This is a genomic window from Amycolatopsis pittospori, assembly GCF_013870525.1.
In the GTDB taxonomy this organism is placed as follows: Bacteria; Actinomycetota; Actinomycetes; order Mycobacteriales; family Pseudonocardiaceae; genus Amycolatopsis; species Amycolatopsis pittospori.
On sequence record NZ_JACBXD010000050.1, the window covers coordinates 1 to 56470 of the forward strand.

The 56470-nt window shown below is 67.9% G+C and carries 54 protein-coding genes, 1 tRNA gene and 1 pseudogene (1 of these 56 cut by a window edge); 19 read left to right on the forward strand and 37 right to left on the reverse strand.

Translation table 11 applies throughout. From position 1 onward, the window contains the following. Both H5J31_RS25290 and H5J31_RS25295 read left to right on the forward strand, forming a co-directional pair. Window positions 1-212: pseudogene (locus H5J31_RS25290) on the forward strand (ATPase); the annotation flags it as partial. Beyond that, window positions 212-1342 carry an ArsA family ATPase gene (locus H5J31_RS25295; protein WP_181775131.1) on the forward strand — a complete coding sequence of 377 codons (1131 nt, stop codon included), beginning with the start codon at window positions 212-214 and terminating at the stop codon, window positions 1340-1342. The pseudogene H5J31_RS25290 and the gene H5J31_RS25295, both read left to right, overlap by 1 nt. 62 nt (window positions 1343-1404) lie before the next feature. Here the strand turns inward: H5J31_RS25295 and H5J31_RS25300 are convergent, their stop codons facing one another. Then, window positions 1405-1722, reverse strand: coding sequence for a WhiB family transcriptional regulator (locus H5J31_RS25300; protein ID WP_181775132.1), 318 nt, complete (start codon window positions 1720-1722; stop codon window positions 1405-1407). A gap of 350 nt (window positions 1723-2072) precedes the next feature. On the opposite strand from H5J31_RS25300, the gene H5J31_RS25305 reads away from it, so the two are divergent. The 3 genes from H5J31_RS25305 to H5J31_RS25315 all read left to right on the forward strand — a co-directional run bounded on the left by H5J31_RS25305 (window position 2073) and on the right by H5J31_RS25315 (window position 5555). Beyond that, window positions 2073-4241, forward strand: coding sequence for a transglycosylase domain-containing protein (locus H5J31_RS25305; protein WP_181775133.1), 2169 nt, complete (start codon window positions 2073-2075; stop codon window positions 4239-4241). A 285-nt stretch (window positions 4242-4526) separates the two neighbouring features. After that, window positions 4527-5453, forward strand: a complete 927-nt coding sequence (locus H5J31_RS25310; RefSeq protein WP_181775177.1) for a metallophosphoesterase — start codon at window positions 4527-4529, stop codon at window positions 5451-5453. A 28-nt stretch (window positions 5454-5481) separates the two neighbouring features. Next, window positions 5482-5555, forward strand: a tRNA-Pro gene (locus tag H5J31_RS25315). 168 nt (window positions 5556-5723) lie between these two features. Here the strand turns inward: H5J31_RS25315 and H5J31_RS25320 are convergent. Next, window positions 5724-6413, reverse strand: a complete 690-nt coding sequence (locus tag H5J31_RS25320) for a methyltransferase domain-containing protein (RefSeq protein ID WP_181775134.1) — start codon at window positions 6411-6413, stop codon at window positions 5724-5726. 39 nt (window positions 6414-6452) lie between these two features. Here H5J31_RS25320 and H5J31_RS25325 point away from each other — a divergent pair, with 39 nt between their 5' ends. Continuing rightward, entirely contained in the window at window positions 6453-8303 is a 1851-nt protein-coding gene (locus tag H5J31_RS25325; RefSeq protein WP_181775135.1) for a prolyl oligopeptidase family serine peptidase, read from the forward strand. Between the two features lie 72 nt (window positions 8304-8375). On the opposite strand, the gene H5J31_RS25330 is transcribed toward H5J31_RS25325, so the two are convergent. From H5J31_RS25330 to H5J31_RS25355, 6 genes are all read right to left on the reverse strand, one after another. After that, window positions 8376-8561 carry a 2-hydroxymuconate tautomerase gene (locus tag H5J31_RS25330; protein WP_181775136.1) on the reverse strand — a complete coding sequence of 62 codons (186 nt, stop codon included), beginning with the start codon at window positions 8559-8561 and terminating at the stop codon, window positions 8376-8378. Window positions 8562-8571: 10 nt separating this feature from the next. After that, complete coding sequence (locus tag H5J31_RS25335; protein ID WP_181775137.1) at window positions 8572-9198, reverse strand: TIGR03085 family metal-binding protein; 627 nt, start codon at window positions 9196-9198, stop codon at window positions 8572-8574. Window positions 9199-9260: 62 nt separating this feature from the next. After that, on the reverse strand, window positions 9261-10634 hold the full coding sequence (locus tag H5J31_RS25340; protein ID WP_181775138.1) for a glutamate decarboxylase: 1374 nt from the start codon (window positions 10632-10634) through the stop codon (window positions 9261-9263). A gap of 135 nt (window positions 10635-10769) precedes the next feature. Further along, on the reverse strand, window positions 10770-11246 hold the full coding sequence (locus tag H5J31_RS25345) for a Dps family protein (protein ID WP_181775139.1): 477 nt from the start codon (window positions 11244-11246) through the stop codon (window positions 10770-10772). 55 nt (window positions 11247-11301) lie between these two features. Continuing rightward, window positions 11302-11724 (reverse strand): organic hydroperoxide resistance protein, encoded by a 423-nt coding sequence (locus tag H5J31_RS25350; protein WP_181775140.1) that lies wholly within the window; start codon window positions 11722-11724, stop codon window positions 11302-11304. 137 nt (window positions 11725-11861) lie between these two features. Then, the gene (locus H5J31_RS25355) at window positions 11862-12437 is read right to left on the reverse strand and encodes an NADPH-dependent FMN reductase (RefSeq protein ID WP_181775141.1); all 576 of its coding nucleotides are present in this window, start codon (window positions 12435-12437) and stop codon (window positions 11862-11864) included. A gap of 150 nt (window positions 12438-12587) precedes the next feature. On the opposite strand from H5J31_RS25355, the gene H5J31_RS25360 reads away from it, so the two are divergent. Beyond that, window positions 12588-13634: an alpha/beta hydrolase gene (locus tag H5J31_RS25360; protein ID WP_181775142.1), complete on the forward strand. Its 1047-nt coding sequence runs from the start codon at window positions 12588-12590 to the stop codon at window positions 13632-13634. A gap of 98 nt (window positions 13635-13732) precedes the next feature. Here the strand turns inward: H5J31_RS25360 and H5J31_RS25365 are convergent, their stop codons facing one another. From H5J31_RS25365 to H5J31_RS25375, 3 genes are all read right to left on the reverse strand, one after another. After that, complete coding sequence (locus H5J31_RS25365) at window positions 13733-14263, reverse strand: hypothetical protein (RefSeq protein WP_181775143.1); 531 nt, start codon at window positions 14261-14263, stop codon at window positions 13733-13735. 444 nt (window positions 14264-14707) lie between these two features. Then, window positions 14708-16150 (reverse strand): catalase, encoded by a 1443-nt coding sequence (locus tag H5J31_RS25370; protein WP_181775144.1) that lies wholly within the window; start codon window positions 16148-16150, stop codon window positions 14708-14710. Next, window positions 16147-16602, reverse strand: coding sequence for a Fur family transcriptional regulator (locus H5J31_RS25375; protein ID WP_181775145.1), 456 nt, complete (start codon window positions 16600-16602; stop codon window positions 16147-16149). Before H5J31_RS25375 ends, H5J31_RS25370 begins: the two co-directional genes overlap by 4 nt. A 213-nt stretch (window positions 16603-16815) precedes the next feature. Here H5J31_RS25375 and H5J31_RS25380 point away from each other — a divergent pair, with 213 nt between their 5' ends. Next, entirely contained in the window at window positions 16816-17961 is a 1146-nt protein-coding gene (locus H5J31_RS25380) for an MFS transporter (protein WP_181775178.1), read from the forward strand. A gap of 286 nt (window positions 17962-18247) precedes the next feature. Here H5J31_RS25380 and H5J31_RS25385 read toward each other — a convergent pair whose 3' ends face one another. Beyond that, window positions 18248-18619 (reverse strand): hypothetical protein, encoded by a 372-nt coding sequence (locus H5J31_RS25385; protein ID WP_181775146.1) that lies wholly within the window; start codon window positions 18617-18619, stop codon window positions 18248-18250. Between the two features lie 72 nt (window positions 18620-18691). After that, a complete protein-coding gene (locus H5J31_RS25390) occupies window positions 18692-19882 on the reverse strand; it encodes an RtcB family protein (protein WP_181775147.1) in 1191 nt (396 codons plus the stop codon). A 239-nt stretch (window positions 19883-20121) separates the two neighbouring features. On the opposite strand from H5J31_RS25390, the gene H5J31_RS25395 reads away from it, so the two are divergent. After that, window positions 20122-21621, forward strand: a complete 1500-nt coding sequence (locus H5J31_RS25395) for a M48 family metalloprotease (RefSeq protein ID WP_181775148.1) — start codon at window positions 20122-20124, stop codon at window positions 21619-21621. Between the two features lie 9 nt (window positions 21622-21630). Beyond that, window positions 21631-22737: a DUF4034 domain-containing protein gene (locus tag H5J31_RS25400; RefSeq protein WP_181775149.1), complete on the forward strand. Its 1107-nt coding sequence runs from the start codon at window positions 21631-21633 to the stop codon at window positions 22735-22737. A gap of 154 nt (window positions 22738-22891) precedes the next feature. Here the strand turns inward: H5J31_RS25400 and H5J31_RS25405 are convergent, their stop codons facing one another. After that, complete coding sequence (locus tag H5J31_RS25405) at window positions 22892-23932, reverse strand: aspartate-semialdehyde dehydrogenase (RefSeq protein WP_181775150.1); 1041 nt, start codon at window positions 23930-23932, stop codon at window positions 22892-22894. Next, window positions 23932-25197, reverse strand: coding sequence for an aspartate kinase (locus H5J31_RS25410; RefSeq protein WP_181775151.1), 1266 nt, complete (start codon window positions 25195-25197; stop codon window positions 23932-23934). Before H5J31_RS25410 ends, H5J31_RS25405 begins: the two co-directional genes overlap by 1 nt. A 227-nt stretch (window positions 25198-25424) precedes the next feature. Between H5J31_RS25410 and H5J31_RS25415 the strand changes: the two genes are divergently transcribed. After that, window positions 25425-26021 carry a nitroreductase family protein gene (locus H5J31_RS25415; protein WP_181775152.1) on the forward strand — a complete coding sequence of 199 codons (597 nt, stop codon included), beginning with the start codon at window positions 25425-25427 and terminating at the stop codon, window positions 26019-26021. On the opposite strand, the gene H5J31_RS25420 is transcribed toward H5J31_RS25415, so the two are convergent. Further along, window positions 25982-27451, reverse strand: a complete 1470-nt coding sequence (locus H5J31_RS25420) for an MFS transporter (RefSeq protein WP_181775153.1) — start codon at window positions 27449-27451, stop codon at window positions 25982-25984. The genes H5J31_RS25415 and H5J31_RS25420 overlap by 40 nt on opposite strands. 104 nt (window positions 27452-27555) lie before the next feature. Between H5J31_RS25420 and H5J31_RS25425 the strand changes: the two genes are divergently transcribed. Both H5J31_RS25425 and H5J31_RS25430 read left to right on the forward strand, forming a co-directional pair. Beyond that, window positions 27556-28395, forward strand: a complete 840-nt coding sequence (locus H5J31_RS25425) for a helix-turn-helix transcriptional regulator (RefSeq protein ID WP_181775154.1) — start codon at window positions 27556-27558, stop codon at window positions 28393-28395. Window positions 28396-28404: 9 nt separating this feature from the next. Further along, a complete protein-coding gene (locus H5J31_RS25430) occupies window positions 28405-28998 on the forward strand; it encodes a hypothetical protein (protein WP_236005381.1) in 594 nt (197 codons plus the stop codon). Here H5J31_RS25430 and H5J31_RS25435 read toward each other — a convergent pair. Next, window positions 28991-29884, reverse strand: coding sequence for an ANTAR domain-containing protein (locus tag H5J31_RS25435; protein WP_181775155.1), 894 nt, complete (start codon window positions 29882-29884; stop codon window positions 28991-28993). The two genes, H5J31_RS25430 and H5J31_RS25435, sit on opposite strands and share 8 nt — an antisense overlap. A gap of 159 nt (window positions 29885-30043) precedes the next feature. Between H5J31_RS25435 and H5J31_RS25440 the strand changes: the two genes are divergently transcribed. Then, the gene (locus tag H5J31_RS25440; RefSeq protein ID WP_181775156.1) at window positions 30044-30805 is read left to right on the forward strand and encodes a GAF and ANTAR domain-containing protein; all 762 of its coding nucleotides are present in this window, start codon (window positions 30044-30046) and stop codon (window positions 30803-30805) included. Here H5J31_RS25440 and H5J31_RS25445 read toward each other — a convergent pair whose 3' ends face one another. Genes H5J31_RS25445 through H5J31_RS25455 form a run of 3 tightly spaced genes read right to left on the reverse strand, consistent with a single transcriptional unit; the run spans window position 30806 to window position 33644 of the window. Continuing rightward, on the reverse strand, window positions 30806-32656 hold the full coding sequence (locus H5J31_RS25445) for a CheR family methyltransferase (RefSeq protein ID WP_181775157.1): 1851 nt from the start codon (window positions 32654-32656) through the stop codon (window positions 30806-30808). Further along, window positions 32653-33255, reverse strand: coding sequence for a chemotaxis protein CheB (locus tag H5J31_RS25450; RefSeq protein WP_181775158.1), 603 nt, complete (start codon window positions 33253-33255; stop codon window positions 32653-32655). Before H5J31_RS25450 ends, H5J31_RS25445 begins: the two co-directional genes overlap by 4 nt. Before the next feature lie 23 nt (window positions 33256-33278). After that, entirely contained in the window at window positions 33279-33644 is a 366-nt protein-coding gene (locus tag H5J31_RS25455; protein ID WP_181775159.1) for a hypothetical protein, read from the reverse strand. 244 nt (window positions 33645-33888) lie between these two features. On the opposite strand from H5J31_RS25455, the gene leuA reads away from it, so the two are divergent. Next, complete coding sequence (gene leuA / locus H5J31_RS25460) at window positions 33889-35646, forward strand: 2-isopropylmalate synthase (protein WP_181775160.1); 1758 nt, start codon at window positions 33889-33891, stop codon at window positions 35644-35646. Between the two features lie 394 nt (window positions 35647-36040). Here the strand turns inward: leuA and H5J31_RS25465 are convergent, their stop codons facing one another. Then, on the reverse strand, window positions 36041-36667 hold the full coding sequence (locus tag H5J31_RS25465; protein WP_181775161.1) for a peroxiredoxin-like family protein: 627 nt from the start codon (window positions 36665-36667) through the stop codon (window positions 36041-36043). Window positions 36668-36725: 58 nt separating this feature from the next. On the opposite strand from H5J31_RS25465, the gene H5J31_RS25470 reads away from it, so the two are divergent. Then, complete coding sequence (locus tag H5J31_RS25470; protein WP_181775162.1) at window positions 36726-37334, forward strand: TetR/AcrR family transcriptional regulator; 609 nt, start codon at window positions 36726-36728, stop codon at window positions 37332-37334. Here H5J31_RS25470 and H5J31_RS25475 read toward each other — a convergent pair. Continuing rightward, window positions 37312-38229: a LysR family transcriptional regulator gene (locus H5J31_RS25475; protein ID WP_181775163.1), complete on the reverse strand. Its 918-nt coding sequence runs from the start codon at window positions 38227-38229 to the stop codon at window positions 37312-37314. The genes H5J31_RS25470 and H5J31_RS25475 overlap by 23 nt on opposite strands. A gap of 87 nt (window positions 38230-38316) precedes the next feature. Here H5J31_RS25475 and H5J31_RS25480 point away from each other — a divergent pair, with 87 nt between their 5' ends. After that, entirely contained in the window at window positions 38317-39240 is a 924-nt protein-coding gene (locus H5J31_RS25480) for an EamA family transporter (protein WP_181775164.1), read from the forward strand. Here H5J31_RS25480 and erm read toward each other — a convergent pair. Then, entirely contained in the window at window positions 39143-39946 is an 804-nt protein-coding gene (gene erm / locus H5J31_RS25485) for a 23S ribosomal RNA methyltransferase Erm (RefSeq protein WP_181775165.1), read from the reverse strand. The genes H5J31_RS25480 and erm overlap by 98 nt on opposite strands. A 184-nt stretch (window positions 39947-40130) precedes the next feature. Next, window positions 40131-40829 (reverse strand): SDR family oxidoreductase, encoded by a 699-nt coding sequence (locus H5J31_RS25490; RefSeq protein ID WP_181775166.1) that lies wholly within the window; start codon window positions 40827-40829, stop codon window positions 40131-40133. An 87-nt stretch (window positions 40830-40916) separates the two neighbouring features. Here H5J31_RS25490 and H5J31_RS25495 point away from each other — a divergent pair, with 87 nt between their 5' ends. Further along, on the forward strand, window positions 40917-41480 hold the full coding sequence (locus H5J31_RS25495; RefSeq protein ID WP_181775167.1) for a CGNR zinc finger domain-containing protein: 564 nt from the start codon (window positions 40917-40919) through the stop codon (window positions 41478-41480). Here H5J31_RS25495 and H5J31_RS25500 read toward each other — a convergent pair. The 12 genes from H5J31_RS25500 to H5J31_RS25555 form a co-directional block, all read right to left on the reverse strand. Continuing rightward, window positions 41473-42114, reverse strand: a complete 642-nt coding sequence (locus H5J31_RS25500; protein WP_181775168.1) for an SDR family oxidoreductase — start codon at window positions 42112-42114, stop codon at window positions 41473-41475. The genes H5J31_RS25495 and H5J31_RS25500 overlap by 8 nt on opposite strands. A gap of 130 nt (window positions 42115-42244) precedes the next feature. After that, window positions 42245-43363 (reverse strand): ABC transporter ATP-binding protein, encoded by a 1119-nt coding sequence (locus tag H5J31_RS25505; RefSeq protein ID WP_181775169.1) that lies wholly within the window; start codon window positions 43361-43363, stop codon window positions 42245-42247. Then, complete coding sequence (locus H5J31_RS25510; protein WP_181775170.1) at window positions 43360-44355, reverse strand: ABC transporter ATP-binding protein; 996 nt, start codon at window positions 44353-44355, stop codon at window positions 43360-43362. The genes H5J31_RS25505 and H5J31_RS25510 overlap by 4 nt, the downstream gene beginning before the upstream one ends. Window positions 44356-44361: 6 nt before the next feature. After that, complete coding sequence (locus H5J31_RS25515) at window positions 44362-45297, reverse strand: ABC transporter permease (RefSeq protein ID WP_181775171.1); 936 nt, start codon at window positions 45295-45297, stop codon at window positions 44362-44364. Then, complete coding sequence (locus H5J31_RS25520) at window positions 45294-46295, reverse strand: ABC transporter permease (RefSeq protein WP_101611188.1); 1002 nt, start codon at window positions 46293-46295, stop codon at window positions 45294-45296. The genes H5J31_RS25515 and H5J31_RS25520 overlap by 4 nt, the downstream gene beginning before the upstream one ends. An 85-nt stretch (window positions 46296-46380) precedes the next feature. Continuing rightward, a complete protein-coding gene (locus tag H5J31_RS25525) occupies window positions 46381-48054 on the reverse strand; it encodes an ABC transporter substrate-binding protein (RefSeq protein WP_456237051.1) in 1674 nt (557 codons plus the stop codon). A 372-nt stretch (window positions 48055-48426) separates the two neighbouring features. Next, window positions 48427-48966 carry a uridine kinase family protein gene (locus H5J31_RS25530; protein ID WP_181775181.1) on the reverse strand — a complete coding sequence of 180 codons (540 nt, stop codon included), beginning with the start codon at window positions 48964-48966 and terminating at the stop codon, window positions 48427-48429. Beyond that, the gene (locus H5J31_RS25535) at window positions 48963-49400 is read right to left on the reverse strand and encodes a DUF2304 domain-containing protein (RefSeq protein WP_181775172.1); all 438 of its coding nucleotides are present in this window, start codon (window positions 49398-49400) and stop codon (window positions 48963-48965) included. The genes H5J31_RS25530 and H5J31_RS25535 overlap by 4 nt, the downstream gene beginning before the upstream one ends. Before the next feature lie 12 nt (window positions 49401-49412). Then, entirely contained in the window at window positions 49413-50114 is a 702-nt protein-coding gene (locus tag H5J31_RS25540; protein ID WP_181775182.1) for a glycosyltransferase family 2 protein, read from the reverse strand. 59 nt (window positions 50115-50173) lie between these two features. Beyond that, complete coding sequence (locus tag H5J31_RS25545; protein WP_181775173.1) at window positions 50174-52153, reverse strand: DUF6541 family protein; 1980 nt, start codon at window positions 52151-52153, stop codon at window positions 50174-50176. A gap of 74 nt (window positions 52154-52227) precedes the next feature. Further along, window positions 52228-53541, reverse strand: coding sequence for a polysaccharide biosynthesis protein (locus H5J31_RS25550; RefSeq protein WP_181775174.1), 1314 nt, complete (start codon window positions 53539-53541; stop codon window positions 52228-52230). Further along, window positions 53538-54554, reverse strand: coding sequence for a glycosyltransferase family 2 protein (locus H5J31_RS25555; RefSeq protein WP_181775175.1), 1017 nt, complete (start codon window positions 54552-54554; stop codon window positions 53538-53540). Before H5J31_RS25555 ends, H5J31_RS25550 begins: the two co-directional genes overlap by 4 nt. Before the next feature lie 61 nt (window positions 54555-54615). Between H5J31_RS25555 and H5J31_RS25560 the strand changes: the two genes are divergently transcribed. Beyond that, the gene (locus tag H5J31_RS25560) at window positions 54616-55728 is read left to right on the forward strand and encodes a UDP-N-acetylglucosamine 2-epimerase (RefSeq protein WP_181775176.1); all 1113 of its coding nucleotides are present in this window, start codon (window positions 54616-54618) and stop codon (window positions 55726-55728) included. A gap of 216 nt (window positions 55729-55944) precedes the next feature. On the opposite strand, the gene recR is transcribed toward H5J31_RS25560, so the two are convergent. After that, window positions 55945-56470, reverse strand: partial view of a recombination mediator RecR gene (gene recR / locus H5J31_RS25565; protein WP_125791074.1) — the 3' portion only. It continues 71 nt past the right edge of the window; the window shows 526 of its 597 coding nt (coding positions 72-597); its start codon lies off the right edge, out of view; its stop codon occupies window positions 55945-55947.

Consider the following 56470-nt stretch of genomic DNA (forward strand, 5'->3'; position numbering starts at 1 on the left):
CGGCCGGGCTGAACCTGCCCGATAGCACCCTCGACGCGCTGGTCGAAGAGACCGTCGAGCACGCCGTCCGGGTCGCGGCCGAGCAACGCGCCCGCGAGCAGCTGTCCGAAGCGGACCTGCCCGGTCTGGAACTGCCCGACCTCACCGACGGGGTCGACGTCGCCGCGCTCTACGACCTCGCCGAAGCGCTGACCGAGCAGGGGGTGCGCTGATGTCGGACCTCCTGGAGATCGACAAGCTGATCGACGATCCGGAGAGCAGGGTCATCGTCTGCTGCGGGTCCGGCGGTGTCGGCAAGACGACCACCGCGGCGGCGCTCGCGTTGCGCGCGGCCGAACGCGGACGGCAGACGGTGGTGCTCACCATCGACCCGGCGCGGCGGCTGGCGCAGGCTCTCGGCCTGCGCGAACTGGGCAACCACCCGAAGCAGGTGCAGGTCGAGGGCTTCGAGCCCAAGGGCGAACTCTGGGCGATGATGCTCGACATGCGCCGCACCTTCGACGACATGGTGCGCGTGCACGCCGGCCCGGAACGCGCCGAGCAGCTGCTGCAGAACCCCTTCTACCAGACCATTTCCACGTCGTTCTCCGGAACGCAGGAGTACATGGCGATGGAGAAGCTGGGTCAGCTCGCCGCGACCGACGACTGGGACCTGATCATCGTCGACACCCCGCCGAGCCGGTCCGCGCTGGACTTCCTCGACGCGCCGACGCGGCTTTCGAGCGCACTCGACGGGCGGATGATCCGGCTCCTCACCGGCCCCGCGAAGGCGGGCGGCTGGGGCTTGCGCAAGGTCGTCAACGCCGGGTTCTCGATGTTCGCGAAGGCCGTTTCGACGATCATCGGCGGGCAGTTGCTGACCGACGCTTCGGCGTTCATGCAGGCCTTCGACAGCATGTTCGGCGGCTTCCGCGAACGCGCGCGCAAGACGGCCGAGCTGCTGCGGTCCGGCGGGACGTCGTTCCTCGTGGTGGCCGCACCGGAGCCGGACGCGCTGCGCGAGGCGTCCTATTTCGTGGAGCGGCTTTCGGAGGAGAGCATGCCGCTGGCCGGGCTGGTCGCGAACCGGACGCATCCGGTGCTCGCCGCGCTGTCCGGCCCGGAGGCCGTCGCGGCCGCCGAGCAACTGGCGAAGAGCGAGACCAGCGCGCCGCTGGCCGAAGCCGTCCTCCGCCTGCACGCGGACCGGGTCGCGCTGGCCGAACGAGAAACGCGGCTGCTCGCCAGGTTCACGCGGGCTCATCCCGAGGTCCCGCTGGTGCGGGTGCCCGCGCTCCCCAGTGACGTGCACGATCTCGAAGGCCTGCGCGACATCGGGACCAAGCTGGGTGCCCGGTCCTGAAATCCGTGAAGGACCCCTTCCCTACCTTGGACTCAGGGAAGGGCGCCTTCACGAATTCCTGATCACGAGACTCGGACGCGTACGTCTTCCTCTTCGTCTATCCCAGTGAAACTGCGCTTCGCCGCTTCAAGCAGGTCCGCCCAGCTGGTCACGTCCGGCCGCCGCCTCAGCAGCGCCCGCCGTTCCCGTTCTGTCATACCTCCCCAGATACCGAAGTTGATCCGGCCATCGAGCGCTTCGGCGAGGCATTCCGTCCTGACCGGGCAACCGAGGCAGACCGCCTTGGCCCGGTTCTGTTCCGCCCCCCGGACGAACAAACCATCCGGATCGGTGTCGCGGCACGACGCATTGATTCGCCAGCTCGACTGGTTGGTTTCCATACCCCCAGCTCCCTACCCTGGTGTTCGACACACCACGGGGGGACGAAAAGCGTGCGCTCCTGCCCCCATGAGCGTGTCTCACTTGTGCTCACGTCGGTTGAACCCGGCACCTCCCCGGCGCCGGTGCCTCCGTTCGGACGAATGCGACTGCCGCTCGCACTCACCCGTCTGTCGGCTTTTTCATACGTGAGACGTTGACGGACTGTAAGGGCCCTCGGTTCCCTCCGCCAAGCCCTAGAATGCCTCCCATTACCAGAAGTCACCGCATGGGGTCGGTTTTGTCACCGAATTAGCACCGACAGCGAGGTGACGTCACGGTGGGCTAACGGCATCCGCGTACCCTGGTCCGCGTGCGCAAAACGGACGGTCTGCTGAAGCTCATTGGCCTGTGTGTGCTCGCTGGGGTGCTGGTCGCGGGGATGTTGTTCCCGGTGGCGGGCGCGGCGGGAGTGATCTCGAACCAGGCGAGCGAGACCGTGGACAAGACGTCTTCGGACCTTGCGGACATACCGCCGCCCCTGGTGACGACCATCACGGACAACACCGGCAAGCAGATCGCGACGCTGTACAAGCAGTACCGCATCCCCACCACCGAGGCGCAGATCAACGACGCCATGAAGTGGGCGCTGATCTCGGTCGAGGACAAGCGCTTCTACGAGCACAACGGGGTGGACTGGAAGGGCACGCTGCGCGCCGCGGTCAGCAACAGCACCGGCGGTGACACGCAGGGCGCCTCGACGCTGACCCAGCAGTACGTCAAGAACTACCTGATCAACGTCGTCTACCGGGACGACAAGCCGGGCCAGAAGCGCGCACAGGAGCAGTCGGTCGCCCGGAAGCTGAAGGAAGCCCGCATCGCGATCCAGCTGGAAACCAAGCTGAACAAGATGCAGATCCTGACCGGCTACCTGAACGTCGTGGAGTTCTCGCGCGAGATCTTCGGCGTCGGCGCCGCCGCGCAGGCGTACTTCAACACCCCCGTGGACAAGCTGACCGTGCCGCAGGCGGCGCTGCTGGCCGGCCTGGTGAACAACCCGATCCAGAACGACCCGTGGAAGAACCCGGCGAAGGCGACCGAGCGGCGCAACCTGGTGCTGGACCGCATGGTCGACAACCAGAAGCTCGGGAAGGCGGACGCGGAGCGCTTCAAGGCCGAGCCGCTGGGCGTGACCGAAGGCGGCCCGCAGAAGCCCGCGTCGAACTGCACCGGCGCCGGTACGGAGAACGGTTTCTTCTGCCAGTACGTCGAGGACTACCTCCTCAAGTCCGGTATGACGAAGGACGACCTCTACACCGGCGGCTACGTCGTCAAGACCACTTTGGACGAACGGGCCAACCACGAAGCCAAGATGTCGGCCGAGGCCCAGGTCAAGAAGACCCAGGACAACGTCGCGAACACGCTTTCGCTGGTGAAGCCGGGCAAGAACCGGCATGAGGTGGTGGCGCTCGCGGCGAACCGCGACTACGGCCTCGACGAATCACAGGGGCAAACGACTTACGCGTTGCCGTCGGGCGTCTACAACACCGCCGGCGCGGGATCGTCGTACAAGGTCTTCACCGCCGCCGCCGCGCTGGAAGCCGGCGCGGCCGGGATCAACAGTCCCTTGCCGGTGCCCAACTTCTACACCTCCAACGTCTTCGCCGGTGGTGGCAACAAGTGCGCCCCGACCGGGCCGCCGCTGCGCTCACGCTGGTACTGCCTCGGCAACGCGGGCGACTACGAAGCGGCCGGCGGGAACATGTCGCTGCAGCAGGCGCTGCAGACCTCGCCGAACACCGCGTTCGTGATCCTCGAAGAGAGGATCGGGAACACCGGCCCGGTCGTGGAGATGGCGCGCAAACTCGGGATGCGCGAGACCATGGCCAGCAACCTCGGCGGCGGCGCCGTCGACCCGAACTCCGACAACGCGAGCGTCAACACCAGCCAGCTCCAGGCGTACGGCCCGAGGCCCGGCTGGGCCGGAACGGGTGCGTTCACACTCGGCGTGAGCCCGCTGAGCGGACTCGAACTGGCGAACGTCGGTGCCACGATCATGAGCGGCGGCGTCTGGTGCCCGCCGACACCGCTGTCCGGCGTCACCGACCGGGACGGAAAGCCGGTCCCCGTCAAGGAAGCCGCCTGCGAACAGGTGGTGCCCGAAGGCCTCGCCAACACCCTGGCCGTCGGCATGAGCAAGGACGACCTGCCCGGTGGTACGGCGAACGTCGCCGCGCGGGGCGTCAACTGGACGCGGCCGATGATCGGCAAGACCGGTACGACCCAGAACAACGGCTCGGCGGCGTTCCTCGGCGCGACCCCGCAGCTCGCGGGCGCGGCGATGGTCTTCCGGCCGAAGGGTGGAAGTGGCGGTCTGTGCTACCTCGGCCCGGGTAACGTGACCACTCGCGGCTGCGAAAACATGTTCGGCGGCAAGACGCCGGCGCAGACCTGGTTCGGGGCGATGTCGAAGATCCTCGAAGGCCAGGAACCCGCGCCGCTGCCGCCGCCGGACCCGAAGTACATGGGCGGCGGACGCTGACCTTCTACGGTCGCGTTCACCAGCGCGAATTACCGTTAGTCACTCGAATTTAACTTTCAGTGAGCACGTGGCGGCCTTCCGAGGAACGTCGGTCGACGGAATCATGTCGATTGATCACCACACCCCTCGCCGACCACGCAAAGTGAAGAAAAGAGGCCATTCCAGCGATTTTCAGCCATCGCCGGAATGGGGGCGGACGATCACCCCGGATGAGCACGTAAACTGGACATTGTGAGCACGCTCAGTAACACCAGGACTTCCGGAGCGACAGTACGGCGCTTGGCCGTGGGAACCGTCGCTCTGGGAGCCGCGACCCTCGGTTACGCCGTCGGGATCGAAAGGCGCCGGTGGACGCTTCGCACCGCGGAGATCCCGGTCCTCTCCGCAGGGGCGAAGCCCTTCACGATCCTCCACATCTCTGACCTGCACATGCTGCCCGGTCACGTCAGCAAACAACGCTGGGTAGCCGCCCTCGACGAACTCGAACCGGACCTGGTGGTCAACACCGGTGACAACCTGTCACATCACCAGGCCGTCCCGTCCGTCCTGCGCGCACTCGGCCCCCTGCTGAACCGGCCCGGCGTGTTCATCTTCGGCAGCAACGACTACTACGCACCGAAGCCGAAGAACCCCGCGCGCTACCTCATGCCCAAGGGCAAGAAGAAGCGGATCCACGGCGAACACCTGCCGTGGCGGGACCTTCGCGCCGCCTTCGTCGAGCACGGCTGGGACGACCTCACGCACGTCCGCCGCACCATCGAGGTCGCCGACCAGTACGTCTTCACCGCCGGAGTCGACGACGCCCACCTCCGCCGCGACCGCTACGCCGACATCGCGGGCCCGGTCGACACCGCGGCCGCCGTGCGCATCGGCGTCACGCACTCCCCGGAGCCCCGCGTCCTCGACGAGTTCGCGGGCGACGGCTACGACCTCGTCCTCGCCGGCCACACCCACGGCGGGCAACTCCGCATCCCGGGCTACGGCGCACTCGTCACCAACTGCGAACTCGACCGCACCCGGGCCCGCGGCGCGTCGCGCTGGGGCGCCCAGATGTGGCTGCACGTCTCCGCCGGACTGGGCACCTCGCCGTACGCTCCGGCCCGCTTCGCGTGCCCGCCGGAGGCCAGCCTGCTGACCCTCGTCCCACGGGGCACCACCAGCGCGGATCACCGGAAAGCATCCCCCCGCAAAGCCCGAAACACGGTCCGCTAAACTTCTCCTCGACCCGCTAAGAAGTATCCGGGGTGTGGCGCAGCTTGGTAGCGTGCCTCGTTCGGGTCGAGGAGGTCGTGGGTTCGAATCCCGCCACCCCGACGCAAGATCGAAAGGGCCTTGCTCGCTCACGCGAGCAAGGCCCTTTCGCGTTACCCACCCTCTCTGCCGATGACGTCCGTCTGATCACGCGTGCCGTCCGCCTGATCACGCTTGCCGTCCGTCTGATCACGCGTGACGTCCGTCTGGTCACGTGAGGCGTGGGCCGGGTTAGCGGGTGGCGAGGAGTTCGATCCAGCATTGGGCGAAATCGCCGTCGCCGGAGCGGGCCCAGGACCAGGCCGAGCGGGCGGCGGAGGCGAGCTGGTCGCGATCCGGGGTCGTCGCGGTTTCCAACGCGGTCACCAGACGTGCCTCGACGTAGGTCGCCAGCGCACGGTACGTCGTGTCGGTGCGGTAGCGGGTTTTCGTACGCACGTCGGTGAAACCGGTGGCCGTGACCGCGGCGGGGATCGACCGGCCGGCGAACGGATCGCCACCCGCGCGACGGCACAACAGATAGTGCCCGCGAAGGGCGGCGTCCACGTTCGCCGTCTTCGGCCGGAGACGCGCCCGACTCCAGTCCGAAGTGGACAGTGCGAGCGAACCGCCGGGACGAAGAACACGACGGAACTCGGCGAGTGCGGCGCCCGGATCCTTCAGATGCTCGAAAACGGCGTGCGCGAAGACCACGTCCACCGAAGCGTCGCCGAACGGGAGCGCGTGCGCGTCGGCGGTCAAAAAGTCCACTGTGGACGCACAGTGGCCGTCACCGATACCGAGGGTGATCGAACCCGGTCCGCAACCGACGTCGACGACCCACATCCCCGGCCCGAACAGCGGTTGCGCGAACACGGCGCGTTCGACCGCCTGGCGCGCAGATCGCGCGGACACCGCGTCTCGCGCGTTTCCCTCCAGCACCCCGCACACAGTACGGCTCCGGAGTGGCAGGATCGAGGGGTGAGCACGCAGCCAGGCAACAAATATCCGTCCGCGGCGGTTCCGGACCGCCTGTTCGACGACGCCGAAGCCGAGGCCAGGTGGCGGGCCCGCTTCCACGCGCCGCGCATCTCGGTCCCGGAGTGGGCCATCGACGCGCCGGACGCGAACGTCTACGTCTCCAACGCCAGCGGCGTCTGGGAGGTCTACTCCTGGGATCGCTCGACCGGTGAGCACCGCCGCGTCACCGACCGGCCCAACGGCACCCTGCACGCGACCCCGTCCCCCGACGGCCGCTGGATCTGGTGGTTCAACGACACCGACGGCGACGAATTCGGCTCGTGGGTCCGCGAACCCTTCGCCGAAGCGGCGGGGGTCACCGCCGAACGCGCCGTCCCGGAAGTCCACGACGGCTACCCCGCCGGGCTCGAGATCGGCACCCGGGTGACCGCCGTCGGCGTTTCCACCGACGACGGCAGCGCACTCTTCGCGCATATCGGCGGCGAGACCACGCGCTTCTACAGCCACGACGACGACGCCGGGATCGCGTCGCTTTCCCGCGACGAATCCCTGCTCGCGATCTCCCATTCCGAGCACGGTGATTCGCGACACCCCGCGCTGCGCGTCCTGTCGACGGACGGCTTCGGCACGGTTGCCGACAAGTGGGACGGCGAAGGCAAGGGCCTCGGCGCGCTGGAATTCTCACCGGTCGCGGGTGACCAGCGGCTGCTGGTGCTGCATGAGCGGCGCGGCCGCGAGGAACTCCTGATCTGGGACGTCGCCGCCGACACCGAGCGGGAGATCGAACTCGACCTGCCCGGCGAAGTGATCGCCGGTTGGTACCCGGACGCGCACGCGCTGCTGGTCGTGCACTTCCATCAGGGCCGCAGTTCCCTTCACCGGTACGACCTCGCGAGCGACGAATTGTCCTCTTTGGACACCCCGCAGGGCCGGATCGGCGGCGCCGGGGTGCGTCCCGACGGCACCGTCGAGTACTCGTGGTCCAGTGCCGCGAAGCCGACGGCGGTGCGCGCGCGGACAGCGGACGGCACCGACTCCGTACTGCTCGAACCGCCGGGCGACCGGGCACCGGAATCCGCTCCGGTCACCGACGCGTTCGTCGAGGGGATCGGCGGGCAGATCCACGCGCTGGTGTCCCGGCCGGTCGACGCGCCCGAGGGTCCGCTGCCGACGATCTTCTCCCTGCACGGCGGGCCGCATTCCGCCGACGAGGACCGGTTCTCGGCCTATCGCGCGGTCTGGCTCGACGCCGGATTCGCCGTCGTGGAGGTCAACTACCGCGGCTCGACCGGGTACGGCTCGGCCTGGCGCGACGCCATCGAAGGCCGCCCCGGCCTGACCGAACTCGAAGACGTCGCCGCCGTCCACGACTGGGCGGTCCAAAGTGGACTTTCCGACCCGGGGAAGTGCGTGGTGAACGGGGCTTCCTGGGGTGGTTATCTCTCCCTGCTGGCCCTGGGCACGCAGCCGGCGCGCTGGGCGGCCGGGGTCGCCGGAGTGCCTGTCGCGGACTACGTCGCCGCGTACGAGGACGAGATGGAGCAGCTCCGCTCGTTCGACAGGGCGCTGTTCGGCGGCTCGCCGGAAACGGTTCCGGCGGTGTACCAGGAATGTTCACCGATCACCTACGTCGAGGCGGTGACGGTGCCGGTGCTGGTGCTCGCCGGGGACAACGACCCGCGGTGCCCGATCCGGCAGGTCGAGAACTACCTCGACAGGCTCGCGAAGCGGGAGATCCCGTTCGAGTTCTACCGCTTCGACGCGGGCCACGGGTCGCTGGTGATCGCCGAGACGATCAAGCAGACGGCGATCGAGGTGTCGTTCGCGATGCGGGCGGTCGGGCTGCGCTGACGTGTCATGAACGGACCTTTCATAACAAATCCTGTTATGAAAGGTCCGTTCATAACACAGCGAGGGTCGGGGTCAGCGCTCGGAGAAGAGCGTTCCGCCGGCCGCCCAGTGTTCGGCGGGAATCTCGTTGATGGTCACCCAGACGCCCTCGGCGTTGCCGCCGCAGGTGCGGACGAAGGCGTCGGTGACCTCACGGACGAGCGCCTGCTTCTGTTCGGCCGTGCGGCCGGGGAACATCGAAACACTGATCATCGGCATGGGCCGAACTCTAAAGGCCGCGGTCGTGCTTCCGCAGCCGGTCGACGGCGTAGGCGTCGCCCTCGAAAGTGATCCGGGCGGCGTCGCGGCCGAAGACGAACAGCAGCAGTTCGATCGGCGCGCCGACGACGGTTACCGTGTCCGGGCCTTCCTTCACCCGCGCTTCGCGGCCTTCAGGCGTCTTCAGGATCACGCCGACCGGCGACTTCCGCAGGTTCAGCTTCGACGCCTGCTTGGCCGACTTCCACGCCGCCGCGTCGCGCGAGGACTCGGCCGGACGCGGCTCCCAGCCGGGCTGGGCGCGGCGGACGTCCTCGTGGTGCACCAGGAACTCCGCGCTGTTCGTCAGCTCGTCGACCGCGCCGATCGACGTCGGCCAGAACCAGGCCGGACCGGAGCGGACCTTCCCGACGACGTCGGACCACGGGCGCGCGGCGTACGAGTCCTGCACCCGCTGCGTGTACGACGCCAGCGCGGGCACCAGGATCCCGGGCATCGCGTCCGGCCGCCGCTCACGCACCAGCAGATGCGCCGCGAGATCCCGCGTCTTCCAGCCTGTGCACAGGGTCGGCGCGTCCGGGCCGACCTCTTCGAAAAGCTCGCTCAACGCACGACGTTCGTCTCCGGCGACTCCCATACCCCCCGACGTTACGCGTCGGTAGGGCCCCGGGAAATCCGGCGTGACGCAGGGCACCCGGCTCAGTGATGGAAAGCGGTACGCCGTCGCGGGCCGTGATCGAGCTCGGGCAGCAGCCGCCGCAGGTCGGAGAGCAGCAGATCCGCGAGGTCGTGCGTGAAACCGTTGCGCACCACGATCCTCAGCACCGCGAGATCGGTCCGGTTCTCCGGGAACGTGTACGCCGGGACGAGCCAGCCACGCTCGCGAAGCCGCCGAGACACGTCGAAGACGTCGAAGCCATCGACGTCCGGCTTCGTCGTGAAGGCGAACACGGGCAGCTGATCGCCGCGTGTCAGCAGCTCGAACGGGCCCAGCTCGGCGATCCCGTCCGCCAGCTGCGTCGCCACATCGCGTGAAGCCTGTTGCACGGCGCGGAAACCTTCGCGCCCGAGGCGGACGAACGTGTAGTACTGCGCGGCCACCTCGGCGCCGGGACGCGAGAAGTTCAACGCGAATGTCGGCATGTCGCCACCGAGGTAGTTGACGTTGAACACCAGCTCTTCCGGCAGCGCCGCCTTGTCACGCCACACCACCCAGCCGACACCCGGGTACACCAGCCCGTACTTGTGCCCGGACGTGTTGATCGACGCCACCCTCGGCAGGCGGAAGTCCCATACGAGGTCCGGGTCCAGGAACGGCGCGATCATCGCTCCCGAAGCGCCGTCGACGTGCACGGGGATGTCCCAGCCGGACCGCTCCCGCAGCCCGTCGAGCGCGGCGGCGATCTCGGCGACCGGCTCGTAACTTCCGTCGAAAGTGGATCCGAGGATCGCGACGACGCCGATCGTGTTCTCGTCGCAGCGCGCGATCGCCTCGTCCGCGGTGAGGTGGAACCGGTCGCCGTACATCGGCACCAGCCGCGGCTCGACCTCCCAGTACTCGCAGAACTTCTCCCAGCAGACCTGGACGTTCGCGCCCATCACCAGATTCGGCTTCCCGGTGCGGCCCAGCTTCGACCAGCGGCGCTTGAGCGCCATCCCGGCGAGCATGCAGGCTTCCGAGGAACCGGTGGTGGAACAGCCCATGATCTCGGCGGGATCGGGCGCGTGCCACAGATCGGCGAGGATGTTGACGCAGCGCCGCTCGAGTTCCGCTGTCTGCGGGTACTCGTCCTTGTCGATCATGTTCTTGTCGACGCATTCGGCCATCAGCTCGCGGGCCTGCGGCTCCATCCACGTCGTGACGAACGTGGCGAGGTTGAGCCGGGCGTTGCCGTCGAGCATCAGCTCGTCGCGGACGAGCTGGAGCGCGGTGTCGGGCGGCAGGGGATCTTCGGCGAGGCTGTCGTGCGGGAGCCGGATGCTCGCGGCGAGCGCGGGGTACGCGCCGGCGTACAGCGGGTTGGCTCCGCCCTGGCGGTCCTGATCGGTCGCTTTCCCCTTGTGCAGCACCATGACCCGAACCTATCCCCGGCGGCGTCACGGGGCACCTCGTCCAGTCCATCCCCGCGTGCAATGAACGGCCCGTTACTTGCGAAATTCGCAAGTAACGGGCCGTTCATTGCACGCCGCGAGGCGCGAAAGGGAGGGTCAGGCCTGCTGCGCCTGCCACATCCAGTGCGCCTTCTCGAGTTCCTGGGTGATCTCGATGAGGAGATCCTGGGTCACCAGGTCGCTCTTGTCGGTCTCGTCGATGCGCTTGCGCAGCCGCTCGATCAGCGCGGTGAGGATGTCCACGATCGCGCCGACGGTGGACTCGACGGACTGCCAGTTGTCGGGATAGGCAGGCAGGCCGGAGCTCTCGACGACGGCCTTGGCCTGGCCGTTCGGTGAGATGCCGATGGCGTTGGCGCGCTCGGCGACCTCGTCGGTGTACTGGCGCGCGGTGGCGACCAGCTCGTCGAGCTGCAGATGCGCACTGCGGAAGTTCGAGCCGACGACGTTCCAGTGGGCCTGCTTCGCGATCAGCGACAGATCCACCAGATCGACCAGCGTGGCCTGCAAGGCGTTACCGGTGATCTCCTTGTCGGCTTCGCTCAGCGGACTCTTGATCGGGGACTTGCCCATCTTCGGTCTTCCTTTCAGAAATTTGCCGGTACGGGTGGACCTGCCGCGGGCGGGATCAGACCGTCGCGGACAGCGCGACCTCGATGTTCCCGCGGGTCGCGTTCGAGTACGGGCACACCTGGTGCGCCTGCTCGACGAGCTGATCGGCCTGCGCCTGCTCCAGGCCGGGCAGCGAAACCTTGAGCGCCACGGCGAGACCGAAGCCTTCGCCCTGCTTCAGCACGCTGACCTCGGCGGAGACGGTCGAGCCGTCCAGCTTCACCTTGGCCTGACGCGCGACGAGCTGCAGCGCCGAGTGGAAGCAGGCGGAGTAGCCGGCCGCGAAGAGCTGCTCGGGGTTGGTCTTGTCACCGCCCGGTCCGCCCATCTCCTTCGGGATCGCCAACGACTCGTCGATGACGCCGTCAGAGGACGTGACCTCACCGTTGCGGCCGTCGCCGCGAGCGGTGGCCACAGCGGTGTACAGAGCCTCAGCCATTCTTCGCCTACCTCCTGGTCTTAAGACACGCCCCGTTGAGCGTCTCTGTGGTGCCAACGTCCCGCAACCGCGAAACCTTGCCACCCCATGGCAGGCATCACGTCCGGGAATACCCGGACGACGAAGGAGGCAAACGACTAGTGACCGGCGCGACTCAGCGCGAACTCCGCGACCTGGCTCCCGATCAGGCGAAGCGTGCGGACGGTCTTGTCGTCGGAGGCACCGCCCGCTTCGTCGAACTTCGTCTCGGCGGTGTTGATCGAACCACCCAATGGGGTGGCCCAGCCGCGCAACGCGTGCGTGATCGTGCGCAGCTGCTCCAGCGTGGTCACCGCGGCCTGCCAGCCGAACGCGACGGCGGCGAGTCCGACGGCGCGGCCGTCGAGGTACGGGCGGGCGTCGTCACGCAGGTCTTCGACGTAGTCCAGGGCGTTCTTGACCAGACCGGACAACGCGCCGTGGTAGCCGGGCGAGACCACGATGATCCCGTCGGCCCGGCGGATCGCCTCGACCAGCCGGACGGCGCGCTCGTCCCGTTCGCCCAACGCGGTGTCGTAGAACGGGAGGACCAGTTCCGGTCCCGCGATCAGTTCGGTGGTGACCCCGGCTTCGGCCGCACCGCCCAGGGCGATGCGCAGCGCGCGCTCGGATTGCGAACCCTCCCGGAGAGAGCCGCCGATACCGAGGACATGAACCGCGTTCGTCGAAGTCACGCGTTCGAGGCTAGCTCCTCTACTTAAGTGGAGGACCACGATCTGGAACGGTTGCCTGCGTCACACCCGTTCGACGCAAAGGGCCACGTCACCGCTGGACGACCTACCTACTCGCAAGTAACCTGACCGGAAGTCCCACCAGGAGGAAGCATGGCGATACCGCTCCAGATCCGTGCCGAGGCCGCGTTCTCCCAGCTCGCGTTCTGGCTCCCGAGCCCGGTCAGAAGGGCCATCGCCGGACCGCCGCTCCGCCTGGACGGGCAGGAACTCGCGCTCGACGCCCAGCTTCTGCTGCGGCTGCAGAAGCTCGCGAAGGCCTCACTGGTGCGAGGCAGCGTCGAGGAGTCGCGCAGCCTGCTCCTGGCGAGCCGTCACCTGGTCAGCGGAAAGCCCATCGAACCGGTCGCCACCCGGGAGCTGCTCATACCGACGGGTGACGGCGACGTCCCCGCGACGCTCTACACCCCGGCCGGACTGCCGGATCCGTCCGGACTGCTGGTGTTCTTCCACGGCGGTGGCTGGGTGGTCGGCAGCCGCGTCTCCCATGACAACACCGTCCGCTACCTGGCGAAACAGGCCGGCGTGCGAGTCCTTTCGGTGGAATACCGGCTCGCCCCGGAAACACAGTTCCCCGGCGCGACCGAAGACGCGATCGCGGCTTTCGAGTACGCCCACGCGAAGGCACGCGACCTGGGTGCCGACCCGGCGCGCATCGCCGTCGGCGGCGACAGCGCGGGCGGGAACCTCGCGGCGGTGACCGCGCAGCAGGCCGTGAAACGCGGCGGCGGGGTCCCGGCGTTTCAGCTGCTGTTCTATCCGGCGACCGATTTCACCGTGCGACGGCGTTCGCGGGAATTGTTCGCCGAGGACCTGTTCCTGACCGACTCGGACATGACCTGGTTCGAAGGGCATTACGTGCCGAAGGGCACCGATCTGTACAACCCGAAACTGTCCCCGCTGCACGGCGACGTTTCCGGATTGCCGCCCGCGTATATCGCGACGGCCGGATTCGATCCGCTGCGCGACGAGGGCGAGGCTTACGCGGAGAAATTGCGGAAGGCCGGGGTACCGGTGGCGCTCAGCCGCCAGCCGGACCTGATCCACGGGTACATCAACTTCCTCGGCGTCGGCCGCCGGTTCCGTGAGGCGACCGCCGAAGCCGCGGGCGCGCTGCGCCTGGGTCTCGCACCGAGGTGAAGCCGAAGCCCGAGTGGGGAGGAATGTCCCCACTCGGGCTTCGGCCCCCATATCGTGGCCCGCCGCCCTGCACGGCGGAACCAGACGACTCCCGCGGTCTAGGGCGTGGGGAGCGGCAACGGCGGAACCGGCAGCGGCGGGACAGGGAGTCCGCCGAGCAGGCCGCCCAGGATGCCGGTCACGGCAGCCAGCAGGGCTTTCACGAGGTCACTGACGATCTTCAGCGGCCCGGGCAGGTCCGGGAGCGACGGGATCGGCACCGGCAACGGCGGCAGTTGGCGCGCCTTGGCCGTCGGGTCGGTCAGCAGCCTGCTGGACTCGTCGGAACGACCCTTGGCCAGGTCGCCGAGTTTCTGCGTTTCGGTCTGGATCTGATAGCGCTTGCCTGCGGCGATGTCGCCGAGGACGGGGCTCAGCTTGTCCAAGTCCGCCCGGGTCTTCGCGACGTCACCGGCGTAGGCCACCTTGGTGAGGCCGTCACGCATCTGCAGGACCTGCGCGGCCAGCGCCTGCGTGTTCGACGAACCCTTCCCACCATCGGTGCTAGCCGTTGCGGCGCCGGCTGAGGCCACCGCCAACAGACTGCCTGCGGCGACCGCGGCAATCGTCCGGGCAATGTTGCCTTTCATTCCCTTACCTCCTGGCCTCTGGGACCTAACGAGGTAAATCGATACCCGCCGTATCGGCCGAACACCACCCGATCACCGGTTGGAGCCATTTTCTAACCCTTACGTGCCGGATTCATTATCCGCGAAGAACCCCACAATTGATTAACGTCGAAATCTTGTGCGTCCCCCTGAAGATCATCATTATCGATCCGTTTTATGACCACCTGTGACCGATCGACACGGTAGTGCGGTTCGTTCACCCACAGCGGTGTAAACGGTGATTGTTTAGCTTCATCACTCCGTCGGACAGGCGTGTCGCACTGCTCCACTCGGGTTGTCCCCCACGCACGCCACGCCATCTTCTGGCTTCACATGCGAGTGGGGACATGGAACGGCCCGGTACGCGGGGGATGACGCGTACCGGGCCGTTCGTGGTGGGAGCAGCCTCTTCGAAAAGAGACGTTTCTACTTGCGGAAAGCGTCCGCGACCTTGTCGCCGAGGTCCTTGTCGACGTTCCGCCAGTACTCGAAGACGCGTTCCAGCACGGGCTGGGAGACGTCGTTCGAAGCGTGGCCGATGATGTTGTTCGCGAGCCGCTCACGCTGCTCGTCGTCCATCACCTCGCGCACCAGCGTCCCCGGCTGGCCGAAGTCGTCGTCCTCGGCGTGGAGCTTGTACGCCGACCGGATGACCTCGTCCTCGACGCCGTAGTTCGACGAGGTCTCGGAGGCGATCTCCGCGTTCGCGTGCGGGCCGCCCTTGGAGTTCGGCGCGTAGACCGGGTCGCCCGGGTTGTTGTAGCGCATCGCGCCGTCGCGCGAGTAGCTGTTCACCGGGGACTTCGCCGCGTTGACCGGCAGCTGGGTGTAGTTCGCGCCGATCCGGTAGCGGTGCGCGTCCGGGTAGGCGAACAGACGGCCCTGGAGCATCTTGTCCGGCGACGGCCCGATGCCCGGCACCAGGTTGGACGGCTCGAACGCGGCCTGCTCGATCTGCGCGAAGTAGTTCTCCGGGTTGCGGTCCAGCACCCAGCGGCCGACCTTGATCAGCGGGTAGTCGCCCTTCGGCCACACCTTGGTCAGGTCGAACGGGTTGAAGCGATAGTCCGCGGCGTCGGCGTACGGCATCACCTGGACGTACACCGTCCAGCTCGGATGGTTGCCCTTTTCGATGTTCTTGAACAGGTCGCGGATGTAGTAGTCCGAGTCCTCGCCCGCGATGCGATCCGCGTCGGCCTGCGGCAGGTAGCCGATGCCCTGGTCGGTCTTGAAGTGGTACTTGACCCAGAACTTCTCGCCGCCGGCGTTCTCCCACAGGTAGGTGTGCGAGCCGAAGCCGTCCATCTCGCGCCAGTTCGACGGGATGCCACGGTCGCCCATCAGCCAGGTGACCTGGTGCGCCGACTCGGTCCGGAGCGTCCAGAAGTCCCACTGGATGTCGTGGTCGCGCAGGTGGTTGTCGGCGCGGCGCTTCTGCGAGTGGATGAAGTCCGGGAACTTGATCGGGTCGCGGATGAAGAACACCGGGGTGTTGTTGCCGACGAGGTCGTAGTTGCCCTCGGAGGTGTAGAACTTCAGCGCGAAACCACGCGGATCGCGCCAGGTGTCGGGCGAACCGTTCTCCCCGGCGACCGACGAGAAGCGGGCGACGCTCTCGGTGCGCACACCCGGCTGGAACAGCGCGGCCTTCGTGTACTGGCTGACGTCCTCGGTGACCTCGAGGAAGCCGAACGCGCCACCACCCTTGGCGTGCACGACGCGCTCGGGGACGCGCTCGCGGTTGAACTGGGCGTTCTTCTCGATCAGGTAGTGGTCCTGGAGCAGGATCGGGCCGTTGGCGCCCAAGGTCAGCGAGTCGTTGTCGCTCGCGACGGGGATGCCCACGTTGTTCGTGGTCGGCAAAGTCACGCCGTTGCCTCCTGTTTCGTGGTGGTGGAGCGGTCAGTGCAGTCGGGACAGGTCCCCCAGAAGACGACTTCGGCCTCGTCGATCGCGAAACCCGCCGTGACGGTGGGCTCCAGACAAGGCGCCGAACCGTGCACGCAGTCCACGTCCTCGGTTCGCCCGCAGCTCCGGCAGACCAGGTGGTGATGGTTGTCCCCGATGCGCGTTTCGAACCGTGCCGGGTGACCGGCGGGCTCGATCCGCCGCACCAGCTTCGCGCCTGTGCACGCTCCCAGCACGTCGTAGACGGCCTGGGTCGACACGGAGCCGAGGACGTCGCGCACGCCCGCCGCGACCTGGTCGGCGGTGGTGTGCGGATGTTCGGCCAGCCATTCGAGCACGGCGACCCGCGGCGCGGTGATCCGGAGACCGGCCGCCTTGAGGTCGCCCGCACGGGGGCTTCGCTGGTGATCCATGGCCCCCTCACCCTCCCGCGTATTCTGGAATCAGTCAAGAAAACACCCCGGGTTGGGTGAGCGACAGGCCCGCTGACCTGGCATTCGCGCCCGAAAGTGGCGTCTGTCACCAGGAAATAAAGTTGCACGCGCGTACCACGCTGCGCTCTCATCGGACGTATGGCCCTCGCTCCGTACCGTCGCGTGTTAGCCGTGCCCGGAGTTCCCAGTTCGATGTTGCTGATGTTCCTGGCGCGGCTCCCGATGACGGCCATGGGCGTGACGATGACGCTGTACGTGGTCAACGACCTCGGCCGCGGCTACGGAGCGGCCGGGCTGATCGGCGCCGCCACCACGCTCGGCAGCGCGTTCGGAGCTCCTCTGGTCGGCCGGTACGTCGACCGCTACGGGCTACGGCCCGTCGTCGCCGTCTGCGGCGTGGCCTCGACGGCGTTCTGGGTCGGCGCGCCACATCTGCCGTACCCGGTCCTGCTGGCGGTCGCGCTCCCGGCGGGTGTGCTTTCGGTGCCCGCCGGGACGCTGGCACGGCTGGTGCTGACCGCACTCGTCCCGCTGGAGCAGCGGCGCGCGGCGTACTCGCTGGACACGATCTTCGTCGAAGCGTCGTTCATGATCGGGCCGTCGGCCGGGATCATGGCGATCACCCAGCTGCCCGCCGTCTACGCGCTCACCGGTATCGGGGTCTGCTTCGCGGTGTCGGCGACGCTGATCTACCGGCAGAACCCGCCGATCCGCGCCGAAGCCGACGCCGAGGCGTCCACCGGCGAGCGGCCGCCGGTGCGGAGCTGGCTCGGCGGACGTCTGGTGATGGCGATGTTCATCGCGGCCGGCGCGCTGTTCTGCCTGGTCGGGATGGAACTCGCGGCGCTGGCGACGGTGCGCGCCAGCGGCGACATCGCCTGGACCGGACTGCTGATCACGCTCATGTGCATCGCGTCCGTCATCGGCGGGGCGATCCACGGCGCCGTCCGGCGCTCGCTTTCGCAGGGCACGCTGATGGTGCTGCTCGCCGTGCTCACGCTGCCGGTCGGCCTGATCGACCACCCGTGGTGGCTGCTGGCGATCGTGCTGTTCCCGAGCAACGTGCTGTGCGCGCCGACGCTCGCGGCCAGCACGGAGACGGTCAGCGCGGCCGCACCGCCGAGGGTGCGCGGCGAGGCGATGGGACTGCTGGACGCGGCCAGCCGGATCGGCCTGGCCGTCGGAAGCCCGATCATCGGGTTCGTGATCGACCACTCCAGCCCAGGCTGGGGCTTCGCGGCTTCGGCGCTCGGCGCGCTGGCGATCGCTTCGCTGGGCCTCTTCTGGCGGCGCTCCCGCACTCCCGCCGCCCCAGTACCCGCTCTCGCCTCCTCCTGACGCGTTTCGTCCTCTGAATGCGGTACTTGCGCATGCATCTACCGCATTCAGAGGACGAAACGCGAGGGGTGTCTGGGGCAGCCGCGGGTCGTGAGTGGCAAGGGTCGTTCTAACCGTCTTTACCGCTCGCGACCCTCTTGCCCGCCCACCGTCTGTGTTGCGAAAGCCACTTTCGCAACGTTGAAGGTTGCGAAAGTGGCTTTCGCAACACCCGCCACGCAGCCGGACGCAACGGCCGGCACGGGACACGACCCGTGCCCTACCCCTTGACAAAGGCGAGCGGTGTCTAGGCGCAGACCTTGCGGAGGGCGTCGAGCCGGTCGATGTTGCGCTTGGTCCAGTCCGCGATCTTGCCCGCGTCCTGGATGTTCTCCTTCTGGGCCTGCAGGTACGAATCGGCCATACCGGTGAGCGCGCCAGCGACGTCCTGCTCGCCGACGCTGGCCGCCAATTCACGCAGCCGCCGTTCCTTGTCCGCGGCCCGCTCCTTGAGCTTCGCCGGGTCCGGGTTGAGGTCGGCGAGGCTGAGTGCCTCGGCACACGCGCTGACCTTGGTCGCGGCCTTGTTCGTCTGATCGACCGCGTTCGTGACGTCTTCGCAGCCCGCCAACGCGAGCCCGGCGGCCACCGTCAGCGCCGCGATTCCCAACCTCTTCATGAAATCCAGCGTAGCGATTTCGTGGGTGGTATGTCGGGTTCTCCGCCCACCACCCACGAACCGCCCGGTAATTCAGCCCTTCACGCAGATGACCTGCTTCAGGTGCGCGACCACCTCGACAAGGTCGGTCTGCGCCTTGATCACCGTTTCGATGTCCTTGTACGCGGCCGGGATCTCGTCCACCACACCGGAGTCCTTGCGGCATTCCACGCCGGCGGTCTGCGCGGCGAGGTCTTCGGCGGTGAACAGCTTCTTGGCCTTGTTCCGCGACATCCGGCGTCCCGCGCCATGCGACGCGGACTGGAAGGACGACGCGTTCCCGAGGCCTCGCACGATGTACGAACCGGTACCCATGCTGCCCGGGATGATCCCGAGGTCACCCGAACCCGCGCGGATCGCACCCTTGCGGGTCACCAGCAGTTCGACGTCGTCGTAGGTCTCTTCGGCCACGTAGTTGTGGTGGCAGGAGATCGCGTCGTCGAACGTCGTCTGCGGGACGACGTCCTTCAGCGCCTGCTTCACGAGCGCGACCATGGTGGCCCGGTTGCGCGCCGCGTAGTCCTGCGCCCAGAACAGGTCGCGCCGATACGCCTGCATTTCCGGTGTGCCCGCGACGAACACCGCGAGGTCCGGATCCGGCAGGTCGGCGTTGTGCGGCAGCTTCCGCGCGACGGCCATATGGCGTTCCGCGAGTTCCTTGCCGATGTTGCGCGAACCCGAATGCAGCATCAGCCAGACGCGGCCTTCGTCGTCGCCGCCCTGTTCGAGGCAGACCTCGATGAAGTGGTTACCGCCACCGAGGCTCCCGATCTGGCGCGCCGCGCGGTCGTGCAGGTCCTGGACGCCGGTGTGCAGGTCGCCGAAGGACTTCCAGAAGGCGTCCCAGCCACCGACACCGTGCACCTTCGCCGGGTTCACCGGCGTCTTGTGCAGGCCGAAACCGACCGGGACGGCCGATTCGATCCGGCGGCGCAGCTTCAGCAGGTCGTCGGGCAGATCCGCGGCGGTGAGCGAGGTCCGCACCGCGCTCATCCCACAGCCGATGTCGACGCCGACGGCGGCCGGGGACACGGCGTCGCGCATCGCGATCACGCTGCCGACGGTCGCACCCTTGCCGTAGTGGACGTCGGGCATGACCGCGACGCCGTGCACCCACGGCAGGTTGGCGACGTTGTGCAGCTGTCGCATGGCCTGGTCCTCGACCGATGCGGGGTCCGCCCACATCCGGATCGGGACTCGTGCGCCTTCGACCGCCGTGTACATGACTTTCCCTTCGTGGAAAACGTTTTGTCGTCGTCGAGCATGCACCGGCCGGACGAACCGGACAAGGCAATTACCAGACTCCACAGTGGACAGTCCACACGCGACTACCACGCGTGAGGTGATGTTCATCGCGAAGTCGTCGATCGTATTCGAAAAGTGATCGGCCCCGGCGGGTGATTCGGGCACAATGAGCGCTCGGTGTCGGGGGTACACCAACTCTGGGGAAGGTCCGTTTCACAGTGAAGTCTTTTCGTGGGCTGCTCGCTGCCGTCCTGCTGGCGGGGTTCCCGCTGCTCGTGCTGGCATTCGTCGGCGGGATCGTGGCGCTCGAGGTGCTGGCGTTCCAGCACAACGTTTTCACGGCGGTGAAGCTCGGCATCGTCACCGTCCCGGTCGGGTGGATCCTGCTCAAGACCCTGCTCACCGTCGAGCGGGCGACCGACGACGACGTCCCGGGTGTCGAGGTGACGCCGGATTCCCAGCCCGCGCTCTGGGCGCTGGTCCGTGAGCTGGCGGCCGAGGCCGGTACCCGGCCGCCGGACGAGATCTACCTCGATCCGGACGTCAACGCCGCGGTCATGGAGCGGACGTCGTGGCTCGGGCTGCGCGTGCTTCGCCGCCGGATGATCATCGGCGTCCCGCTCGTCATGGGGCTGCGCCAGGACCAGTTCCGCGCGGTGCTCGCGCACGAACTCGGGCACTACAGCAACAAGGACACCCGGTTCTCCGCGTTGACCTATCGCGGACGGAAGTCGGTCGCGCGGGTCGTCAACGGCCTCGGCCGCGAAGGCTATTTCGAGCGCTTCGTCGGCTGGCTCTTCAGGCAGTACGCGAAGCTGTATTTCGCCGTCTCGATGAGCGTCTGCCGAGCGCAGGAACTCGCCGCCGACGCCGTCTCCGCGCGTCTCGCCGGCACCGAAGCGGCGGCCTCCGCGCTACGGGAGATCGAAGCGCTGGCCGTCACGTGGCGGTTCTTCATGAACAACTACGCCGCTATCGGCTGGGACGCGGGCTATCTCCCCGCCCGCTTCGGCGAGGGTTACCGCGCGCTGCTCACCGACCCGACCCGGGCCGAGCAGATGGAGGAAATGCGGCGGAACCCGTCCGAGGACAAGACGTCGCGCTGGGACACCCACCCGGCCACTCGAGACCGCGTCGCGAAGCTCGAAGCCGCTCAGTCGTTCCCGGTCCGCCCTGGCGGCGAACGTCCGGCGAGCGATCTGCTGACCGGCGCCGAGAAGATGCTCGACGAGGCGCTTTTCACCGTGTTCTCCGACGAGGCGCACACGAAGCGGCGAACGGACTGGGACTCCCTGGTCGCCCTCGGCCGCCGTCATGTCGCCGTCGAAGCCGCCGTCGAGATCCTGGGCGAACGCACTCTCGACATGGCTCTGGACCTGCTCGACGCGGGGAGGCACGAAGAACTGGCCGACCCTGACGAGAATCCGCCCGCCGGTGTCGGCGCGCGTGCCCGGCGCGAGTTCGCCGCCGTCTCGGTCCGACGGCGGCTGGGGATCGTCGTCTACGCCGCGCTCACCGACGTGGGTGTGGCCCGGTGGTCGCTGTCCTGGTCCGGCCCGGCGCCTTTCACCCTCGACGAACCGTTCGAGGAGCAGCTGTCGCCCGCGCTCGACAAGGCCACCGCGGCCGAATCCGACACCGCGCCGCTGCGCGCGTTGCTGACGGCCGCCGGGGTGTCCACCGGCTACCGGCCGTCACCCACTCTTGTTCGTTCCTAAGGAGTTTCCATGCTTTGGCTGCTCAAATCCCGTGAACGCAAGGCCGTCTTCGCGCTGATGAAAGAGGCGAAGCGACGCGGCATCAGCGTCGACGAACTCACCGACGTGATGACGCCGGAAGAGCTCGCCGCGATGCTGCCGCCGGAGAAGTCCAAGTTCAAGGGCAAGATCCCCGACGTCACGCGCTGGGGCCTCCCGGCCGACAACGAGGTTTCGACGAAGGAGTACTGGACCGACGAAGAGATCCTCGCCGTCCTGGAGTCGACCGCCCGCGGCGACTGGGAAGGCGCCGCCGCTCTCCTGGCCGGGACCTGGGGGAACTGGGACCGCCGCAACACGGTGAACGCCGCTCTCGGCGAGGCCGCCGCGCAGGACGACGAATGGCTGCGGGCGTGGCGGAAGGCCCGCCCCGGCGATCCGGGCGCGGCGCTCGTCAACGCGGAGTCGCTGGTGCACGTGGCATGGGAGGTGCGCAGCGGGCTGCAGGCGAAGCACGTCACCGAGGAGCAGTTCACCGCGTTCTTCCGGATCCTGGAGCAGGCGGAGGAGGCCGTGCACGAGGCGGCCGCGCTCGCTCCCGAGGATCCGACGCCGTGGGTGACCGCGCTCGCGATCGCGATGGGGCGGCAGTACGAGAACGACCAGTACCGGGCGGTGTGGGCGGAACTAGTCGCGCGCGACCCGCAGCATCGCGGCGCGCACTCGCGGGCACTGCAGTACTGGTGCCCGAAATGGTTCGGCTCGGACGAGCTGATGTGGGAGTTCGCCCAGACCGCCGCGGCGAAGTCTCCGAAGCTGGCTCCGCTGCTACTGGTCGCCGCGCACGAATCCGAGTTCCGCGACGTTCCCGCGTGGCGTGACCCGCGAGTCACCGACGCACTCGACGGGATCGTCGCCTGGCTCAACGGCGAAGGCCGCGATGCCGCTGCGACGCGCTCGGACCGGGCGTACGCGGCGAAGGCGCTCGTGGAGAACGCGCGCTTCGACGAAGCCGTCGAGCAGTTCCGGTTCTTGGGGACGCGGGCCGACGGCGGGATGTGGGCCTATAGCGGGGACGCGCGGGGCGAGTTCCTTGCTACGCGCTACGCGGCCTGCTTCGGGGCCACGAAGCCCTGAGTCACCGCGTTTAGTCCTCTAAATGCGGTGGTCCTCGGGCCGCGCGTGCAATGAACGGCCCGTTACTTGCAAATTTTGCAAGTAACGGGCCGTTCATTGCACGGGGCCCGGACCACTCCTCGGCGCAAGTAGTCCTCTGGATGCGAACGGAGCGTCAGGCGTTCGCGGCGACCAGCTCGGCGATCTGGACGGCGTTGAGCGCCGCGCCCTTCCGCAGGTTGTCGTTCGAAAGGAACAGCGCGAGACCGCGACCGCCCTCGACGCCCGGGTCGGTGCGCAGGCGCCCGACGTAGGACGGGTCCTGGCCGGCGGCCTGGAGCGGCGTCGGGATGTCCGACAGTTCGACGCCCGCGGCACCGGTCAGCAGCTCGGTCGCGCGGGCGACCGAGAGCGGCTGCGCGAACTCGGCGTTGATCGAGATCGAGTGTCCCGAGAACACCGGCACCCGCACGCAGGTGCAGGACACCCGCAGTTCCGGGATGCTCAGGATCTTGCGGCTCTCGTTGCGGAACTTCTTCTCTTCGTCCGTCTCGAACTCGCCGTCGTCCACAATGGACCCGGCCAGCGGGAGGACGTTGTGCGCGATGGTGCGCGCGTACTTCTTGGGCTCGGGGAACTTCACCGCCGCGCCGTCGTGGGTCAGTTCGCCCGCGTTCGGCGCGGCCGCGGCCAGCTGGCCTTCCAGTTCCTCGACGCCGGCGAGTCCGCTGCCGGACACCGCCTGGTAGGTGCTGGCGACCAGCCGCACCAGGCCCGCCTCGGCGTGCAGCGGCTTGAGCACCGGCATCGCGGCCATGGTGGTGCAGTTGGGGTTCGCGATGATCCCCTTGCGCGCTTCCTTGATCGCCTCGGGGTTGACCTCGCTGACGACCAGCGGGACGTCCGGGTCCATCCGCCACGCGGACGAGTTGTCGATCACCGTGGCACCGGCCGCGGCGAACCGCTCCGCCTGCGCCTTGGAGGTCGAGCCGCCGGCCGAGAACAGCGCGATGTCCAAACCGGACGGATCGGCGGTCGTCGCGTCCTCGATGACGATTTCCTCGTCCTGCCAAGAAAGCTTCGAGCCGGCGGACCGCGCCGAGGCGAAGTACCGCATTTCGGCGACCGGGAAACCCCGTTCGGCCAGCAGACGGCGCATCACGCCGCCGACCTGGCCGGTCGCCCCGACGACTCCTACTCGCAACCCGTCAGCCATCAGCGACCACTCCCCGCGTAGACGACGGCTTCTTCGTCGCCGCCGAGTTCGAATGCGTCATGAATCGCGCGCACCGCGTCGTCGAGCTGCGCGTCCCGGATCAGGACCGAGATCCGGATCTCCGAAGTGTTGATGATCTCGATGTTCACGCCCGACTGGGCGAGCGCCTCGCAGAACGTCGCCGTGACACCGGGGTGCGAACGCATCCCCGCGCCGACGAGCGACACCTTGCCGACGTGGTCGTCGTAGAGGACCGATTCGAAACCGATGTCGCCCTTGATCTTTTCCAGCGACTGCACGGCTTTCGCCCCGTTGGCCTTCGAAAGCGTGAAGGTGATGTCGGTCCGGCCGGACGACGTGCTGGAAACGTTCTGCAGCACCATGTCGATGTCGATCTCGTTGTCGGCGATCACGCGGAAGATCTTGGCGGCGGCGCCGGCGGTGTCGGGCACGCCGGTCACCGTGATCTTCGCTTCGGAGCGGTCGTGCGCCACACCGGTGATCAACGCTTGTTCCACGGGGATCTCCTCGATAGAACCGGTCACCGTGGTGCCCGGCTTGTCACTGTAGGAAGAACGGACTCGGATCGGGACGCCGTAGCGGCGCGCGTACTCCACCGAGCGCAGGTGCAGGATCTTCGAACCGCTGGCGGCGAGTTCGAGCATCTCCTCGTAGGCGATGGTGTCGAGCTTGCGGGCGTCCGGCACGACCCGGGGATCGGCGGTGTACACACCGTCCACATCGGAATAGATCTCGCAGACGTCGGCGTTCAGCGCCGCGGCCAGCGCGACGGCGGTGGTGTCCGAACCGCCGCGGCCGAGGGTGGTGATGTCCTTGGTGTCCTGCGACACGCCCTGGAAACCGGCCACCAGCGCGATGTAGCCCTGGTCGAGGGCTTCGGTGACGCGGCTGGGGCTGACGTCGATGATCCGCGCGTTGCCGTGCACCGACGTCGTCACCACTCCGGCCTGCGAACCGGTGAACGACCACGCCTCCGCACCCTGCGCCGAAATCGCCATCGCCACCAGCGAGTTGGAGATGCGCTCACCCGCGGTGAGCAGCATGTCCATCTCGCGCTCCGGCGGTGCCGGGTTGACCTGCTGAGCCAGGTCGAGCAACTCGTCCGTCGTGTCTCCCATGGCGGAGCAGACGACGACGACGTCGTTGCCCGCCTTCTTGGTGGCGACGATGCGTTCCGCGACGCGTTTGATCCGGTCGGCACTTTCCAGCGACGAACCGCCGTACTTCTGGACCACGAGGGCCACGCCCGAACCTCCTCGACGGGCCGGGCGTGCTCCTGGTGGGCACCGAGGAGCCCCCGCGTCCCTTATTTGGGCGAAAGCCTACCGGGGTCACGCACGCCCGCCACCCTCGTAAGTGGTCCTGACCACCAGTTCGAGGACTCTTGGAAGTAAATTTTCCTTAACACCAACGAAATAGTAGGAGGGCTTTCACTTTAGTGACGGAGAGCACCCCTTGTTATGGTCCCTCGATGCGCAAACCCGCCGACACGAGTACCCCGATCGCGTCGATCATGGCCCACCGATGGAGTCCTCGCGCCTACGACGAGGCCGCCATCGTCACCGAAGAGCAGCTCCGCGCGCTGCTCGAAGCGGCCAGATGGGCACCTTCGTTCGGCAACACCCAGCCCGCCCGCTACCTCGTCGGCCTGCGGGGGACGCCGTCGTTCGACCGGATCCTCTCGACGCTCAACTCGGGCAACCGCGCGTGGGCGCATCGCGCCGGTCTGCTGCTGATCGGCGTGATGGTCACCACGAACGAGAAGGGCGACGTCCCCTACGCCGAGTACGGGCTGGGGCTCGCGAGCGAGAACCTCGTGCTCCAGGCCGTCGAACTCGGGCTGATCGCGCACCAGATGGCGGGCTTCTCCGCCGACGCCGCGAAGGACTTCTTCGAGCTCCCGGACGACGTCGTCCCGAAGGTCGCCATCGCCGTCGGCTCGCCCGCTGATCCCTCGGTGCTCGAAGAGGACTGGCGGATCGAGCGTGAGAAGGCACCCCGAGAGCGCATCTCGCTCGCGGAGTTCGCCTACGCGGACACCTGGGGCTCCAGCGCCTTCTCCGACTGAGGGAGCCAGCGCAGTGCGAGTACTCCTAGAGCGACATGCAGCAGGCTCAGCACCACGACGACCGTGTGGAGCCCGGTGACGAAGGCCGCCTTCGCGTCAGCAGCGACCGCGGGCGCGATGCCGGGCACCTGGAGCGTTTCGTCGAGGGTCGGGGCGAGATCGGGACCGGCGAGGCGGAACACCAGGGCGGCGAGCGAGCCCATCAGCGCGATCCCGAGCGCGTTGCCGATCTCGTTGCTGGTTTCCGCGATCGCGCCCGCCGCACCCGCCCGCTCGGCGGGGACGGCGGCGACGGCCGTGTCCGCCACCACACTGAACGAGATGCCGTAACCGACACCCGCGACGACCGTCGAGGCGACGTACCAGCCAGCCCCGCCCGAGACGCCGGTCAGGAGCAACAGCAGCAGACCGGCGGCGATGGAGAAGTGACAGAGGATCAGCGCCGCCTTCTTGCCGACGCGGTCGACCAGTACCGGGGTGACGACGCACATCGCCGTGAGCACCACCGCGCCCGGCAACGCCAGCAGCGCCGCGTCCAGGACGGCCAGGCCGAGGACGGACTGCAGATGGATGCCCGCCAGGTAGGCCGCCGCCGACCACGCGGCCAGTGGCAGCAGCCCGGTCACGATCGCGATCGTGAAGACCCGGTCGCGGAACAGGGAGAACTCGATCAGCGGCCGGTCGAGGGTCAGCTGGCGGCGGACGAACCACACCACCAGGACGACGCCGGCGATCCCCGCGGCCACCGCGACGACGGACGGGCCTTCGGCGGCCGTGTGCTTGACGCCGTAGATCGCCAGAAGCAACCCGAGAGCGGAAAGCGCCACGCTCAGCGCGTCGACACGGCCTTCCCCGCCGGCCCGGACCTCCCGCAGCAGGACCGGCGCGAGCAGCAGGAACACCGCGATCACCGGCAGGTTGACCAGGAAGACCGAACCCCACCAGAACCGCTCCAGCAGGGCACCGCCGACGACCGGGCCGATCGCGAACCCGGCGGCGAACGCGGCCGCGAAGACGCCGATCGCCTGGGCACGGCGCCGAGGATCGGTGAACAGTTCGCTCAGCACCGCCAGTGCCGACGGCAGCAGCGTCGCACCCGCCAGCCCCATCAGCGCGCGGAACGCGATGAGCAGTTCCGGGCTCGGGGCGAACGCCGCCCCGATCGAGGCCGCGCCGAATACGGAGGCCCCGATCATCAGCAGTTTCAGGCGGCCGTAGCGGTCTCCGATGGCACCGAAGGCGATGAGCAGCGAGCCGACCGCGAAGCCGTAGACGTCGAGGATCCACAGCGCCTGATCGGCCGACGGCGTGAGCGCCTGGCTGATCCTGGGCATCGCGAGGAACAGGATCGACCCGTCCATCGAGACCAGGAGCACCGGGCAAAGGATCACCAGGAGGCCGAACCAGGCCCGGGTGTTCTGTCGAGTCATGAGGCTGACAGTGGAACGACGTCCGGCCGCCGGCCATCCCCGTGTCGTGGGTACCCCCAGCAGGTACACCCACGGACCGGCCCGGCGCGCTTAGGCTCGGAGACATGGAAAGCCTGGGGATGTTCCTGAAGAGCCGCCGCGACCGGGTGACGCCCGGTGAGATCGGCCTGCGCACCTACGGCACTTCACGCCGTGTGCCGGGCTTGCGCCGCGAGGAACTCGCCCAGCTCGCCGGGGTGAGCGCCGGGTACTACACGCGGCTGGAACAGGGCCTGGCCGACACGGCGTCCCAGCAGGTGCTCGACGCGCTCGCCCGCGCGCTCCGGCTCGACGACGTCGAAACCGGCCACCTGCACAACCTCGCCCAACGGTCCGCCCTTCCGAGGCTGTCCGACCCTGGGCCGGAAGACCCGCATCCCCGGGTCCTCGCGCTTCTGGAGAACCTCGGCGAGGCCGTGCCCGCCCTCGTCTTCGGCCGTCGCGGCGACGTGCTCGCGTGGAACCACGCCGGCAACGCGCTCATGGCCTCCCACATCGCGTTCGACGCGCCGCGGGACCCGGAACGGCGCCCGTCCCTCCCGAGGATGTTCTTCCTCGACCCGCTCACCCGCGATCTGTACCGGAACCGGGCCGAGCTCGCGAAGGTCCACGTCGCCTACCTGCGCTTGACTGCGGGCCGCTACCCCACCGACGCCCGCCTCGCCGGGCTCATCGGCGAACTGACCATGCGCAGCGACGACTTCGCGACGCTGTGGGCGACCGGTGACGTCGCCGACTGCACCGTCGGGCCCATGCGTCTGCGACACCCCACGATCGGCGCGGTGGACGTCGACTACCAGGTCTGGCTCCAGCCCGACAGCCCCGATCACCGGCTGGAGATCTACACCCCGCAGGACGCCGCTTCGGCCGACGCTTTGCGGCTTCTGACCCACTTCGATCGCTAACCTGGGGGTATGGGGGCTTTACGCAGTCATTTCCGGAACGAGGCCCGCACCATGGCCGGCCTCTGGCTCTACTTCCGCAAACGCCGGGACGGGGTCGGCGAGGACGCGGTGGCCGTGCCCTACCACGGTTCGGGCAAGGCGACCTTCATCGTGTTCACCGTGGTCAGCGGGTTCGAGGCGGGTCTGTTCTGGCTGATCGACTTCGGCCTCGTCGTCGACCTGCTGCTGCTCGCGCTCGGCGTCTACTCGGTTCTGCTGGTCTTCGGCGTCTACGCGGGCACCGTGGTCCGGCCGCACGTGATCTCGCCGCGCGAGGTGCGGATGCGTTACAGCTCGTTCTACGACGTCCGGATGCCGGTGGAGAACATCGTGAGCCTGCGGCACCTGAAGGAGAGCCACGATCCGACCAAGACGAGGACGTTCGTGGGCCGGATGATGATCAGCCACGACAACGCCTACGAGACGAACCTCGTCGTGGAACTGAGGGAGCCGATCACGGTGACCCGCCCACTGGGGAAGACGGCCACGGTCGACGTCGTGAAGTTCTGCGCCGACGACCCGAAGACCGCCGCTGAAGCGTACGAGCGGCTCTGCGTCAGGTGAGCTTGTACGTCCTCTTCACGATCGCGTACGCGAGTTCGGTGAGGCTCTCGTTCCGGGCGAAGGCGTGCGCGCGGATGAGGTCCAGCGCGTCCGCGGCCGAGCACTGGTGGGTGGTCATCACCACCCCGGTCGCCTGATGCACCACGACACGCAGATCCACGTCACCGAACAGGGGATGCACGGGAAGGCCGTCGACACCGTCGAGGCGGACGGCCGGGTGCAGCGCGGTGGCGGTGAGGGCTTCGGCCAGCACCCCCACGGAACGGGCCACCTCGGCGTTCGGCGCGGACTCGGGCCGGTACGCGGTGAGGGTCCCCATCGGGGCTTCCACCAGGCCCAGCTGGGCCGAAACCACCGCACGGACCCCGAGTTCCCGTGCGGCGGGGCCGAACTGGGGCCATCGGCTCGAAAGCTCCGGCTCGCCGCAGACCCCCGGTTTGAAGGGTCTTTCCCGTGAGGGCCCTTCGCCGAGGACGTACTCCAGATCGTTCGCCTTGGCGGCGACGGGATCCGACACGACCACCGACGCGTCGCTCTCGCCGATGTGGAACAAGGTCACCGCGAGGCTCCGGATGCCGGACGCCTCGGCCACCGCGGCCATGAACGCCGGGGGGACACCGCCCGGGTCCTCGGGCCCGGACGCCCAGCTCTTCACCGCGTCGGCATAGCCGGCGTGCAGGTCCGCGGCGGCGCGGTGCTTACGCTCGGTGGCGCGGTGGAGCTCCGCCATTCGCTGGTGGAACTGCCGCATGGACTCGATGGCCGTCTCCGTCAGGCCCTCGTGCCGCCTGGCCACCTTCGCCGCGCGGTCCGCCCGCCCATGCTCCGTTTCGACCAGTCTGCGCAGGGCCGACGGGTCGTATCGACCGCCGGTGCCGTCCCACATGGGGTGAGCCTACGCCCGCGCCGAACGCGGGGATGTGACCCGAACGGCTGAGCGCAGTCGCTTTCATGACCTCCCGAAGAGGACTAGCGTTGACGCCTCACGCGTTCTCGCCTGGAAGAGCCTCACGAGACTGCAGTACGCAGGAAGGCCGAATTTCTGATGCAGAATCGCGAAAAATGGGTCGCCGACACGTTGGTGGAGCTGGCGGACACCCTGGTCCCCGCGCTCGACCCGGCGAGCTACTGGCTCTGTGTGGCCGATCGCTACGCGCAGCTGGTCGCCTCGTCTTCGGTCCGGCTGGCCGCGGTCGGTGACCGCGCCGCGCGACCGGTCGTCGTCCACACCGACGAGCGGCTCGGTACCGCGCCGCTGGTCGATATCCTCGACGAGGAAGGACCCGGCGTCGAAAGCCGGGCCGGCGGGGAGCAGATCGTGAACGTGCTCCTCGAAGAGGCGACGACGCGCTGGAGACAGCTGGCTCCGGCCGCTCTCTCGCTCGGTTTCCGATCGATCCACGCTTTCCCGTTCGCCCGCCGCGAGGACGTACTCGGCGCGGTGACGATCCTGACCACGGACACCGCGCCGTTGCCGGTGGCCGACCTGCGGATCGCGAACGCCCTCGCGGACGTCGCGACCATCGGGATGCTCAACCACCGGGCGATCTCCGGGCTGACCGCGACGTCCCAGCAGCTGCAGGGCGCGCTCTCCAGCCGCGTGATCATCGAACAGGCCAAGGGACTGGTGTCCGCCCGGCTGGAGATCGGGCCGGACGAGGCGTTCCTGTTGCTGCGCCGCTACGCGCGCAGCCACAACCAGCGGATCGGCGAGCTTTCCGAGCGGCTCGTCAGCCGCCGGATGACGGCCGCCGATCTGGCCTCCTCGCTGCCGAAGCGCGCGATGAGGGCCGGCCGCCGGAAATAGTCACCGGCTCGGACGCTTCTCCATCAGCAGCACGACCCCGCCGCCCGGTCCCCGCAGCGGCGAACAGCTGACCGAGATGACGAGCGGCCTTCCCCGCCGGTCCATCGCGTCGATCTCGATCTGGCCCGGCCTGTGCCCGCTCTCGTTGCAGAGCTCGACGGCCTCGCGGATACCGTCGGTCGGCAGGCCGAAGTCGAGACCGAAGAACTCCTGCCGGTAGACCTCGTCGGCCCGCAGGCCCCAGAGTTCCTGCGCGCCGCGGTTCCAGCTGCGCACCTGGAGTTCGCCGTCCAGCACGACGACGCCCGCCTCGACACTGGAGAGGACCCCTTCGAAGAACATGCGCGTCTCGTCGAGTTCCGCGGTGCGGATGCGCATCTCCTCGTTCATCGTTTCGAGTTCTTCGTTGCCCGACTGGAGTTCCTCGTTGGTGGTCTCCAGTTCCTCGTTCGTGGACTGGAGTTCCTCGTTCGTCGTCTCCAGTTCCTCGATACTGGACTGGAGTTCCTCGTTGACCGTTTCGAGTTCGGCGTTCGTCGATTGGAGCTCGGCGTAGGCCGTGGCCAAGTCTTCCTGCACGCGTTTCACCTCATGCTGGAGCCTGGTGGCTTCAGTGGTGTCGATGAAAGTGATCGCGGCGCCGATGTCCTCACCGTCGATGGTGAGCAGTGGCCGGACGACGATGTCGAAGTACTGCGCCTCTTCGGCGGTCTTCTGCCGCCGAACGGATTCGACCCGGACGCTGCGGCGCTCACTGTGCGCCTGCTCGACGACGGACCGGAGTTCGATCGGGCGGTACGAGATCTCCAGGTCGTGGAACGGCCTGCCCACGTCGTTCGAGGAAAGACCGAACTGCAGCCTCGCCGAGCCGTTGATCAGCGCGACCGTGCCGTCGCGATCGATGCCCAGCACCGAATCGGGCGAGGAGGCCAAGGCGAGTTCGCTCACGTGACGCCGTCGGTTGGCGTCCCGGACCCCGGCTCCGGCCCGGACGTCGAAGCGTACGGGCCTCACGGTGCTACCACCCGTTCGCAGTTTGAACACCCGGTTGCGGATGTTGGCGACGTCGAACCGGACGCCGTCGGACAGAAGCATTTCGGCCTTCCCGAGGAACAGGTGGCCGCCTTCGTTGAGCGCGAAATGGAACCGTTCGATGATCTTCGCCTGCGCCTCGACGTTGAAGTACATCAACGTGTTGCGGCAGGCGAGCAGGTCGACGCGGGAAATGGGGGCGTCACGCGTGATGTCGTGCCTGCCGAAGATCACGCGGCGGCGCAGATCGCGCCGGAAGGCGAACAGGTTCCCGTTCGCCTCGAAGTACTTCTTCCGCATCTCCTCGGGCAGCCGTTCCAGCGCCTTCGAGGAATACAGACCGGTCCTCGCCTCGCGCAAGGCTTCCTCGTCGACGTCGGTCCCGTAGATCTTGACCCGCCGGGTGCTCTCCTCGATCCCGAGGTGCTCCGCGAGCATCATCGCGAGGGAGTAGGCCTCCTCGCCGCTCGAACATCCGGCACTCCAGATCCGGATCTCCTCGGTGGGGGGAACGTTCGCGACGAGTTCGGGGACGACGGTCGTCTGCAGGAACGTCCACGCCTCGGGATCCCGGAAGAAACTGGTGACGTTGATCAGAATGGTGTTGAAGAGCTCCAGGAACTCCTCGGCGTTGATCTCCAGGTAGTCCCGGTACTCCGCATACCCGGCGATCTTCACCGTCTGCATTCGCTTTTGGATCCGGCGGGCAAGCGAAGTCCGCTTGTAGCCGGTGAAATCGAAACCGCGGGAATCCCTGATGAAGCACAGGAGGGTCTCGAGTTCGCCGCCGTGGTCGATTTCGCCGTCCGGCGTGGTCATCGCGTCCTCGTTCCCTTGACCAGACCGACGAGAGCGTCGGCGATGTCGTCCAGCGGGAGCACGAGATCGACCGGCACGGCTTTCACGACGGCCTGGGGCATGCCCTTGAATTCGGCGGTCTCCGGATCCTCCGAGACCACGGTACCGCCCCGGGACTTCACCACTCCGGCCCCCGCCGCGCCGTCGGAACCCGTCCCGGTCAGGACACAGACCAGAGCCGACTCGCCGTAGACGTCGGCGATGGATTCGAAGAGCAGGTCGGCCGACGGCCGGACGAACTTGACCTGTTCGCTCGTCGAGAGGCTGAGTACACCACCAGGGTTCATCAGGAGATGGCGATCCGGCGGCGCGATGTAGACGGTGCCGGATTCGACGACGTCGCCCGGCTCGGCGAGCCGGATCCGCAGCCGGGACCGGCGGTTCAGGATGTCGGCGAGAACGGTGTCGTGGCGGGGGTCGAGGTGCTGCACGATGACCAAGGGCACGGGAAGATCCGGGGGAAGGGCGCCGAGCACCTCGATGAGTGCCTTGACCCCGCCCGCCGAAGACGCGATGGCGACGATCTCGTATGCAGCCTGTGGACGGCTGAGGTCGGGCATCTTCCGAGCGTAGTGCTCCGAAGCTACGCGGAACCGCCCGCGCGCCGGATGATCTTGGCGAGTATTCCCGAGACCACCATCCAGAAGATCGCCGCGATGCCGTAGTTGATCAGCACCCGCAGCTTTTCGTCGGCCGGCATGAACAGGTCCTTGAAGCCCAGCAGCAGCCCGTCGGCCCAGCCTCGGACGAACGAAACGATGCCGTTGTCGGGGTTCGCCTCGCCGATCACGAAGACCACGTGCAGCACCAGGATGGCCGCGAAGATCAGGCCGACCCAGCGGACCACGCCCGCCAGGATCCCGGCCGCGCGCCCGCCGCCCGCCCGCCAGTCGACCCTGCGCCTGGTCTTCTGATCTGCGGTTTCCTTCTCTTCAGCGTGCTCGCCCATGCCGGGCAGTGTGGCACGGCCACAGGTCCGATTGCTACCCGCGAGTAACCCGAATGGGCGCCACTCTGGTCACGGTTCGATCGCGGCCCGGGTTTCCTTTCGGGAGATCTCGCGGTTAAGGTGACCTCGTGGCTCGAGCTCTCCTGCTTCGCTGCCGCGACGGGGCCTGATCGGACCGGCTCCCCGTCGCGGGGCTTCGTGGTGCCGGTCGTCGCACCCGATTCTTCAGGAGAACCGTCCCCTCATGAGCATCCGTAAGCCCACGCGCCCGGCCCCGTCCGAGCAGGCTTCCTGGAACACCCAGCGCGGCACTTCGATGCCCGTACACCGCTACCGTCCCTGGTACGACCTGGTCGAGGACATCGACCTGCCCGACCGCACCTGGCCGGACAAGCGCATCGACCGAGCCCCGCTGTGGTGCGCGGTGGACCTGCGTGACGGCAACCAGGCACTGATCGACCCGATGTCGCCCGCCCGTAAGCGCAAGTTCTTCGACCTGCTGGTCCGCATGGGCTACAAGGAGATCGAGGTCGGCTTCCCGGCGGCGTCCCAGACGGACTTCGACTTCGTCCGCGAGATCATCGACGAGGGCGCCATCCCGGACGACGTCAGCATCCAGGTGCTGACCCAGTGCCGCCCCGAACTGATCGAACGCACCTTCAAGGCACTCGAAGGTGCGCCGCGCGCGATCGTCCACATCTACAACTCGACGTCGATCCTGCAGCGCCGCGTCGTGTTCCGCGAGGAGCGCATCGGCATCACGAAGATCGCTTCGCAGGCCGCCGAGCTGGTCGTCGACTACGCGGCGAAGCAGCCGGACACCGACTTCCGCTTCCAGTACTCCCCGGAGTCCTACACCGGCACCGAGCTGTCCTACGCCCTCGAGGTCTGCAACACGATCACCGAGATCTGGCAGCCGACGCCGGAGAAGCCGGTGATCCTGAACCTGCCGGCCACCGTCGAGATGGCGACTCCGAACGTCTACGCCGACTCCATCGAGTGGATGCACCGCAACCTGGAGCGCCGCGACTCGGTGATCCTGTCGCTGCACCCGCACAACGACCGCGGCACCGGCATCGCTGCCGCCGAACTCGGCTATCAGGCCGGTGCCGACCGGATCGAAGGCTGCCTGTTCGGCAACGGCGAGCGCACCGGCAACGTCGACCTGGTCGCGCTGGGCATGAACCTCTACAGCCAGGGCATCGACCCGCAGATCGACTTCTCCGACATGGACGAGATCAAGCGGACCGTCGAATACTGCAACCAGCTGCCGGTACCCGAGCGCAGCCCGTGGGCGGGCGACCTGGTGTTCACCGCGTTCTCCGGCAGCCACCAGGACGCCATCAACAAGGGCCTCGACGCGATGAAGGCCGCCGCCGACAAGGCGGGGACCCCGATCGACGAGCACCCGTGGGAAGTCCCGTACCTGCCCGTCGACCCGAAGGACCTGGGCCGCAGCTACGAGGCCGTGATCCGGGTGAACTCGCAGTCCGGCAAGGGCGGCGTCGCCTACATCATGAAGGCCGAGCACCAGCTCGACCTGCCGCGGCGTCTGCAGATCGAGTTCTCGAAGGTCGTCCAGCGGCACACCGACTCCGAGGGCGGCGAGGTCGACCCGACCACGATGTGGAACGCGTTCTCGGCAGAGTACCTGGAGCCGAAGACGCCGCTGGAGCTGGTCCGCCAGCACGTCAGGGACAACGGGGACGGCGAGTACGACATCACCGCGACCGTGCGGGTCGAAGGTGACGAGCACGAGGTCACCGGCCGCGGGAACGGCCCGATCGCGGCGTTCTTCGACGCGCTGTCGACCGTCGGCTTCGACCTGCGGCTGCTGGACTACAGCGAGCACACACTCACGCCGGGCGACGACGCACGGGCCGCGTCGTACATCGAATGCGCGATCTCCGACCGCGTGTTCTGGGGTATCGGGATCGACCCGTCGATCGTGACCGCCTCACTGCGGGCCGTCGTCTCGGCCGTGAACCGGGCGAACCGCTAGCACTTTGGTCCGTGGGTCGTGAGTGGTAAGGGTCGTTCTAACGAGCAGAAAGGCAAAGGTGGCGTGTTCTGCCGGTCGCCCGCACGCCACCTCGGGTGTTGCGAAAGCCACTTCCACAACGTTGAAGGTTACGAGAGTGGCTTTCGCAACACCCGGGACTCCGCCGCCCACGAGGACCGCAAGACCCGCGTCGAAGGGACCTTTCCCCTCACCGTACGAGCGGAAAGTCCCTTCACTCCGCTGATCACTGCTGATCACCGGTCCGTGAAGGCCTCCTTGAGGGACCCAGAGTCCCTCAAGGAGGTCTTCACGGACTCGACACCCGACACGACACCTTTGCCTTACCCCTCAATAACCCTCCTTATCACTCACGACCCCCTTCCAGAACGTGCTGCTAAAGGGCTTTCACCGCGGCCAGGACGTCGGCCGGGGCGGTGCGGGTGGTGTAGTCCGGGTGCACGTCGATGAACCGGATGACGCCGTCGCCGTCCACGACCAGGACGGTCGGGTACGGCAATTCCCACTCCTGCGCTCCGTTGATCTTCTCGACGTCGCCGATGAGCGTGTCGAACGCCGGCTTCGTCTCCGGCGACAGCCGGAACGTGATGCCGAGCGCGCGGCCGAGTTCGTTGTCCACATCGGACAGCACGGTGAAGGCCAGGTCGTTCGTGGACAGTGAGCCGTCCGGCAGCTGCGGGCTGATCGCGACCAGCTTCGCGCCCAGCTTTCCCAGCTCCGGCAACACCTCCTGCTGATACGCGCGCAGCGCGAGATTGCAATACGGGCACCACGCGCCGCGATAGAACACGACGACGGCGGGCCCGTCGGCGACCGAGACCTTGGCGCCGGACGCGTCCGGCAGCGCGAGGTCCGGCATCGCCGTCCCCGGTTTCGCCGCCGTCTCGGCGACGACGCCGACGAACTTCGCGCGATCGGCCTTGAGCACCTCCGCGATGTCCGCCGGAACGTGGCCCGCGACGTTGCCCCGCAGCTCGGCGAGGTCGGCGTTGAGATCCCCCATGGTCAGCTCCTTGAGTTGTACTGATCGGTACAGTGCGGCCGACTGTACTATTCGGTACATGGATGGTCAACCGGCTGCCTCGACCCCGCGGGGGCGCCTGACTCGGGACGCGATCGTCGACGCGGCCGCCGAGCTGATGTACGTCAACGGCGTCGCCGGGACGAGCGTCGACAAGGTGCTCGCGGCGAGCGGGGCCGGGAAATCGCAGATGTACCACTACTTCAAGAACAAGGAACAGCTTGTCGGGGCGGTCATCAAGCGCTACCTCGAAGGGATCCTCGGCAACCAGCCGACCATCTTCGAGCTGCACGAGTGGGCCGACTTCGAGCAGTGGGCCCAGGAGATCCTGGCCATCCAGAGCACGCCGAAGGGGCCGATCGCCTGCCCGCTCGGCAACCTCACCGGCGAACTCGGCGACGACCCGAAGTTCTCACCACTGCTCGACAGCGCGTACCGCGAATGGGAGTCCCATCTCGAACGTGGCCTGAAGTCCTTGCAGGCAAAGGGAAAACTAGCCGAGGACGCCGACCCGGCCCGGCTCGCGCAGACCGCGATGAGCTGCGTCCAGGGCGGTCTGCTGATGGCTCATCTGCGGCACGACATCACCCCGATCGCCGACGCGCTCGAACTGGCGCTGGGCCACCTCAGGAGTCACGCTCGCCGGTGAGCGTGGCGACCTCGTCGGCCAGTGCTTCGAGCACCTTCGCCACCGCGGGCCGCGAAGAAGCACCGAGCCGGCAGACCGCTTCGACGTGCCGCGCGGCCTTGATCCCGGCCAGCGGACGGCACACCAGACCGCTCCCGCGTCGAGTGTCCATTGTGTACCGGGGCAGCAACGCGATCCCGTGCCCGGCGGCGACGAGCCGTTCGGTGATGCGGAAATCGTTGATGCGCTGGACGACCTGCGGCCGCACGCCGGTGCGGATGATCAGCGACTGGAGGATGTCGTCGACCGGGAACCCGGCGTTGACGCTGATCCAGCGTTCGTCGGCCAGTTCGGCGAGTTCGATCCGGCGCCGCTTCGCGAGCCGGTGGCCCACGGGGAGCGCGACGTCGAGCGGTTCCCGCACCAGATGCCGCGACTCCAGCCGCTCCGAACCGAGCGGCGGCGCGTGTTCGTCCCGGTGCGCCACCACGATGTCGTAGTCCGCGACGAGCCCGGGAACGTCCGGCGGGGTCATGTCGATGTCGCGCACGATGATGTCCAGCCCCTCGAACCCCGCCGTCCGATGCAGCAGACCGGGCAGCAGCATCAGCCCGGCCGACTGGAAGATCGCCATCCGGACCTGTCCGCGCGGCGCGCTCCGGTAAACGTCCAATTCGGACTCCGCGCGGTCGAGCGCGGCGAGCACGTCGTCGGCACGGGCGACCAGCGCGCGGCCCGCGTCGGTCAGCCGCAGCCCCCGGCCCGCCGGCTCGGTCAGCGCGAGACCGACGTCGCTCTGCAGGGCCCGCAGCTGCTGGGAAACCGCGGAGGGCGTGCAGTGCAGCGCTTTCGCGGCCGCTGTCACGCTGCCGCGGTCGGCGAACTCCCGCAGGGTCCGCAACCGGCCGATATCCATACCGCCAGCATATGTGAAGCGAAACTGAACGGTCACTGAAAATATTATCGCTTGTCCTTCACGATATGCGCCCGTAAGAGTGAAGGCATGCCCGTCCGCGACCGCCTGCTCGCCCTGTTCGTCGCCGTCCTCTGGGGCTGCAACTTCCTCGCCATCCACGCCACCCTCGGACAGTTCCCACCCGTGTTCGCCGGCGGGCTGCGCTTCGCCGTCATCGCGATCCCGACGATCCTGTTCGTGCCGTGGCCGAAGGTGAAGATCCGCCACCTGCTCGGCTACGGGCTCGGTTTCGGCACCGGGCAGTTCATCTTCCTGTTCATCGCGATGGACATCGGCATGCCGACCGGCCTCGCGTCGCTCGTACTGCAGGCTTCGGCCCCGTTCACCGTCCTGCTCGGCGCGTTCTTCCTGCGTGAGCGTGTTTCCGGACGGCAGCTCGCCGGGATCCTGCTCGCCGTCGCCGGGATGGCGACGATCGCCTGGCAGCAGGCCGGGAACGCCGCCCTGCTGCCGGTGATCCTGACTTTGCTCGGCGCGCTGAGCTGGGCGTTCGGCAACCTGAGCACGCGAAAGGCGGCACCGGACAACCCGCTGAACTTCGTCCTCTGGATGTCCGTGGTGCCGCCACTGCCGATGTTCGCGCTGTCGCTCTTCATGGAAGGCCCCGGCGAGATCGGCCGTTCGCTGAGCACCCTCGGCACCTCGACCGGCCTGATCGGCCTCGCCGGGCTGGCCTACGTCGTGCTGTTCGGCACGATCGTCGGCTCCGGGATCTGGACGTCGCTGATGCGCCGGAACCCGGCGGGCGTGGTCGCGCCGTTCTCCCTGCTGGTGCCGGTGGTCGGGCTGTCCATGGCGTTCCTCGTCCTCGACGAGCAGCCGTCGCTGCTCGAAGTGATCGCCGCGGCCGTCGTCATCGGCGGGGTGCTGTTCGGTTCGGCGAAGCGCCGCGTGCGCGAACCGGACTTCCTCGCTGAAGCCGAAACACCTCAGCCCACTGGGGTGCGGTGAGGCTCTTCGGCAGCGCGGTGGGCGGGACGCCTTCCTCCCGGAGCCAACGCCGCGTCTCGCGAGACGCGGCCAGGATTTCGTCGATCCCCCGGCCGCGGCCGGTGAACGCCCGCCGCACGAACGCCTGATAGCGCTCGCGATCCGCGTGCCCGACCAGCGGACGCGTTCGACGGGTCATGGTCAGCACTCCGCCGTCGACGCCGGGCATCGGGCGGAACGCCGTCGCCGGAACCCTGGCGACCAGCCGGAACTCGAACCACGGCCACCATTGCGCGGTCATCATGGTCGCGCCGCCGACACCCGCGCGGCGGCGGGCGACCTCCCACTGCACGAGCAGCACGGCCTCGGTCCAGCCGGGAGCGTGCAGGACGTGGCGCAGCATCGCGGTGGTCAGATGGAACGGCAGGTTGCCGACCAGCACATGCGGGGTCGTCGGCAGGCTGAACCGCAGGAAGTCCGCGGTGACGATCTCGGTCGGTGCCGGAACGCGGCCCGCCAGCCGGGCGGCGCGGCGGTCGTCGAGTTCGATGGCGGTGAGGCGCCTGCCCAGCCGGTGCAGCGGCAGGGTCAGCGCGCCGTCGCCGGCGCCGATTTCGACGACCGGACCGGTGGTGTCCGCGACCAGGCCGACGACGGTGGCGATGGTCTTCCGGTCGATGAGGAAGTTCTGGCCGAGTTCATGACGGCCAGGACGTTGTGTGCGCAAGGGATCTCCGCGGCTTCGAGGTGAGCCGGGCAGCCTGAAGCAGGCCCGGCGATGACTCGCTCGGGCGGCGGTTCCTTGCTTTTATGCGTGGGATCCGCCGCTAGACGCGGCGGGTCCTGGTGAACGCGGAAGCACACATGGCGGCGAAACTACCTCGGGTCTTCGCTCTCCCGCCAATGGTTTTCTATCCGGCGATCCGGCTCGTGCCCAGGTGCTCGACCGGGCCGGAAAGCGCCGACTTGACCCGGCGGGTGAGGTCGTCGGTGAGCACCTCGGTCTCGCCCTTTTCGAGACCGTCGACGACCTGGCGGGCGACGTCGCGCGGGTCGTTCTTCTCCACCTCGAAGCCCTCGGTCATGTCCGTGTCGGTATAGCCGAGGTGGACGCCGACGACCTGGGTGCCCTGCTCGGCGAACTCGATGCGGAGCGAGTTCGTCAGTGACCAGAAGGCCGCCTTCGACGCGCCGTACGAACCCGAGCCCGACGCCCAAGACAGGACGGAGTGGACGTTGACCAGCGCGCCACCGTCCTTGAGCTGCGGCGCAAACGTTTGCGCGATACGCAGCGCACCGAAGACGTTCGTCTCGAAGACCGGACGGTGCTCGTCGACGTCATTGGCCAGCAGCGAGCCGAGCCCGAGGATCCCGGCGTTGTTGAAGACGATCGTCGCGTCACCCGCCTTCCCGGTCAGCGCGCGGACGGACTCCGGGTCGGTGACGTCGAGCGGAAGCGGCACGATCCGCGGGTCGCTCTCTTCACGCGGCGTCCTGGCCGTCGCGTAGACCTTGGCGGCGCCGCGGCTCAGCAGTTCGGCGACGAACGCCTTGCCGAGCCCGCGCTGCCCGCCGGTGACCAGGACTACGGCTCCCTCGATGGAGGTCATGTTCAGCTCCTTTGACAGAAGTGTTCGGCTTTTACCTCTGTCATCAATATGGCGACGGGTTCCGACAGAGTCAAGTACGCTTGACCTATGTCATGGACCGCGACGGACCGATACCGGTTACGCACCGCCCCCTCGGGGCTGGCGCTCGTTCAGGACTTCCTCAACACGAAGGCCATCAAGAGCCACGGCCTCGACCTGCTGAGCGATGCCGATCTCACGCGCCCTTGGGTCGCCGAAGCGCTGGCGGAATGGTCGCGAGCCCGGGACGCCGACGTGCCGGAGATCACGCTGGCCGACGGCGACCTTCGCGCGCTTCGCGACCTTCGGGAGTCGTTCGTGGCACTCGTCGACGACGGCGACGCTTCGGCCGTCAAGCCGGCGAAGGCAGATCTGGTCCTACGAGACGGCGTCGTCCGGCTGTTCCCGTCGGGCGCCGGGCGGCAGTGGCTCACTTCGGCGCTGTGGACGGAGACACTGCTCGCACAGCAGGCCGGGATCTGGCCACGACTGAAACTGTGCCGGCTCGACGGCTGCCGGTCGGCGTTCTACGACGTCTCGCGCAACAACAGCGGCGTCTGGCACGACGTGCGCACCTGCGGGAACGTCGCCAACCTCCGGGCTTCGCGGGAGCGGAGGAAAGCGCTCAGCTGAACGAGGACAGGGCCGACGGGATCGGGATGTCGCCGCCGATGACGTCGAAACCCTGATTCTCGGTGAGAGGCTCTTCGAGCGTGGCGACCATGACGGCGGCGACGTCGGCGCGGGAGACCCGGCCGGGTTCGAGGTGACCGGCGATCTTGACGTGCCCGCTCGGCTGGTCGTCGGTGAGCGTGCCGGGGCGGACGATCGTCCAGTTCAGGCTGGAGCGGCGGAGAACACTGTCGGAGATCTGCTTCGCCATCAGGATCGAGCGCACCAGCCGGTCACCCTGATCCGGCGAATCGGCGAACTGCGCGGAAAGCTGCACGAACCGCGAAACGCCCGCCTTCTCGGCCGCGCGGATCGCGGTGATCACGCCGTCACGATCGACGAGGTCGACCGACGCCTGATCCGGATCGGGCGCACCGATCGCGCTGATCACGACCTCGGACCCGACGAGCGCCTCGACGAGGTCTTCCGCGTCCGCCGTGACGTCCGCGACCACGGTCTCGACGCCGAGCCCCGCGACCTCCTCCGCACGGCGACGGCTCCGCAAACCCGCCCGCACCTGATGTCCCCGCCCCCGCAGAAGCCGGACCACGTGAATCCCCGTACGCCCCGAAGCACCCAGCACTGTGACCCGCATGACACCGAGTCTGCCCGAAAGCGGCGGCCCGTGCCTGGTCACGCGGGGTCGTGAGTGGCGATTCGGGTTAGAACCCGAATCGCCACTCACGACCAGCTGTACCGAACGGCGACGTAACCCTCGATACCAGCTAGAGGATCTCGGCGGCCGAGCCCACGTCCGGGAGTCCGCCGATGTCGGGGTTCAGGTCCCCGGCCTCGACGAGTTCCGCCTTGACCTCGTGCGGCCTGATCCGCCCGTCGCGGATGTCCTCCGCGTAGTGGCAGGCCACCCGGTGCCCGGCGCCGATCTCCCGCAGTTGCGGGCGGTCGGTGTCGCACAGGCTCTGCTGCCGCCACGGGCACCGCGTGTGGAACCGGCAGCCGGACGGCGGCCGCGCCGGCGAGGGCAGGTCGCCGGCGAGCAGGATCTGCTCCCGGTTGTCCTCCACCGTCGGGTCCGGCACGGGGATCGCCGAGAGCAGCGCCCGCGTGTACGGGTGCAGCGGGTTCTCGTACAGCGCGTCCGCGTCGGCTTCCTCGACGAGCGAGCCGAGGTACATCACGCCGATGCGGTCCGAGATGTGCCGCACCACCGCGAGGTCGTGCGCGATCACCAGATACGTCAGGCCGAGCTTCTGCTGCAGGTCTTCCAGCAGGTTGACCACCTGCGCCTGCACCGAGACGTCCAGCGCGGACACCGGTTCGTCGGCGACGATCAGGTCCGGCTCGACGGCCAGTGCGCGCGCGATGCCGATGCGCTGACGCTGACCGCCCGAGAACTCGTGCGGGTACTTCCGCAGCGAGGACTCCGGAAGCCCGACGGCCGCAAGGAGTTCACGCAGCCGCTGGGCGGTGGCCTCCTTGTCCTTGTCGAGACCGTGCGCCTTCATTCCTTCCAGCAGAATGGATTCCACCGACTGCCGAGGGTCCAAACTGGACATCGGGTCCTGGAAGATCATCTGCATCCGGCGGCGCGCCTTGCGCAGGTCCTCGCCCTTGAGCCCGGCGACGTCCGTGCCGTCGAAGACGACGTTGCCGTTCGTCAGCTCGGTCAGCCGGAGGATCGCCCTGCCCAAAGTGGACTTCCCGCAGCCGGATTCCCCGACCAGGCCGTAGGTCTCGCCCTTGCGGATGGCCAGATCGACACCGTCGACGGCGTAGACGTGCCCGACCGTCCGGTCGACCACGATGCCGCGTTTGATCGGGAAGTGCACCTTGAGGTCGTTGACCTCCAGGAGCACTTCCTGCGGCGGTACCGTGTGCGTCATCGGGCCCCTCCTCGTGCGGCCACGGCCGGGATCACCGGGTTGTGGCAGCGCAGCAGCCCACCGCGATCGGGGGTCAGCTGCGGTGAAACCTCCCGGCACACGCCGAGAGCGTTCGGGCAGCGGGGCGCGAAGGCGCAGCCGCCGTCCCACGGGATGTTGTCGGATACGGATCCCCTGATGGGAATCAGTTTCTCGCCGCGGCCCGCGTCGAGACGCGGGATCGAGGCGAGCAGACCGTGCGTGTACGGATGCCGCGGCTCGGCGAACAACGCGTGCCGTTCGGCGCGCTCGACGATCTTGCCGCCGTAGAGCACGTTGACCTCGTCGCAGAGACCCGCGACGACCCCGAGGTCGTGCGTGATCATGATCAGCGCGGTACCGGTGTCCTGCACCAGATCCCGCAGCAGCGCGAGGATCTGCGCCTGGATCGTCACGTCGAGCGCGGTGGTCGGCTCGTCGGCGATGAGCAGCCGCGGACGGCAGGCCAGCGCGATCGCGATCAGCGCGCGCTGCCGCATTCCGCCGGAAAGCTGGTGCGGGTACTCGGAAAGCCGCCGCGACGGGTCGGGGATGCCGACCTTGTCCAGCAGATCGATGGCCTCTTTCGACGCCACCTTGCGCGACATCCCGCGGTGCCGCTCCAGCACCTCGGTGATCTGCAGCCCGATCGGGATGACCGGGTTCAGCGAGGACAGCGGGTCCTGGAACACCATGCCGAGGTCACGACCCCGGCGGTCCCGCATTTCCTTGTCCGACAAGCGAAGCAGGTCCGTGCCTTCGAACGACACCGAACCGCTGACGTGGTTGCCGCGTTTCGCGAGCAGCCGCATGATCGCCAGGGAGGTCACGGACTTACCGCAACCGGACTCGCCGACGAGACCGACCGTCTGGCCGGGCTCGACGTCGAAACTGACCTCGTCCACCGCGGTGAACGGCTTCTCGCCACGTCGCTGGAAGACGACTTTGAGGTCGCGGACTTCAAGGAGTGCCATGGTCGGTCACCGCCTGTTCTTCGGATCGAGGGCTTCCCGCAAGGACTCGCCGAGCAGCGTGAACCCGAGCGCGACGATGATGATCGCGATGGCCGGGTAGTAAGCGAGCTCGGGGCGGATGTCGAGGAACTGCCGAGCGCTGCGGCTCAGCATGATGCCCCATTCCGCCCGGTTCGGGTCCGGGTCGCCGAGACCGAGGAACGACAGCGCGGCCGCCTCGAGGATCGCGGTCGCCAGGGTCAGCGTGGCCTGCACGATGACCGGGCCGAGCGAGTTCGGCAGCATGTGCCGCAACACGATCGAACCGCGTTTGACGCCGAGCGAAGTCGCCGCGAGCACGTGGTCGCTGCTTCTCTGCGCGAGCATCGAACCGCGCAGCAACCGCGCGAAGATCGGCACGCCGACCATCGACACCGCCACGATCACGGTCCACTGGCTCGGCTTCTGGAACAGCGCGGCGACCGAGATCGCCAGCAGCAGCGAAGGCACCGACAGCATGACGTCGACCAGGCGCATCAGCACCGTGTCGACCCAGCCGCCGAACGCACCGGCGAGACCGCCGATGATCATGCCGACCACGACGCCGATGATCGTGGCGAGCACACCGACGAGCAGGGTGTTCTGGGCACCGACCAGCAGGCGCGAGAGGTAGTCGCGGCCGAAGTCGTCGACACCGAGCGGGAAACCGGCCTGCGCGCCCGGGATGATGCCCTGGCCGAGGATGACCTCGCTCTGCAGGTACCGCTCGTAGGGGTCCTTCGGCGCGATGAACGGCGCCAGGATCGCCACCAGGATGAACAGGCCGGTGATCACGGCGCCGGTGATGGCCACCGGGCTCCGCAGCATCCGGCGCAGCGCCTCACCGCCGAGGCTGTGCCCCTTCGCCGACGACTCGGCGAGCCTGTCGATCGGCTCTTTCTTCTTGTTCAGCAATGTGTTCATCGGACACGCACCCTCGGGTCGATGAGCCCGTACGAGACGTCGACCAGCATGTTCACCAGCACGTAGACCAGCGCGCCGAACAGCAGCAGCGCCTGCAGACGCGGATAGTCACGCCGTTCGATGCCTTCGGCGAGCAGGAAGCCGAGGCCGCGGAAGTTGAACACCCGCTCGGTCAGCACGGCGCCACCGAGCAGCGCGCCGGTCTGGAGACCGATGACGGTGACCACCGGCAGCAGCCCGTTGCGGAGCACGTGACGCCGCCGGACGACCGGCTGGGTCAGGCCCTTCGAGTTGGCCGTGCGGATGAAGTCCTCGTTGAGCACGTCCAGCACCGACGCGCGGGTGATCCGGACGATCACCGCGAGCGGGATGGTGGCGAGCGCGAACGCGGGAAGGATCAAGTGGGTGATCGCGTCCCAGGCGGCGTCCCATTCCTGGGTGATGATGCCGTCGAAGACCGCGAAGCCGGTGACCGTGGTGGCGTCGAGCCCGGCCATCTGGCGGCCCTGCGAAGGAAGTCCCAGCGGGGCGGCCAGCACGTCCTGCATCATGTAACCGAGGAAGAACACCGGCACGGCGACGCCGACCAGCGAAAGCACGATGATGACGTTGTCGACGGCCCCGCCGCGGAACCGGGCGGCCAGGTAACCGAACGGGATACCGAGGCCCACCGCGATCAGCATCGCGCAGAAACCGAGTTCGAGAGTGGCGGGAAGGAAGTTCCCGATCTCCGACATGACCGGCTGGGCGGAGACCAGCGAGTTGCCGAAGTCGCCGGTGATGGCCCGGCCGAGGAATTTGAAGTACTGGACGAAGATCGGATCGTCGAGGCCGAGAATCCGGTTGAGGTCGGCGATCTTCTCCGGGGTCGCCTTGTCACCCAGGAGGGCGCCGGCGGGACCACCGGGCAGTGACCGGAGCCAGGCGAAGATCAAAATGGACAGGATCAAGAGCGTCGGTATCGCTTGTAGCAGCCGACGCACGAGAAAACGGAGCACGTGCGTTCCTTTGTTGCCAGCCCGGGAATGGGCCGAAGGGGGCGGGTGCGGTAGCACCCACCCCCTGCGACTCAGTGGTGGTGGATCAGTTGACCGTGACGGTGTAGAAGCGCTCGTCGGTCAGCGGGCTGGCGACCAAGCCCTTCACCTTCGGGCCGACGACGATCGCCGGGGGGCCGTAGGAGATGGGGATGGCGGGCAGGTAGTCCATGATCTGCTTGTTGACTTCCTGGTACGCCTTGGTGTGCGCCTCACCGGCGGGGGCGGCGTCGGCGGCGGAGAGGGCGTTGAACAGCTCGGGGTTGTTGAACCCGAACTCCGCCTTCTCACGGCCGAAGAACGTGCCGACGAAGTTGCCGGCGTCGTTGTAGTCGCCGGTCCAGCCGAGCAGGTGGACGTCCTGCTTGCCGGCCTTCTGGACGTCGTCCTTGTAGCCACCGTTCCACGGCTTGGCGATCGCCTCGACCTTGATGCCGATGGCCTTCATGTCCTCGGACAGCGAGGTGAAGATGTCGGCGGGGTTCGGCATGTACGGCCGGGTGACCTCGGTCGGGTAGTAGAACTTCAGCGTCATACCCTCGGCGCCGGCCTCCTTCAGGAGAGCCTTGGCCCTGTTGATGTCATACGGGTACTTGGTGACGGCGTCGTTGTAGCCGTCGATCGCCTTCGGCACGAACTGCGTCGCGGTCTCGGCACCCTCGGGGAGCTTCGACTTCACGAACTGGTCGCGGTTGAGACCGTAGGCCAGCGCCTGGCGGACCTTGAGGTCCTTCAGCTTCGGGTTGTTCTTCTGGTTGATGCCCAGGTACAGGATGTTGAACGACGGGCGGATGAGCACCTGCTCACCGTCGTTGCGCAGCAGGCCGTAGTCCGCGGGCGACGGGTAGTCGAAGCCCTGGATGTCGCCGGCCTTCAGCGCCTGCTTGCGGGCGTTCTCGTCCGGGATGACCTTGAAGACCAGCTTGTCGAGCTTGGCCGTCTGGGTCGGCGAGTCGGTCGCCTTCGACAGCGTGATCTCACCCTTGGCCTGGTCCCAGCTCTCGAACTTGAACGGACCGGTGCCGGTCGGGTGCGCCGTGGCGTACTCCGGGTAGGAGAACGAGTCACCGCTCTGGGTGACGTTGTCGGCGTTGTACTTCTTCAGCGCGTCCGGGCTCTGGATCGAGAACGACGGCAGCGTGAAGGCCGCCGGGAAGGCGCCCTTGTTCTTGTTCAGGTTCAGGATCGCGGTCGACTCGTCCTTGGCCTGGCAGTCCTTGAACACCGGGGCGCCGGAAGCGTCACCCTCGTTCTTGGCGAAGCCCTCGAAGACGTCGCCGTAGTAGATCATCTGGCTCTGGGCCGCCGCGCCCTTCATGTTGAACATGCGGTTGAAGTTGAAGCAGACCGCTTCGGCGTTGAACGGGGTGCCGTCGTGGAACTTCACGCCCTTCTTGAGGCTGAAGGTCCACGTCTTGCCGTCGTTGCTGCCTTCCCACTTCTCCGCGAGGCCGGGCTCGAGGTCCGCGGTACCCGGCTTGTTCATGATCAGGGTGTCCATCATCTGGCGGATGATGCGGAAGGTCTCACCGTCGTCGTTGAAGAGCGGGTCGAACGTCTTCGGGTTACCGGCGGCACCGAAGACCATCGTGCCTCCGGAGCCACCCCCTGCGCCTTCTTCACGCTTCGAATCGGCACAAGCGGAAATGGAGACCGCGAGTGCGCCGGCAAGCCCGATCAGGGCCACACGGCGTGCTCGGGTCACCCGCAGTTGCTGCATCTGGCACCCCTTGAGGAGAATTTCGGTGTTTAGTCACCGTCCGGTCGGTCGGAAACTCGAACTCCGCGGACGATCGGTGTGCTCGCCGACACTAGCGGGAACTCGGCCCGCACTTAAGCACGCGAGGTTACGATCGCGCTACACGAAGGCCAATACGACCGCAAAGTGTCGGCAATTCCGGACGGAGCGTAATCAATTCCGGACCACTAACGCGCAGAGTGCCGGGTCACTAACACAAATGGGTGTCCACCACTAGCCTCAATGGGTCACTGACAGAAGTGGACAAACACCGGCCGAGTAGCCAGAGCGGCGGTTGCGGCCTGGGTCACGGTGGTCGTGAGTGGCGATTCGGGTTCTAACCCGAATCGCCACTCACGACGTGACCACGCGGTCCGCCGCCGCCCGAGTTCCGTCGACGGCGAACCAGCCCCGTTCGAACCGCTGCCATCGCCGCAGTTCCGTCCGCGATTCCTCGCCGTCCCGTCCGGTGGCGCGGTCCAGGCGTTCGGTCTCGCTCCCGCCGTCCAGCCAGATCAGCGAGGACAACGACGACCGCATCCGTGCCCGGCCGCTGGAAACGCCTTCCAGCACCAGAATCCCGGGGACGTCGATGGTGACTTCTTCACCGGGAGCGGGCTCACCACCGGACCAATCCACGCGGCGGTACACCCCGGGCCTGCCCGCGCGCAGCGGTTCCAGGACACCGGTTTCCAGTCGCGACCACCACGAAACGGGTTCGTCCCAGGTGGCGAATTCGTCGGTGCTGACCAGGGCGACCCGGATCCCGCGCCCGGCGAGATCGGCGACGACCTTCCCGGCCAGGGTGGATTTCCCGGAGCCGGAAGGCCCGTCGATGGCGAGCACGCGGACGGCGCCCAACCTCGGCGGGGCCGCCAGAACGGCGTCGATCAGCGTGCGCGTGCGGTGCTCACTTCGGGGAGCCCTTTGACGTTGTCGGGAGCCGCTGTCTTCGCTTCGAGAGCGGCGACGCGTTCTTCCAGGTCACGGTGGGCATCGGCGAGTTCGCAGCGAAGCAGCGCGATCTCCTCGACAGAAGTCCGGACCTCTTCTTCGAGATGTCCGACCTCGGTCGAAAGATGCAACGCGACCAGTGCGAGCACCACACCGGCCAAGAGGAATACGAAGTTCGACGGTGTTTGGACGCCGGTTACGCGCGCCAGGAAATCGGCGGCCTGCGGAACGAGTGCGAGCACCACGACGCCGAGAGAGAGGACGAGCCAAACGCCCGCGTACTTCTCGCGCAGTTTCCGCCGTCGCATCATCTCGAGGACGGCGAACAGCACCAGACAGGCGACGACGATGCTGAGAATGCGCCAGCCGTCCATGAGCAGCTCCTTTTACGCCGAATCCGACGAGTCGACGGCGGGGCGGCGGCGCACCAGCGCCAGCAGCAGGGCAAGTCCGGCGCGGCCGAGGTAGACGGCCGACTTCACCGGCGAATGGCTCGGTGTCCCACCGATCCGTTCCCGCATGATCACCGGGATTTCCTTGATCTTCAGCTCGGCGCGGATCGCCATCACGAGCGATTCGACCGTGTCGCCGAGGTATTCGGCCGGGTAGTACGAGGCGAACAGTTTGATCGCCTTCGGGCCCATCGCCTTGAACCCGGAGGTCACGTCGGTGAGCTTGGTCTTCCCGAGCCGGGAGAAAACGAACGAGAGCACGACCATCGCGTATTTCCGCGGGCCGCTCGCCTTGTACGAGCCCTTGCCCGCGAACCGCGAACCGATCGCGATGTCCGCGTCGTCGAGCGCGTCGAGCAGGGCGGCGACCTCGTCGGGGTCGTGCTGGCCGTCGGCGTCCACCTGGACGACGACGTCGTAGCCGCGGGCGGCCGCGTACCGGAAGCCGGTGCGCATCGCCCCGCCGACGCCGAGGTTCACCGACAGACGGGCCACTTCCGCACCCGCGGCGCGGGCGAGCTTGGCCGTGTCGTCGGACGAGCCGTCGTCGACCACCAGCACGTCCATCCCCGGCAAGGACTGCTTGACCTGGGAAATGACCGCGCCGACGGTGGCCTGCTCGTTCAGGGCAGGCATCACGATGAGTACGCGACGGGTGGTCACGGACGTACTGGACACTGGATCACTCTATCTTCTTACTGGCCGTGAGCGGCGTCGGACCCGGTGGTGGCGCCGGCGGCGACCACACCTTGCTGACCTTCGATTTCGTAGACCGACGCGTCGGAGTTGTGGAAGACGCGCTTGAAACCCGGTGTGATGTCGAGGCGCTGGAGGCCCACCGCGGACTGCGCGTTGGGGGCCACCTTTCCCTTGCCGACCAGCACGTAGCGCACCTTGAGGTCGGTGAGCGCCTCCCGCACGCGCGGTTCGCGGTTGATGTCGTTGAGGAACACGCTGAGCCAGCCGGCCTTGGTGGTGAACTCGGCGCCGTAGTTGGTCCACTCGACCGGCTGAACCCCCGAAAGGGCGTACAACCACACCGAGCCGTCGGCCTTGTCGTTCATGACGCGCTCGCCCGGCACGACGTGCTTCCCGAGCCAGGCGTAGGCCTCTTCCTCGCCCTTGCTGACCGACGGGCCGTTGCTGCCGTAACTCTGTGCGAGCCGCGAGGAGTTGCGGCCGATGTAGCCGCCCCGGCTCAGCACCGACACGACCAGCCCGATCACCAGCGCGCCGACGATGGCCGCGGTGAACGGGTTCAGATTCGGCTTCCGCTCGCCTAGCTTCTCGGCGAACTTGCCCGACGCGGTGTGCACGAACTCGCCGAACGCGACCGCCCCGGCCAGCGGGACGAGCGCGCCGACGCGCCAGTGGTCGTTGTAGAACACCCCGGTCAGGGTGTGGATGAGCGGCGTCTCCAGCGAGATCGTCGCGGCGAACAGGCCACCGAGGACGACGTACGCGCCCACCATCCAGAGCATCCGCCGGTGCCGGACCAGGAAGACGACACCGATGAACGCCGGGATGCCGATCCACCACTGCGGGAAATCGGCCATCGGCGAGAACGTGATCGTCTGCCCGAGCGCGCCGGACACGCTGGTCTCCGACGCCCAGAACGCGCTGGTCACACCGCCCGCGTTGTAGAGCGCGGGCAGGACCTGCGGCACACCGAAGACGACCGCGAGCACGATCGTGGCCACCAGTGTGGCCGCGCTGCGGCGCCAGCTGATCTTCTCGAAACGGAACAGGACCGCGAGCAGGATCAGCAGGAAGTAGACCATGATCACGAAGATCAGGCTGGTGTGCAGACCGGCCAGTCCGGCGACGCCGACGCCGATCGCGACCGGTCCGGCGATCCCGCGCGGTTTGAGCAGCAGGCGGGCCAGCGCGAGCATCGCGGGCACGAGCGCCACACCGGCGACGTAGGGCCACAGCGGGCCGCGCCACAGCGAGTCGTACGGGAACGCGGTGAACCAGGTGGACACGGCCGCGGCGGCGGCGGTCGCGAGGGCCGGCATCCCCCAGGCGCGGCACATCGCGGCGACGCCGACCGGGACGGCCAGCACGACCATGAGCGCCGCCAGGTTCAGCGTCGGCATCATCGTCAGGCCGCCCTTGCCGAAGATCAGGGCGAGCAGCGCGTGGTAGGTGTCCGGGTAGAAGTAGTCGGTCTGGTTCGGCAGGTTCGCGATGGTGCCGACCGTCGACGCGCGCGCGTCGCCGTGCTCGGCGATCCAGCGCACCAGGTTGCCGTGGAACGGCGCGTCCCAGCCCTGCTGGACGTTCTCCAGGGTGTGCGAGCCGCGCAGGAAGGTCACCGTGCCGACGCCGAGACCGACCACGACACCGGCGCCGATCAGCAGGTGATCACGCAGGGAACGCTTCGGCGCTTCGCCCTCTTCGTCTTCGTCCCAGTCAGGGTGACGCTTCGCGGTGAAGCGGAGCACGAGGAATGAGAGTCCGAAGCCGACGACGGACAGCAGGAGGACCCAGAGGCCGACGTTCAGCATGTTCCAGCGGATGCCGAGACCGCCGAGGAGCGGGATGCCGATGGCGACGAGCCCGAAGGTCAGCAGCGGGGCCGCCGCGGCGAGGGTCCAGCCGCGCAGCCTGATCGCGGCGCCGAAGACGAGCCCCGGCAGCCAGAACGCCAGTAACACCAAAAGAACGTTCATCGAATTCGCTGTCCAACCCTATTCGGCGCTAAAGAACGCCACCCCGTTTCGCGGCGCGCGATGGCGCGGTCACATTACCGAGACGTTTCGGACGGCCGCGCGTTGCCCGTCTCGGGGGTGCCTCTCACCACGAAACCCATCACGACCAGAAGCCCGACCGTCGGACCGGCGGCGAGGCCGACGACGGCGCGCACGACGGTGTCGCCGGGGAAGAACAGCAGCACCAGCGCGGTCGCGACGACGACGGCCGCCCAGGTGATCAGCACCTTCGTGGCCTTGGCCTGCGCGACCAGCACGGCGGCGAGCAGTTGCATCGCGGCCAGCAGGATCGACGACCAGACCAGTCCGGCCATCCACCAGGCCTCGGGGTCGTTCTTGGCGCCGTAGACCAGTCGGACCACCCACGGGCCGATCAGCCAGCCGATCAGCGCGCCGAGGGCCGCGAGCGCCAGCGCACCGGCCGAACCGAGCGCGAGCAGCCGCCGCAGCCGGTGCTTGCCCTCCTCGGTGCTGGAAAGGCGCACGACGGTCGGGACCGCGAGCGCCTGGACCGGCGCCATCAGCGTCAGCGGCGTCCTGGCCACGAAGAGGGCGAGGAAGAGCACGCCGAGCTTGTCCTTGTCGCCGCCGGGCGCGAGCAGGCTGACCAGCGCCGGGTAGCCGGTGATGACACTCGCGGTGAGCCCGGCGCCCGCGAGGAGCATCAGCATGTTCGTGACGACCGGCTTCGCGGGCTCGTCGACGTCGAGCTTGGGGTCGACCAGGCGAGCGGCGCCGCGGGCGAACAGCAGCCAGGCGAACGAGCCCGTCGCGGCGGCGATGGCGAACCAGTAGAGCTGGGTGAGCCCGGCGACGACCAGCGCGGCGACCACGAGGATCCGCACGGCCGCCTCGACCAGGATCAGCCAGGAGTAGGACCGGACCTGGTTCTGGCCGATGAGCAGGCCGCGCGCGGCGAACTGGAAGGCGAACGAAAGCCCGCCCGCGAGCACGATCACGGCGAGGGCGAACTGGCCGCCGTAGACCTTGTCGGTCACCGGCGGGATGAGCGTGAAGAGCGCGGCGACGCCGACCGCGACGATGCTGGTGACGAAGGCGATCACCGCGGGTCGGCCCGCCTTGCGGCCTTCGAGCGCGGCGTGCGCCGACTGACGTGAGATCTCCTGTTCAAGCGGGGAAAGGGCGGCGCCCAGTCCCATGAGCATGCCCCAGAAGGAGAGCAGGACGGCGTTGTCCTCGGGTGGGAGGACCCGGCCCCAGACCACGGTGAGCGCGTAGCCGAGCGCGATCGCGATCAGCAGGTAGACGCCGATCCGACCGGCGGATTTCCCGGTGTCCTTGGCCAGTTCCTCGCTGCTCACGGTGGTGCTCGCCGACTCCGCGCTCATCGACGCAGCCGGGCTCGCAGCGCCATGAAGAGACCTCGGAGCGCTCCGGCGCCGAAGCCGGCGGCGAACACCGGGGTGAGCTGGGCGACCGCCTTGGCCTCGGCCTTGGTCGCGCCGAACTTCGTCACCGCGAAACCGGCGGCCGTCGAACCCGCCGCGGCCAGCGCGACGGCGGCCTTCGGGCGCTTCGCGGCGACACCGAGACCGAGCACGCCGACGGCCATCGCGGCGAACAGCCCGTTGCGCGCGGGGCCGGGCGACGCGAGATACGAATCGACGAACGTGGTGCCGCGGAAATACGACTGCCCGATGAACTTCTTGAAGGAATCGCGGCCGTGGTAAGTCGCGGAGAACTCCGGCGCCAGGAAGATACGGTGACGTTCGGCGATCCAGCGCAGAACACCGGTGTCGTCACTGGCGAAACGAACGTCTTCGAAGAGGGACTCGAACGCGTTGGACGAATCCTCGAGAACGTCCTTCGGCGCGGAAAAGAATCCAGTGCCTTTCGGGAAGACGTCGAACTCTTCGATACCGAACGACATCAACCGCGGGTCCGCGCAATAACGACGCCACGGGATCTTCACCAGCCCGGCCATGAATCCCGCGTACGGATTGTGTTCGGAGGCCACGTTGACGTGACCGTTCCAGACCGTGCGCTCGGGATGGTCCACGAGCTGGTCGCGGAGGAAGGTGAGTGAGCTCTGATCCACGATCACGCGGCTGTCGAGCAGCAGGATCTGCCGTCCGGACGCCTTCGCGATCCCCGCCCGGCGGGCCTCGAACCGGCCGCTGTTCGGCTGCGACAGGACGGTGATCCCGTACAGTTCCTGCAGCTGGGCGAGCTTGTCCGGGGTGGCGTCGGTGCTGCCGTCGTCGACGACGACGACCTCGACCGGCCAGTTCGCCGCCTGTGCCGACGCGATCAGCGCGCCCACACTGCGGTCGATCCAGTTCTGCTCGTTGTAGACCGGGATCACCACGGACAGGGCCGGGAGGAGCGAATTCGCACTCACCCCGGCGAGGCTACCTTGCGCGGCCCACCAGTATCCTTCGGGCACCGCAGACCCCGACAGAATGGCTCTTCCGGTGATTTCCTTCATTCTCGGCACCACGGCGGAACTGATCAAAATCGCGCCGGTCTACCACGGCATCCTCGAACGCGGGGTCCGGCCGAAGATCTGGTTCACCGCTCAGCACGTCGACGAGGTCTCCGACGTCCTCGCCGACCTGAACCTGCCGGAGCCGGACGTCTGGCTGGTGCCGAAGGAGAAGGCGCACAACCTGGAGTCGCCCGCGCAGGTGCCGGGCTGGGCCGCGCAGGTGCTGCGCACCGCGTGGAGCCGCCGGGCCGAACTGAAGGCCGCGCTGGTCGAGGACGGGCGTCCGCCGCTGGTGCTGGTGCACGGCGACACCTTCACCACGCCGTACGGCTCGCTCATCGGGAAGCGGATCCTCAAGTCGCGGGTCGGGCACGTCGAGGCGGGTGCGCGGTCGGGCAGCATCATGTCGCCGCTGCCGGAAGAGCTGAACCGGAAGATCGCCGCGAAGATCGTCGACATGCACTTCGCGCCGAGCGCGCGTGAGGTGAACAACCTCCGCAACGCCCGCGGCGTCGTCGTCGACACCGAGGCCAACACCGCGATCGACGCGATGCGGCTCGCCATCAACGGCCCGCTCGACGTCGAGGGGCTGCCGGAGAAGTTCGGCCTCGCCACCCTGCACCGCTTCGAGCTGGTCTCGCGCGCGGACAAGTACCGCGAAGCGCTGGAGATCCTGCGCGAGCAGAGCAAGCAGATGCCCATCCTCTACATGGCGGGCGCGCCCGAGCGCGAGAAGATCCGCGCGCTGGGCCTGGCGAACCTCTTCGACGAGAAGAACTTCATCATCCAGCCGAAGATGCGGTACCTGAAGTTCCTGCCGCTCGTCGCGCGCGCCGAGTACGTCGTCACCGACTCCGGCGGCCTGTCGGCCGAGTGCTACTACCTCGGCCTGCCGTGCGCCGTGCACCGCGAGCGCACCGAGACGCCGCAGCACCTCGGCGAGACCGTCGTGCTGACCGAGATGCGCGGGGACAAGCTGCAGAACTTCCTCGACACCTACCAGAACCGCCGCGGCGAGTCCTGGGTCGAGAAGTTCCACCCGTCGGAGATCATCGTCGACACGCTGGCGCGCCTCGGCTACTGCTGACGCTCCGGCGGTGGCGGCCTCGGTGGAGTTCACCCACCACCCGGAGTACACCGGCACCAGCGAGTACAAGTGGCACCTCGGGATGTGGGTGGGCGACGTCTGATCTCGCGCAACCGCCCCCTGCGCCTGCAATGAACGGCCCGTTACTTGCAAAATTTGCAAGTAACGGGCCGTTCATAGCGTTCAGTGGGCTGGGCTCAAGGACCTCAAGGCCGGCTAGAGAGCCCGCCTGCCGGAAAGCGCCCGGCCCAGCGTCAGCTCGTCCGCGAACTCCAGGTCACCGCCCATCGGAAGACCCGAAGCGAGCCGGGTCACCGACAGACCGGGGAAGTCGCGAAGCATCCGTACGAGGTACGTCGCCGTCGCCTCGCCCTCGGTGTTCGGGTCGGTCGCGATGATGATCTCGCTGATCTCCGCGCCACCGATCCGCGCGAGCAGTTCCCGCATCCGCAGCTGCTCCGGGCCGATGCCGGACAACGGGTCCAGCGCGCCGCCGAGCACGTGGTAGCGGCCCTTGAACTCGCGCGTCCGCTCGACGGCGAGCACGTCCTTCGGCTCCTCGACCACGCAGATGACCGTGAGGTCCCGGCGGGTGTCGCGGCAGATCCGGCAGGTCTCCTGTTCGGAGACGTTGCCGCAGACCTCGCAGAACTGCACGCCTTCCTTGACCTTGCCGAGCACTTCCTGCAAACGCGAGATGTCCGCGGGATCGGCCGCCAGCAGGTGGAAGGCGATCCGCTGC

Coding starts and splice junctions, on each gene's coding strand:
- H5J31_RS25545 (WP_181775173.1), bottom strand. CDS start 52,153: ATGAACGTTCTTTTGGTGTTACTGGCGTTCTGGCTGCCGGGGCTCGTC.
- H5J31_RS25450 (WP_181775158.1), bottom strand. CDS start 33,255: ATGCCCGACCTCAGCCGTCCACAGGCTGCATACGAGATCGTCGCCATC.
- H5J31_RS25340 (WP_181775138.1), bottom strand. CDS start 10,634: ATGGTGCTGCACAAGGGGAAAGCGACCGATCAGGACCGCCAGGGCGGA.
- H5J31_RS25560 (WP_181775176.1), top strand. CDS start 54,616: ATGGCTCTTCCGGTGATTTCCTTCATTCTCGGCACCACGGCGGAACTG.
- H5J31_RS25295 (WP_181775131.1), top strand. CDS start 212: ATGTCGGACCTCCTGGAGATCGACAAGCTGATCGACGATCCGGAGAGC.
- H5J31_RS25345 (WP_181775139.1), bottom strand. CDS start 11,246: ATGGGCAAGTCCCCGATCAAGAGTCCGCTGAGCGAAGCCGACAAGGAG.
- H5J31_RS25465 (WP_181775161.1), bottom strand. CDS start 36,667: ATGGGGGATCTCAACGCCGACCTCGCCGAGCTGCGGGGCAACGTCGCG.
- H5J31_RS25440 (WP_181775156.1), top strand. CDS start 30,044: ATGCAGAATCGCGAAAAATGGGTCGCCGACACGTTGGTGGAGCTGGCG.
- H5J31_RS25425 (WP_181775154.1), top strand. CDS start 27,556: ATGGAAAGCCTGGGGATGTTCCTGAAGAGCCGCCGCGACCGGGTGACG.
- leuA (WP_181775160.1), top strand. CDS start 33,889: ATGAGCATCCGTAAGCCCACGCGCCCGGCCCCGTCCGAGCAGGCTTCC.
- H5J31_RS25470 (WP_181775162.1), top strand. CDS start 36,726: ATGGATGGTCAACCGGCTGCCTCGACCCCGCGGGGGCGCCTGACTCGG.
- H5J31_RS25510 (WP_181775170.1), bottom strand. CDS start 44,355: ATGGCACTCCTTGAAGTCCGCGACCTCAAAGTCGTCTTCCAGCGACGT.
- H5J31_RS25415 (WP_181775152.1), top strand. CDS start 25,425: ATGCGCAAACCCGCCGACACGAGTACCCCGATCGCGTCGATCATGGCC.
- H5J31_RS25505 (WP_181775169.1), bottom strand. CDS start 43,363: ATGACGCACACGGTACCGCCGCAGGAAGTGCTCCTGGAGGTCAACGAC.
- H5J31_RS25390 (WP_181775147.1), bottom strand. CDS start 19,882: ATGTACACGGCGGTCGAAGGCGCACGAGTCCCGATCCGGATGTGGGCG.
- H5J31_RS25525 (WP_456237051.1), bottom strand. CDS start 48,054: ATGCAGCAACTGCGGGTGACCCGAGCACGCCGTGTGGCCCTGATCGGG.
- H5J31_RS25380 (WP_181775178.1), top strand. CDS start 16,816: ATGTTGCTGATGTTCCTGGCGCGGCTCCCGATGACGGCCATGGGCGTG.
- H5J31_RS25360 (WP_181775142.1), top strand. CDS start 12,588: ATGGCGATACCGCTCCAGATCCGTGCCGAGGCCGCGTTCTCCCAGCTC.
- H5J31_RS25480 (WP_181775164.1), top strand. CDS start 38,317: ATGCCCGTCCGCGACCGCCTGCTCGCCCTGTTCGTCGCCGTCCTCTGG.
- H5J31_RS25435 (WP_181775155.1), bottom strand. CDS start 29,884: ATGTGGGACGGCACCGGCGGTCGATACGACCCGTCGGCCCTGCGCAGA.
- H5J31_RS25420 (WP_181775153.1), bottom strand. CDS start 27,451: ATGACTCGACAGAACACCCGGGCCTGGTTCGGCCTCCTGGTGATCCTT.
- H5J31_RS25490 (WP_181775166.1), bottom strand. CDS start 40,829: ATGACCTCCATCGAGGGAGCCGTAGTCCTGGTCACCGGCGGGCAGCGC.
- H5J31_RS25400 (WP_181775149.1), top strand. CDS start 21,631: ATGCTTTGGCTGCTCAAATCCCGTGAACGCAAGGCCGTCTTCGCGCTG.
- H5J31_RS25495 (WP_181775167.1), top strand. CDS start 40,917: ATGTCATGGACCGCGACGGACCGATACCGGTTACGCACCGCCCCCTCG.
- H5J31_RS25515 (WP_181775171.1), bottom strand. CDS start 45,297: ATGAACACATTGCTGAACAAGAAGAAAGAGCCGATCGACAGGCTCGCC.
- H5J31_RS25375 (WP_181775145.1), bottom strand. CDS start 16,602: ATGGATCACCAGCGAAGCCCCCGTGCGGGCGACCTCAAGGCGGCCGGT.
- H5J31_RS25365 (WP_181775143.1), bottom strand. CDS start 14,263: ATGAAAGGCAACATTGCCCGGACGATTGCCGCGGTCGCCGCAGGCAGT.
- H5J31_RS25335 (WP_181775137.1), bottom strand. CDS start 9,198: ATGGGAGTCGCCGGAGACGAACGTCGTGCGTTGAGCGAGCTTTTCGAA.
- H5J31_RS25330 (WP_181775136.1), bottom strand. CDS start 8,561: ATGCCGATGATCAGTGTTTCGATGTTCCCCGGCCGCACGGCCGAACAG.
- H5J31_RS25430 (WP_236005381.1), top strand. CDS start 28,405: ATGGGGGCTTTACGCAGTCATTTCCGGAACGAGGCCCGCACCATGGCC.
- H5J31_RS25475 (WP_181775163.1), bottom strand. CDS start 38,229: ATGGATATCGGCCGGTTGCGGACCCTGCGGGAGTTCGCCGACCGCGGC.
- H5J31_RS25455 (WP_181775159.1), bottom strand. CDS start 33,644: ATGGGCGAGCACGCTGAAGAGAAGGAAACCGCAGATCAGAAGACCAGG.
- H5J31_RS25540 (WP_181775182.1), bottom strand. CDS start 50,114: ATGCCTGCCCTGAACGAGCAGGCCACCGTCGGCGCGGTCATTTCCCAG.
- H5J31_RS25385 (WP_181775146.1), bottom strand. CDS start 18,619: ATGAAGAGGTTGGGAATCGCGGCGCTGACGGTGGCCGCCGGGCTCGCG.
- H5J31_RS25500 (WP_181775168.1), bottom strand. CDS start 42,114: ATGCGGGTCACAGTGCTGGGTGCTTCGGGGCGTACGGGGATTCACGTG.
- H5J31_RS25405 (WP_181775150.1), bottom strand. CDS start 23,932: ATGGCTGACGGGTTGCGAGTAGGAGTCGTCGGGGCGACCGGCCAGGTC.
- H5J31_RS25445 (WP_181775157.1), bottom strand. CDS start 32,656: ATGACCACGCCGGACGGCGAAATCGACCACGGCGGCGAACTCGAGACC.
- H5J31_RS25535 (WP_181775172.1), bottom strand. CDS start 49,400: ATGGACGGCTGGCGCATTCTCAGCATCGTCGTCGCCTGTCTGGTGCTG.
- H5J31_RS25350 (WP_181775140.1), bottom strand. CDS start 11,724: ATGGCTGAGGCTCTGTACACCGCTGTGGCCACCGCTCGCGGCGACGGC.
- H5J31_RS25300 (WP_181775132.1), bottom strand. CDS start 1,722: ATGGAAACCAACCAGTCGAGCTGGCGAATCAATGCGTCGTGCCGCGAC.
- H5J31_RS25550 (WP_181775174.1), bottom strand. CDS start 53,541: ATGAGCGCGGAGTCGGCGAGCACCACCGTGAGCAGCGAGGAACTGGCC.